This is a genomic window from Faecalibacterium sp. Marseille-Q3530 (assembly GCF_017377625.1).
GTDB lineage: Bacteria > Bacillota > Clostridia > Oscillospirales > Ruminococcaceae > Faecalibacterium > Faecalibacterium prausnitzii_E.
This window is the reverse complement of sequence record NZ_JAFREH010000002.1, coordinates 1-57,483: the sequence shown is the minus strand read 5'-3', so window position 1 is coordinate 57,483 and position 57,483 is coordinate 1. Positions and strand designations below refer to the sequence as shown.

The following is a 57,483-nucleotide window of genomic DNA, read 5'->3' as shown; positions in this document are numbered from 1 at the left end:
GCGTCATCCGGGCAAAGCCGGGCATTCTGGCGCTGTATGGGGCAGGCATTCTGGCCGTTGTGCTGCTGACCGTCTTCTTTGCTCTGGTGCTGCCCCTGTTCATGCTGGAACGCAAACCGTTCGGCTCCGCCGTAAAAGAGAGCTGCCGCTGTGTGAAGCGGCGGTTCTGCGAAGTCCTGACTGCGCTGGCCCGGTGGAACATCGGAGTGCTGCTGCGCACCGGCCTGCTCTTTGCGCTGGCCGCTGCCCTGCTGTACGGCATCGCGGCGCTGGTGGGGCTGGAAAGCACCCGCGCCATGCTGCTGCTCTCCCGCGCACTGCAGCTGGTGGAGCTTCCCTTCTTCGGCTTTCTGCTGGACTGCCGGGTCACTGTGGCCCAGTGCACCATCCTCGGTCTGCTCTACTTCCGGATACAGGGCTCGCCCCAGCCGGACGTGCCGCCGGATCATAAGCCCGCCCGCCGTAGCGGCCGCCTGCTGCTGACGGCTCTTGTGGCAGGCGTCACCCTCGCGAGCTGCGCCGCCACGGTCTATCTGCTCAGCCTGCCCCAGGATGACGCCCTGCTCTCGGCGGTGGGCGGTGTGACACCCCTTGTCACCTACCACCGCGGCGACTGCTCCATTGCCCCGGAAAACACCATCCCCGCCTTCCGGTCTGCCATCCGGAAGGGCGGCGACCGCATCGAACTGGATGTTCAGATGAGCCGGGACGGCGTGGTGGTCGTGACCCACGACACCAGCCTGAAGCGCTGCACTGGCAAAAATGCCAAGGTGTACGACCTAACCTTTGCGGAGATCGAAACGCTGGACGCGGGCCGCTGGTTCAGCGCCCGCTTTGCCGGGACGCGCATCCCCTCGTTTGAGGAAGTGCTGCAGCTCTGTCAGGGCCGCATCGACCTGAACGTGGAGATCAAGCCCAGCGCCGCCACCCCGACGCTGGAAGCCGAGACCGTCCGCCTGCTTCGGGCGTACGGTTTCGAGGGGCACTGCGTCATCACCTCGCAGAGCTATGAGACGCTGCACAAAGTCAAGGAGCTGGCCCCGGATATCCCCACCGGCTACATTCTGGCGCTGGGCGTCGGCAACTACTACGATCTGCCGGATGCCGACTTTTTCAGCGTGGAGCATACGTTCATCACCTCCGGCATGGTCAACCAGATCCACCTGCGCGGCAAGACCATCTCGGCCTGGACCATCGCCCAGGAGGACGATGCCCGCCACATGATGGAGCTAGGCGCAGACGACCTCATCACCGACAAGCCCGACCTGGTGCATGAGCTGCTGCGCCAGAATGCCGAGATGGATACCACTCTGCTCTCGCTCCGCGATGCGATCCAGGGCTGGTTCTTCCCTGCCCCGGACGAAGAAGTTTCGGACGCAGCGGAGGATGTCATCGAAGATGTCATCGAGGACCCGGAAGAGTTCCTGGATGCCGCATGATCCCCGCCAAAAGGAGGCCCGCCATGTTCCAACGAATCCGCGATCTGGTCGCCGATGTCTGCCGCTACGAAGAAACGGCCCCCATCAACAGTGCCTGTATGCGCTGCATCCTGCTCTGGTCTGCGGTGGTGCTGGTGATGCTGAACCTGAGCTACAACAGCTTTGACCGCCCCATCGTCTTTGTCTCCACCTTGTTCATCTGCCTGACGCTGTTCGGGGTATCGCTGCTGCTCTCCCATGTGCGGCACCCGAAGCGCACCGTCCTTGCGGGGGCCGTTCTCATCGTTCTGATGAGTCTGTGCAGCTTTGTCTCGAACGAAAACGACGGCTTCCAGACCCTGTGGCTCTTCCTGCTGCCCGCCATCCTGCTCATCCAACTTGGCCTGAAGCAGGCGGTGCCGATCTGCTCGGCCTATGGGCTGTGCGCCATGGTACTGCTCTGGGGCTCCCCGGAGCGGCTGGCCAACGCCTACCCCAGGGATTACCGCATCTACTACCCGGTCTTCTACTGGGAGTTCCTGCTGGCCATGGTGGTGGCCGACCTGTTTTATAAATCCTACCGCATCCGCCGGGAGCAGACCGAGCAGGAGATGGAGGCCGAAGTGCAGGCCACCATGGGCAAGGCACAAAAGCTGATCCTCAGCTCGGTGGCCGCCATCAACCAGATGATCGACGAGAAGGACCACTACACCTCCGAGCACTCCCGCCGGGTGGCGCAGTATTCCCGCATCATTGCAAAGCATCTGGACCCCACTCTCTCCGAAGAGGAGTTGGAGCGGCTTTACCGGAGCGCCCTGCTCCACGACATCGGCAAGATCGCCGTGCCGGATGCCATCCTCAACAAATCCAGCCGCCTGACGGATGCGGAGATCGATGTGATGCGGCAGCATACCCTGTGGGGCAAAAAAATACTGGCCGGGCTGGAATTTCTGCCCCAGGCCGACCTGGGGGCCAGCTACCACCACGAGCGGTACGACGGCACCGGCTACCCCGCCGGGCTGATGGGCGAAGACCTGCCCCGCATGGTGTGGGTCATCGCCGCAGCCGACGCACTGGACGCCATGAGCTCCAATCGCTGCTACCGCAAGCGCTGCGACCTCGACTACATCCTCTCTGAATTTGAACGGGGCCGCGGCACCCAGTTTTCGCCCGAAGTGGCCGATGCGGTCATCGACCTGCTGAAGACCGGCGGCATCCCGCTGGCCTGACCCCCGGAGGAACTGCCTATGAAACGCTCGTTTTTTCCCTTTTTGCTCCAGACCATCCGCATCCACTACCAGGACCCGGAGCTGGCATTCTATACCAAAGGGGTCTTGGGGCTGCTCTGGCTGGTGCAGCTGCCGGTGGCGCTGTGGTATGGAGCCCCAGCCCAGTTCTACGCCCTGCTTGGAGCCATGCTGCTGGCCATCGGCGTCGATCTGGTACCTTTCCCCCGCCAACACAGCCGCGCGGACGATTACGTCACCTCTGCCGTGATGCTCGTCTGCTGTTTTGTGCTATTCTGGAAGGCTTCCATTGGGTATTTCAGCGTCTTTTTCCTGCTCATCTACCTGTTCTGCAATGTGTTCATCCTGGGCATCGCGGGCAGTGCTCCCTTCAGTCTGCTGGGGCTGACGGGCGTCATGCTCTGCCTGCAGGGTGTCCTTGTGGCAGACCCCGCCGCCCGCTATGGGGCGGATTTTGTGCCCCGCCTGCCCTTCCTGTTCCTCTGCATTCTGGGCATCGCCTACATCATCACCTTCTTCATCCAGCGCTACTGGGTGGAAAAGCTGCAGCAGCACGTCATTCTGCAGGCGCGCATCGACGCCGAGCGGGCCAGGCTCTCGGAGATGTCGCTCAAGGTCATCACGGCCATGTACAGCGCCCTCAGCTCCAAAGTGCCGGAAGTGGACCTGCACTGCGAACAGGTGGCCGCGCTGACGCAGGAGCTTGCCCGCCGGATGGGGCTGGACGAAACGGCTTGCCGGGACGGCTACTATGCGGGCCTGCTGCATGAGGTGGGGGCCGTCGGCCTGCCGGACGCTGTGCTGCAGAACCGGCAGCTGACCGAGGAGCAGTTCCAGCTTTACCAGACCTATGTAGAGCGGGGCTATGCCATCATTTTGCAGCTTCAGATCGTAGACCGGGTGGCCGAGACGGTACGCTTCCACCGGGAGTGGTACGACGGCACCGGCTACTGCACCGGCCTGCGGGGCGAGGAGATCCCCCTGCTGGCCCGCATCCTTGCCGTGGCGGACTTCACCGACCGCCACCGCCGCTGGGACGAGACGGACGCCGAGATCGCCGCGGCCCTCACCGCCCGCGCCGGGACGGAGTTTGATCCGGTGTGTGTCGAAGCAATGAAAACGCTGCTGCAATGAAACGAACCCCCTCTTCCGTAGAAAACGCAGAAGAGGGGGTTCCTGTTTTGTTCAGAGGCTCTGCCGGGCAGGGGCGGTGGTCACTGGCTCAGCTGCTCTTTGTGATACTGCAGCATATAGAGCTGATAGTACCGGCCGTGGTTGGCCAGAAGCTGCTGATGGGTGCCCTGCTCCAGAATCTTGCCGTGGGAGAGGACGATGATGTTGTCCGCATGCTGGATGGTGGACAGACGGTGCGCCACGATGAGCATGGTGCCGACGGTGCGCATCTTTTCCAGCGAGTCCTGAATGAGCAGCTCGGTCTCGGTGTCGATGTTGGCGGTGGCCTCGTCCAGGATCATCACGCTGGGCTTGTGGATGATGGTGCGGGCAAAGCTGAGCAGCTGGCGCTGACCGGCCGAGAAGTTGTTGCCGCGCTCGCGGACTTCCTCGTCCAGGCCGTGGTCGAGCTTTGCGATGAACTTGTCGGCGTTGACGTAGCGGCAGACCTCCAGGATCTCGTCGTCCGAAATGCCCTCTTCCCGCAGGACGATATTGCTGCGGATGGTGCCGGAGAAGAGGAACACATCTTGCAGCATCTGGCCGAAGTGGCGGCGCAGCGAGGAAATCTTGATCTTCCGGATGTCGATGCCGTCGATCAGGATCTCACCCTTCTGGAACTCGTAGTTGCGGCAGATGAGGGAGAGGATCGTGCTCTTACCGGAGCCGGTGGAGCCGACGAAGGCGACGGTCTCGCGGGGGTCAACGTGGAAGGAGACGCCCTGCAGCACCCACTCGCCGGGGACATAGCTGAACCAGACGTCGCGGAACTCGATCTCGCCCTTCACTTCGTCCAGCTCGATGGCATCGGGGGCATCCACCATCTTCGGCTGCAGGTCCATGATGGAGAAGACCTTCTCCGACGAGGCCAGCGCCGATTGCAGCCAGTTGAACTGCTCGGCCAGGTTCTGGATGGGGGTGAAGAACTTGGAGATGTACATATAAAAGGTAACGACCGTGCCGCTGGAAATGGTCTGGCCCAGAAAGCTGACGTTGTTCAGGTAGCCCATGCCGCCCAGATAGAACAGGCAGAGGATGGAGCTGATGTAGAGCATATACACCAGCGGACGGAACACACTGAACACGAAGATCTGCTCCTGATTGGCCCGGGCCAGATTCTGGCTCTTTTTGCGGAAGTCCGCCATCTTCTCGTCCTCGCGGCCAAAGATCTGGGTGACCTTGATGCCGGACAGGTTCTCGGAAAGATAGGTGTTGATATCGGTGGTCGCGTTCTTGAGCTTGCGGTTGGCCCGGCGGGAGAACTTGCGGAAGATGACCGTGAAGAGCACGATGAAGGGCACAAAGCAGAGCACCATCAGGGTCAGCTCGTAGTTCAGGCAGATCATCGCGATGAGGATGCCCAGGATGACGAAGCAGTTCTTGGTCAGCTGCACCAGCAGATTGGTGAACATCATCGAGATGGCGTTGGTGTCGTTGGTCACACGGGTGACCAGCTTGCCCACGGGGATCTCGTTCAGCTGCTCATGGGAGAGGGACTCGATGTGGGTGAAGAGGTCCTCGCGCAGGTCGGAGATGATGCGCTGGCCCACCCGCTGCAAGATCACGGCCTGCAAATAGGTGCTGGCCATGGAAAAGACCAGCACGCCCGCATACACGGCCACCCCCGCAAAGAGGGCGTTCAGCTCAAACTCGCCGACGACCAGCTCTTCGATGCGGCCCACGATGAGGGGCGAAACGATGTCGTAGGCGATGGAGAAGAGCATCAGAAAGCCCACGAGGACGAATCGGCCCAGATAGGGCCGGGCATACCCGGCCAGGCGGCGCAGGATCTCACCGTCGTCCATGTTGCGCTCGAAGCCCATGGAGGTCTTCTTATCCTTCACGCCGACATAGGCAGCGATGAGCAGCGCGGTGATGACGCCGATGACCGCGCCCACCAGCAAAAGCGGATTCCAGCTCATGCCTCGTCACCTCCCGTTTCGTCTTCCAGCCGCTGCAGATCGACCATGCGGCGGTATTCCTCGCAGGAGGCATAGAGTGCGTCGTGGGGGCCAACGGCCTCGACGCAGCCGTCTTCGAGGAAGATGATCTTATCCAGCCGCTCCACCGTGGAAATGCGATGGGCGATGAGCAGGGTGGTCTTCCCTGCCCGGCTGGCCTTCAGGTTGTCCAGAATGATCTTCTCCGTCCGGGTATCCACCGCCGAGACGGAGTCATCCAGAATGAGGATGGGCGCATCCTTCAGCAGGGCGCGCGCAATGGAGATGCGCTGCTTCTGCCCGCCGGAAACGGTGACGCCGCGTTCGCCGAGGACAGTCTCGTAGCCGTCCTTGAAGTCCACGATGTTGTCCCGCACATCGGCCAGGCTGGCGGCCCGCTCGATGTCCTCCTGGGTGGCGTCATCCACGCCGAATGCGATGTTGTGGGCGATGGTGTCCGAGAAGAGGAAGTTCTCCTGCGGCACATAGGCGCAGGCATTGCGCACCGAGTGGATGGACACGCGGTTCACATCCTGCCCGTCCACGAAGAGGGTGCCGTCCGGCACATTGTAGGTGCGGAGCAGCAAGTCCACCAGCGCGGTCTTGCCCGCACCGGTCTTGCCCACGATGCCCACGCTCTCGCCGGGTTCAATTTTGAAGGAAATGTTCTTGAGCACGTCGAACTCGCCGTCCGGGTAGCGGAAGGTCAGGTCCCGGAACTCGATGGCGCCCTTCGGGTCCTTCAGGTCGGGCACACCGGGGCGGTCGGCCACGTCGATGGGGGCATCCAGCAGCTCGGTGATCCGGTTGAGGGACGCCTTGCCGCGGGAGGTCTTCTCGATGAGCATGGACACGGCCATGATGGGCCAGACGATGGCTTCGAAGTAGCCGATGTACTCCACGAGCTGGCCTGCATTGAACCGGCCGCAGTAGACCAGATAGCCGCCGTAGCCCAGGATGATGCAGATGACCGACTCGACGAAGAGGGTCACGAGGACTTCCAGCAGGGTGGCGATCTTGGTGTAGGTGACGTTGATCTCCTCGTTCTCCTTGTTCAGCTTCCGGAAAGCCAGCAGCTCTTTCAGCTCCTTGACGAAGGCCTTGATGACTGCGATGCCGGAAAAGTTCTCCTGCGCAAAGTCAGAAAGATCCGAGAAGGCCTGCTGGCGTTCCTCCCAGCGCCGGGTCATCACCCGGCTCATCAGCGTACCGATGAGGAACATCATGAGGGCCGGGATGAGGGCGAGCATCGTCAGCCGGACGTCCATCCGCCACATCTTATACAGGGCCAGCAGGCCCAGCGTCAGTGCGTCGAAGAACATCAGCACACCATCGCCGAAGCACTCCTGGATGGTGTCGAGGTCATTGGTGTACAGGCTCATCAGGTTGCCGACCTTGTTCACCTGATAATACTGCTGCGAGAGCTTGCGGCTGTGGTCGAACATCCGCTCGCGCAGATTTGCCGTGACCCGCACGGCCGAGCCGAAGAAGCAGACGCGCCACAAAAAGCGCCCGATGACCATCAGGACCACGATCCAGATCATGGGCCGGCAGATGTGCTGCAGCAGCACCTCTTTGGTGAAAGCCAGCGTCTCGCCGCCCACCACCACCTGCCCCAGGTTCATGCCGTTGATGACCAGGCGGTACAGCTGCGGGATGAGCAGCTGGATGTAGTCCACCGTCAGCAGCGCCGCAAGCCCCAGCAGCAGCGCCGGGGCGTACCTGAGGTAGTAACGGTTGATATACTTGCCAAAGATCATAGGTGCATTTTCCCCTCCTGTTCCGATTCCGAACCAATTTTGAACGACTGTGCGAAAAAAGCCACCGCATCGCATTGGATGCAGTGGCTTCTCGTCTGGAGCGGCCGACGAGGCTCGAACTCGCTACCTCCACCTTGGCAAGGTGGCGCTCTACCAGATGAGCTACGGCCGCAGATGCGGCACACTTGCGTGTACCGGTTTTTGGTGCCTCCGATCGGAATCGAACCAATGACACGGGGATTTTCAGTCCCCTGCTCTACCGACTGAGCTACAGAGGCATAAAAGCGACCCGGATCGGGCTCGAACCGACGACCCCCAGCGTGACAGGCTGGTGCTCTAACCAACTGAGCTACCGGGCCACATGGTGGAAGTTAACGGGCTCGAACCGCTGACCCTCTGCTTGTAAGGCAGATGCTCTCCCAGCTGAGCTAAACTTCCACATAAATGGAGCGGCCGACGAGGCTCGAACTCGCTACCTCCACCTTGGCAAGGTGGCGCTCTACCAGATGAGCTACGGCCGCACATTTCATGTGTCGTGCCGGGGTTTCGTTCCCGGCGACGTTGGTTATTATACCGCACAGCGGGGGCTTTGTCAACCATAAATTTTCAAAAAAGCTCAATTTTTGCAAAAACAGCCCATCAGCGCGAAAAGTTTTTTCACAATGGCTGCGCGGGGGCCGGGGCTTTGCCCGTTCTTCACCTGTGCCGGGGCAGACACAAGCAAAATTCAATTGCATTCCCTTATAAAAGAGTTTATAATAGAGTTGTCAAATGCTGCATGTTTCTGCGTCTGCACCGCCGTGCGGGTGGGCAGGCGTATTTTCATGCCGAGATTCTGCCAGAAAAAGGAGCTAACGCAATGTACAAGATCACAGAAAAAGTCGCGCTGAACCCCACCGTGACGAAGATGGTCATTGAAGCCCCGCTCATTGCCAAAAAGGCAAAGCCGGGCCAGTTCATCATTGTGCGCCCGTTCGAGGACAGCGAGCGCATCCCCCTGACCGTGGCCGGTTACGACCGCGAAAAGGGCACCGTGGACATCATCTTCCAGATCGTCGGCGGCACCACCATGGAGTTGAACAGCCTGAACGCAGGCGACAGCGTCCACGACTTCGTCGGCCCGCTGGGCCGCGCCACCGAGACCGAGGGCCTGAAGAAGGTCTGTGTCGTGGGCGGCGGCGTCGGCTGCGCCATCGCTCTGCCCATTGCCCGCGAGCTGCACGAGCAGGGCTGTGTGGTCCACAGCGTCGTTGGCTTCCGCAGCAAGGACCTGCTCATCCTCGAAGACGAGTTCCGGGCCTGCAGCGATGAACTGCGCATCATGACCGACGATGGCAGCTACGGCACCAAGGGCGTCGTGACCGCTGCGCTGGACGAGCTGGTGGCAGCCGGGAACCAGTACGACCTGGTCATCACCATCGGCCCGCTCATCATGATGAAATTCGTGGTCAAGACCTGCCAGAAGCACGGCCTGAAGAGCATCGTTTCCATGAACCCCATCATGATCGACGGCACCGGCATGTGCGGCGGCTGCCGCCTGACCGTGGGCGGCGAGACCAAGTTTGCCTGCGTGGACGGCCCCGACTTTGACGGCGACCTGGTGGATTTCGACGAGGCCATGGCCCGCGGCACCATGTACCGCCCCTTTGAGGCCAAGGCCCGCGAAAAGGCCTGCAATCTGTTCAAGACTGAGGAGGCAAAGTAAGATGGCTTTCAATATGGACCCGAAAAAGTGCCCCATGCCCACCCAGGACCCCAACGTCCGCAACAAGAACTTTGAGGAAGTTGCGCTGGGCTACACCGCCGAAATGGCTGTGAACGAGGCAAAGCGCTGTGTGCACTGCAAGAACAAGCCCTGCCAGACCGGCTGCCCGGTCGGCATCGACATTCCGGAATTCATCGGCCATGTGGCCGAGGGCGACTTTGAGGCCGCGTATCAGGTCATCAACCGCTCCTCTTCCCTGCCCGCCGTCTGCGGCCGTGTCTGCCCGCAGGAGAGCCAGTGTGAGGGCAAGTGCACCCGCGGCATCAAGAACGAGCCGGTGGGCATCGGCCGCCTGGAGCGCTTCGTGGCCGACTGGCACCGTGAGAACGTCCACACTGCTCCCATCGTGCCCGAATCCAACGGCCACAAGGTCGCCATCATCGGTGCAGGCCCTGCCGGTCTGACCGCCGCAGGTGACCTGGCAAAGCTGGGCTACAAGGTCACTGTGTACGAGGCCCTGCATGTGGCGGGCGGTGTGCTGATGTACGGCATTCCTGAGTTCCGTCTGCCCAAGGCCATCGTCCAGCAGGAGATCGACGGCCTGAAGAAGATGGGCGTGGACTTCGAGTGCAACATGGTCATCGGCAAAGTCCTGACCATCGACGAGCTGATGGGCGAGTACGGCTATGAGGCCGTTTTCGTGGGTTCCGGTGCCGGTCTGCCCCGCTTCATGGGCATTCCCGGCGAGAGCCTGAAGGGCGTGTACTCCGCCAACGAGTTCCTGACCCGCTCCAACCTGATGAAGGCATATCTGCCCACCAGCAAGACCCCCATCCGCGCCGGCAAGAAGGTCGCCGTCGTCGGCGGCGGCAACGTCGCCATGGACGCCGCCCGCAGCGCCCTGCGCCTGGGTGCTGACACCGTCTACATCGTCTACCGCCGCGGCATGGCTGAGCTGCCTGCCCGGAAGGAGGAGGTCGAACACGCCGAGGAAGAGGGCATCATCTTCAAGACCCTGTGCAACCCCGTGGAGATTCTTTCCGACGACGAGGGCTTCGTCAAGGCCATCACCTGCGTGGAGATGGAGCTGGGCGAGCCCGATGCGTCCGGCCGCCGCCGCCCCATCGAGAAGAAGGGCAGCGAGTTCACCATGGACGTGGACACCGTCATCATGAGCCTGGGCACCAGCCCGAACCCCCTCATCCGCTCCACCACCCCCGGTCTGGAGACCAACAAGCACGGCTGCATCGTCACCGAAGGCGACGAGGGCAAGACCAGCCGTGAGGGCGTGTATGCCGGCGGCGACGCCGTGACCGGTGCCGCCACCGTCATCAAGGCCATGGGCGCCGGCAAAGCCGCCGCCAAGGCCATCGACGAGTACATTCAGAATAAGTAAACCGGTCCTATAAAAAAACAGAGGTGCTGCGATGCAGCACCTCTGTTTTTTTATTCAGAACAAGCTGTGTTCCAGACAGTACCAGTAGACGCCGTCCTCTTTTACGTCACGGCAGGTATCTGTGGCAACGGCTTTCAGCCGGTCGGAGGCATTGGCCATGGCGACGCCGGTGCCGACGGCCCCGAACATCTCAATGTCGTTGTTTCCGTCGCCAAACGCCATGCTGTCGGCCTTGTCGATGCCGTAAAATTCCAGCACCCTTTCCACCGCGATGCCCTTGCCGCCGTTGGCCGGGATGATGTCCACTGCGCGGTCCCACCAGGCGGCAATCTTGGCATGGGTGACATCCTTCAGGATGGCGGGGTACTCCTCTTCCCGGCCGCCCATCAGCACCTGAAACACTTCGCCCTGCGCCACCTCGTCAAAGTCGTCGGCCACGACCAGCTTCACCCCGCCGATGGCAAAGTATTCTTCAAGGTCCGGTTCGGTGCCGTTGGCCACCAGACGGCTGTCCGTGGCCAGTGCAAGGGGCCGCCCCAGTGCAGCCGCATTCCGGCGGAGGGTCACAATGTCCTCCTTCGGGATGAGGTTCTTGAAAATATCGCGCTCCGGCGTAAAACAGTACGAGCCGTTGTAGGTCAGGAGTGCATCAAAGGTCACCCCTTCGAACTTCGGCACCTCCATGGGGGCACGGCCTGTGGCGATGCAGATCCGGATGCCGTTCTGCCGCAGTTTTTGCAGAGCTTCCACTGTTCTGGGGCGGATGCTCTCTTTCAGGGGCACCAGAGTGCCGTCAATGTCAAAAAAGATGATCTTGGGCTTCATCGTATCGCTCCTCTTTTTGCGCAGATGTAGATATAGAACCCCTTTATTATACCACACGCAGCCAGCCCGCCAAAGATTCTTTTTCCTTCAAATTCAGAAACCACAATTCCGTCAAAATCCGTCACAAAAAAGCTTCCAAACCAGCTGTTTTGCGTGAGAATCGGCTCCATTTTTCTGCAAAATCGTTTCATGTATCCCACTTCTTGTGCGAGATGCTCAAATCTTGCCGTTTATTTTTGTTGATTCTTTTTGGCATTTCGTGATTGATTTTGACGTGTTTTTTGCTATAATAGGGGCAGAGAGACGCAGAAAGCTTCAAATAAAATCACAATCCACCAAAAGGAGTGAAGATTCCCATGTTGGCAGAAGAACGCTTCACCCTCATCCTGGATCTGCTGGCCCGCCAGCGGACGGCTACGGTACAGGAGCTGTGCGAGGCCCTGAGCGCAAGCGAATCCACCATCCGGCGCGACCTGAACGAGCTGGACAAGATGGGCCGACTGAACAAGGTGCACGGCGGTGCCACCCTGCCGGACAGCCCTTTCCGCACCGACGAACCCACCATGGCCGCCAAAGAAGAGCTGGCTGTGGACCAGAAACACAGCATCGCGCGGGCCGCTGCGGCCCTGATCGAGCCGGAGGATTTCATCTTTCTGGATGCCGGTTCCACCACACTGGCGGTGGCGCGGGCGCTGACCGGCCCGGCCCTGCATGCCTGCTATGTGACCAACGGCGTGGCCCACGCCCGGCTGCTGGCCCAGAAGGGCTGCCGGGTGTTCCTGCCCGGCGGGATGCTGCGGCCCCAGACCGAAGCCATCATCGGGGCGACGGCGCTCAGCGCCATCCAGCAGTACAACTTTACCAAAGCGTTCATGGGGGCCAACGGCGTGGCGCTGGAGGCCGGGTTCACCACACCGGACCCGGAGGAAGCCGCTGTGAAGGCGGCTGCCATCCACCGGGCGCGGGAGACCTGGTTCCTCGTGGATGACTCGAAGTTCGCCAAAGTCTACTCCGCCGTCATCACCGACCTGCACAGCGGTGCCATCCTGACCAACCGCTGCCCCAACCCCAAATACCAGCAATTCACTTTGATAAAGGAGACGGAATCATGATCTATACCGTTACGTTCAATCCTGCCATCGACTACGTCGTCCGCCTGGACAAAGCTCTGGAAGTCGGCGAGGTGAACCGCGCCGCCGGGGAGGACTGTGTGCTGGGCGGCAAGGGCATCAATGTGTCCGGTGTGCTGCACGAGCTGGGCTGCGAGAGCGTAGCTTTGGGCTTCGTGGCCGGTGAGACCGGTGCCTGGCTGGAACGCGGTCTGGCTGCGCAGGGCCTGCGCACCGACTTCATTCACCTGGACCACGGCATGACCCGCATCAACGTGAAGATCAAAGCCGGGGAAGAGACCGAGCTGAACGGCGCAGGCCCCGCCATCCCGGCTTCGGCCCTGCACACGCTGGAAGAAAAGCTCGATGCGCTGACCGAAAATGATGTGCTCATCCTCGCAGGCAGCATCCCATCCAGTATGCCGCAGGACACCTACGAGCGGCTGCTGGCCCGGCTGGACGGCAAGGGGGTGCGCTGTGTCGTGGACGCCACCCGCGCCCTGCTGGCAAACGTTCTGCCCTACCACCCCTTCCTCATCAAGCCGAACAACCACGAGCTGGGCGAGCTGGTGGGCAGAGTCCTGACCGGCGACGAGGAGATCACCGCCGCTGCCCGCGCCCTGCAAACGCAGGGTGCCCGGAACGTTCTGGTGAGTATGGCGGGCGATGGTGCTTTGCTGGTGGACGAGACCGGTGCCGTGCACCGCATCGGCTGCCCCAAGGGCAGGGTCGTCAACAGCGTGGGCGCAGGCGACAGCATGGTCGCCGGCTTCGTGGCCGGATATTTGCAGACCGGCCGCTATGACGACGCCCTCCGTCTGGGCACCGCCTGCGGCAGCGCCACAGCGTTCAGCCTGGGGCTGGCCAAAAAATCGGAGATCGACGCACTGCTCGCAGCGCTCTGAGCTGTGACGCTTTGAACGAAGGAAAGGAGAATCCCCCTATGCGTATCACCTCGCTTTTCTCCCTGAATGCCATTGCGCTGGATGTTGCAGCATCCAATCAGGATGAGATCATCGACAAGGTCGTGGAGCTGCAATCCACCCACAACAACATTCTGGACAAAGAGGCCTATAAAAAGGCACTCTACGCCCGCGAAGAAGAAGGCTCCACCTACGTGGACAACGGCATCACGGTTCCACATGCCAAGAGCGATGTCGTCACCCGGCCCAGTCTGGCCGCACTGCGGCTGAGCAGCCCGGTGCAGTACAACCCCGACGACGACGGCAAGACCGACCTGCTCTTCGCCATCGCGGCCCCGCAGAACGGCAGCCTGCATGTGGATATGCTGGCCCGGATGATGCAGATGCTGATGAACGAGGAGTTCGTGGAGCAGCTGCGCACTGCCAGAACGCCGCAGGCATTTTTGGACGCCATCGACAAGCAGGAGGAAGCACAGTTCGGCAGCGAGAGCTTCACCGACCAGTCCATCCCGCAGGACGGCTTCCGGGTGCTGGCTGTGACGGCCTGCCCCAACGGCATCGCCCACACCTACATGGCCGCCGAGGCGCTGACCAAGGCAGGCACCAAGCTGGAGCTGCCTGTGAAGGTCGAGACCAACGGTTCCGACGGTGCCAAGAACATCCTGACCCGCGAGGAGATCGCAGCCTGCGACGGCATCATCGTGGCGGCGGACAAGAACGTGGAGACTGCCCGCTTTGACGGCAAGCCCGTGCTCTTCACCCGCGTGGACGACGGCATCCACAAGCCCGAAGAGCTGATCCTGAAGATCGTGCGGGGCGAGGTGCCCATCTACCACAGCAAGGACAAGGCCGCGGGCGATGCGCCCGGTGCCTCCGACAGTGCGGCCCACACCGTGTACAAGCACCTGATGAACGGTGTTTCCCACATGCTGCCTTTCGTCGTGGGCGGCGGCATCATGATCGCGCTGGCCTTCCTGCTGGACGATTACACCATCGACCCCTCCAACTTCGGCATGAACACCCCCATCGCGGCCTTCTTCAAGACGGTGGGCAGCGCCGCCTTCAGCTACATGCTCCCCATCCTGGCCGGTTTCATCGCCATGTCCATCGCAGACCGTCCAGGTCTGGCCGTCGGCTTTGCAGGCGGCGTTCTGGCCATGAACGGCACCAACTTCGCGGGCCTTGCCTCCGGTGAGACCACCGGCATCTCCGGCGGCTTCCTGGCGGCTCTGCTGGCCGGTTTCGTGGCCGGTTATGTGGTCGAGTTCCTGAAGAAGATCACCGAAAAGCTCCCCGCCAGCCTGAACGGCATCCGCCCCATGCTCATCTACCCGCTGGGCGGCATCCTCATCATGGGCGCTGTGATGTGCGGCATCAACCCGGTGATGGGCATGATCAACACCGCCATGACCGACTGGCTCAACGCCTTGGGCGGCACCTCCAAAGTCCTGCTGGGTGCCATCGTGGCCGGTATGATGAGTGTGGACATGGGCGGCCCCTGCAACAAGGCAGCCTACGTCTTCGGCACGGCCGCGCTGGCCTCCGGCAACTATGAGGTCATGGCCGCTGTCATGGTGGGCGGCATGGTGCCTCCTCTCGCCATCGCCCTCTCCACCACCTTCTGCCCCAAAAAGTGGACCCCTGACGAGCGCCGCAACGGCATCGTGAACTACGTCATGGGCCTGTGCTTCGTCACCGAGGGTGCCATCCCCTACGCCGCCGCCGACCCGCTCCGCGTCCTGCCCAGCTGCGTCATCGGCGCAGCGCTGGCCGGTTCGCTCTCCATGATCTTCGGCTGTGCCCTGCGCGCACCCCATGGCGGCATCTTCGTCTTCCCCGTCGTGGACCACGCCCTGATGTATGTGGTGGCACTGGCCGCTGGCAGCATCGTGGGTGCCGTCATCCTGAGCCTGCTCAAGAAGACCCGCACCGAGTAACTCCCTTCCGGTTCCATTGAATCCACAAGCAAAACGGCTGGCCCTCCGTACTCCAGGAGGGCCAGCCGTTTTTGCGTTTTATTGCACTGCCTGCTTCAGGCGTTCGAGGTCTCCGGCATCCGGATGGGCCAATGCACGGTCAAAGTTTTCGATCAGCATGTCCAGATTGGAGGCCGGGTTCGGCTGCTGCTTCATCGCTTCGTACCGCTGCCGCACCGACTGGGGCATCCGGCCCTGACACATATAGGTCCCCACAACGGTATTGCTGGGGTCCAGCTCCGCCTGCACGGCGCTCAGGATCTTTGCAAAATACTCCGCACTGCCGCCGAAGCCTGCGGTGCCGAACAGAAAGATTTTTTTGCCGCGCAGCGTTTTCAAAAAGGCGTTGCAGTCTGCATCTGCATGGCCCCGGTCGGTCCAGAAGCCCACATACAGGGTGTCGGCCTCCGCTGCGGCTTCTGCCGGTGTGCCGAAGTAGCGGCAGCCTTCCTGCGGCAGCGTTTCCCGAAGGGTCTCTGCCAGCTGCTTTGTGTTGCCGGTCTGGCTGCTGTATACGATCGAGTAGCTCATACGATTCTCCTTTTTCATCGGTGTGTGTTTATTTTTCTTCTCGCCGTGCGTCGTAGATGCAGCGGGTGCCCTGGTGCGCCATCAGGCCGCCGAGGCACTTTTTGTTGCAGCGGACGCAGCGATGGATCGTTTTTGCCTGCCCCTTTTGCAGTTTGTTCACCCACTCCGGGTCGGCCAGAAGCTGGCGGCTCATGGCGGCGCACTGGATGCGCCCGGAGGCAAGCTGCTGCTCCACGAAATCGGGGTCGTTCAGGCCGCCCACGCCGCAGAGGGGCAGGCGGGTGTACTGCCGCACGGCATCGCAGAACTTGAGGAAGCAGCCCGGCTGGCCGAAGGCAGGGTGGCTGGCGGGCGGGATGGTGTTTTCCAGTGCCGAGTGGTTGGCCAGCGTGACATGGAAGCTGGTCACGCCCGCCTGTTCCAGCAGCGGCACAAAGACGGGCAGTTCTTCCACCAGAACGCCTGCGTTGCCGTAGTGGGGGTCTTCCTGCCGGACGGCCAGCTTGTAGTCAATGGGAAATTCCGGCACGGCGGCATGGACGGCCTTGACCGCTTCCACGGCAAAGCGGGCGCGGTTCTCGGCGCTGCCGCCGTATTCATCGGTGCGGTGATTGAAGATGGACGAGCTGAAGCTGCCGCACATCCGGTCGCCGTGCACCTGCACCATGTCGAACCCGGCCTGTTTTGCCAGCACCGCCGCCTTGCCGAAGCCTGCGAGGATGGCCTCGATCTTCCGCTTCGGCATTTTGGTGATGTAAGGCTCCACTTCGGCGTTCAGCTTTTCGCGCAGCTGGTCCGGGGTGAGCTTTTTGGCCAGCACGGCGGGGATGTATTTGAGCATCGCCATCATGTTGGAGTCGCTCTGGTGCAGCTGGGCGCAGACCTTGCAATCCGCCTTGTGGGCGATCTCCACGATCTGCTGATAAAACGCGAACCCTTTTGCATCGAAGAGGGATTTTTCGAACTTGCTCTTCCCCACCGGCACATCCCCGATGATGAGCATCGCGCAGCCGCCCTCGGCCAGCCGCCGGACCTCGGCAAGGTACTCTTCGTCCGGCAGGCCGAAGGTGGTGGGCGCAAAAATGATGCGGTTCTTCAGCTGCAGGCCCCCATAGTTCACAGGGCTCAGGATGGTCTCGTACATGATCACATGCTTCCTTTCTGTGCTGCTTTTTGCAGCAGATCCAGCAGCTGGCGCTGCTCGTCGGCGGTCAGGCCGGTCAGGTTCCGGGCGTCCCAGCCATAAAACACCCGGTGGCAGACCGCAAAGGCCGACCGGCCCTTTTCGGTCAGTTCCAGATGGTAGCTGCGGCCGCTCTTTTCTTTGGTGAGGAATCCATCCTCGGCCAGCTTGGTAAGGCTGCGCTGGGAGTGGCCCCAGTCCAGATGCAGTCTCTGCGTCAGCTCCGAGGGGGTGCAGCCGGGGTGCTTGCCCACATAGATGATAAAGTACATCATCCCGAAGCTCAGGCCCAGCTCCTGCAGCCGCTGGGTGGTGTAGGCGGCAAATCTCCTGTGCAGTGTCAGAATGCAGGAGGATACCGTAGCCGGTTCCATATGATCCGCTCCTTTCGTTCTCAACGGCCTGAGTATAGCACGTTCACTTGACAAAGTCAAGTATTTTCGCAAAGAAAAAACTCCGCATCTGTACGCGAAGTTTTTTCGGGCTGTTGTCATGCTTTGCTGCGGCGCTCTTCTTCCAGCTCCCGCTTGAGGTCGTCTTTGATCTCGACAAAGCATTCCAGAAGCATGGGGTTGAACGCGCCGCATTCGCCGTTCAGGATCATCTCCACCGCCTGTTCATGCGGGCAGGCTTTTTTGTAGCAGCGTTCACTGGTCAGGGCATCGTAGACGTCGGCCAGCGCCACCACCTGCGCCTCGATGGGGATCTCGTTTCCCTTCAGGCCGTCCGGGTAGCCGCGGCCGTCCCACCGCTCGTGGTGCCAGCGGGCGATGCTGTAGGCCGTCTGGAGCAGCGGCTCCACGCAGAAGTTGTCCAGCTTGCTCAGCATATCCGCGCCGATGGTGGTATGGGTCTTGATGACCTCGAACTCCTCCGGGGTCAGCCGGCCGGGCTTGTTCAGGATCTTTTCGTCGATGGCGATCTTGCCGATGTCGTGCAGGGCCGAGGCCAGCGGGATGTTCTCCTGCATCTCGGAGGTGATGTGGTAGATGTTGGGGCGTTCGAGCAGTTTTGCGAGCACCCGCTCGGTGAGGCGGTGGATGTGCTGGACGTGCAGCCCGCTCTCGCCGTTGCGGAACTCCACCAGCTGGCTCAGCACCCCCACCAGCATGGAGGTGTTCCTCTCCCGCGCGCGGATCTGTTCGGACAGCAGGCTGACCAGCCGCCGCTGCTTGGCATAGAGCTTGATGGTGTTGAACACCCGGCGGTAGACGACGCGGGCGTCGAACGGGCGGGCCACGTAATCCGAAACCCCCATCTCATAGGCGCGGCGGACGGAGGCCTCGCTGTCCTCGCCGGAGATCATGATGACCGGCAGATCCTCGATGGCGTGGTTGCGGTTCATGAAGTCCAGCACCTCAAACCCGTTCATCTTGGGCATCATAAGGTCCAGCAGCACCAGCGCGATATCGCCCATGTACTGCTGCATCTTTTTCAGGCACTCCTCGCCGTCCGCAGCTTCGAGGATGCGGTAATCCCCGCACAGGATCTCCGACAGGATGGCGCGGTTCATCTCGGAATCGTCCACGATGAGGATCTGCGGCTTTTCCTCCCGGCGGCCCGGCGCATCCTCCTGAAGCATCTCGCCGGAGACGACGACGCAGTTCTTCCGGACCTTGGCCTGATACATCAGCCGGTCGGCCTGCCGGACCACGGCATCCATGCTGTCGCTTGGCATCTGGATCAGCCCACCGATGCTGGTCGAAAGCCGCATGTGGCTGTAGCCGGGCACGATGGCGTCATGGATCTTTTCGCAGATCCCCTCCAGTTTGATTTTGAAGTAATCCTCCGGGATGCCAGGCAGGATGAGCAGAAACTCGTCGCCGCCGAAGCGCACCAGCGCATCGGTCTGGCGGATGCAGCCGCGCACGATGGTGGCGGCGGTCTTCAGGGCCATATCGCCCGCGTGGTGGCCGTAGGTATCGTTGTAGACCTTGAAGTCGTCCAGGTCCATCAGCGCCACGCCGATGGGGCCTTTCATGCCGCGGACGATCTCCTCGTAATAGCGGCGGTTGTACATGTCGGTCAGAGGGTCGTGGTACAGCTTGGTGTTGTAGCCGGAGAGCGCGCTGAACAGTGCCTCGGTGTCATCGGGTTCGACGATGGTATCGCTTTGCATCCGCTGCAGCAGTTCCAGCACATAGGGAGCTCCGTCCACCTCCATATATTGGGCCGACACCTGCACGATGTCCGGCGAGAAATATTCCAGCTTGGTGCGCTGGTCATGGTTCTCGAACGCACTCTTCACCGCGCAGTGGTGGCAGCGGCGGCTCCTGTGGCGGCAGGCATAGCACAGGTCTTCCGCCTTGGGGTTTGAGCGCACGCCCTCTTCGATCCGCTCAATGGCGGCTGCGTCCAGCAGACGCACATCCGTATAGAACTGCTGCAGATCGCTGATGAGCGTCTGAACTTCCTGCATTGTTTTCATCTTCGCCGTTTCCTACGCCTTTCTGCGCACCTCTCCGAATGTTGGAACAGAAAAGGCGCTTTTCTTTCCTATTATAGACGGTATTCAGCCCAAATGGAAGGGATTTTCCAAAACTTTTCTGCAAAACAGAATGCTGCCCCGCCGTTTTGCCAAAATCTGAACTTTTTCGGCACAAATGGTAGCCCTGTGAAACAAAAGGTGTTATAATAATTTTATCTATCACAAGCCATTTGACAGGAAGGGGTCCCCCACATGACGATCGAAGAATGCTACACGGCCATGGGCGCAAATTATCAGGACGTGCTCCGGCGCTTTTATAAACCCGATATGATCCGGCGCTTTGCCCGGATGTTTTTGCAGGACACCAGTTTTCAGCAGCTGACCGATGCCATGGCCCGGCAGGACGTCAAGGATGCGTTTCTTGCGGCGCACACCCTGAAAGGGGTCTGCCTCAACCTCGGCTTCAGCAACCTCATGCCCTCTGCAGTGGCCCTGACGGAGATCCTCCGCGCGGGGAGCTTTGACGGTGCCGCCGAGCAGTATGCCCTTGTAGAGAAGGAATATCACAAGACCATCGAGGCCCTCAACGCCCTCGATTGAGTTCCGGATGGAGCCACGGGGAGCCGGGGCTCCATTTTTCAGACCGGCTCGTTTTGGGGAAGGAGACATCATGCGATCTCGTTTTCGTCCGCTCGTCAGTCTGGTGCTGAGCGCTGCGCTGCTGCTGGGCTGTGTGGGCTGCGGCGGCAGCGCCAAGGCACCCACCACCATCACGGTGTGGAACTATTACAGCGGCGACCTGCTGAGCAGCTTCAACGCTCTGGTGGACCAGTTCAACGCCACCGTCGGCAAAGAGAAGAACATCGTGGTCGAGAGCTTCAATCAGGGCAGCGTGACCGACCTGGAAGCGAACGTTCTGGCCGCTGCGCAGGGCAAGGTGGGCGCTGCGGCCCTGCCCAACCTCTACTCCGGCTATGCCGACATGGCCTACGACCTCGACCTGCTGGGCGAGGTCGTGGACCTGGCCCCCTATCTGACCGCAAAGGAGAAGGCCGCCTATGTGGACGGTTTTCTGGCCGAGGGCGACCTGATGAACAACGGGGAACTGAAGGTGTTCCCGGTGGCAAAATCCACCGAGCTGCTCTACCTGAACGCCACCGACTGGGCCCCCTTTGCTGCGGCCACCGGTGTGACCTACGACGACCTGGCCACCATGGAAGGCGTCGTGGAGGTGGCCCGCCAATATTACGACTGGACGGATGCCATGACCAGCACCCCCAACGACGGCAAGGCCTTCTTCGGCCGCGATGCGCTGGCCAACTACCTGCTGTGCGGTGCTCAGGAGATGGGCCTGACCATCTTTGATGCCGAGAACGGCGTCATGACCCTGCATTTTGACAAAGACGTCATCCGCAAACTGTGGGATAACTTCTATGTGCCCTACATCAAGGGCTGGTTCGGTGCCAGCGGCAAGTTCCGCAGCGACGACGTGAAGACCGGCAATCTGCTGGCCTACGTCGGCTCGTCGGCCAGCAGCCCCTTCTTCCCCACCCAGGTGATGACCAACGACACCGAGAGCCACGCCATCGAACCGGCCATCCTGCCCTGCCCATCCTTTGCAGGCTGCGCCCCGGTCGCCGCCCAGCAGGGTGCCGGCATGATCGTGACCAAAGGCACCGACGCCCAGATCCGGGCCTGCGTTGAATTTCTGAAGTGGTTCACCCAGCCGGAAAACAACATCGCGTTCTCCGTGAACTCCGGCTATCTGCCCGTGACCCACGCCGCCGCAAGCCCGGACGCCATTCAGGCCAGCGGACTGGAGCTGACCGACACCATCACCCAGGTGCTGGACCTCTCGCTGGATGCCGTAGAGCATGACGCCCTGTACACGACCCACGCCTTCCCGGAGGGTTCCACGGCCCGCATCACTCTGCAAAATGCCATGACCGATGCGGCGGAGGCCGACCGGGCCATCGTGAAAGAGCGGCTCGCCGCCGGGCAGACGCCCGAAGAAGCCGAAGCCGAGTTTTTGACCGACGAATACTTTGACCAGTGGTACGAATCCACGAAGGCCGCGCTGGAAGCCTACGCCGGCTGACCATCTGCCGCCCCCAACCCTTTTTGAAAGGAGCACCGGCCCATGAAACACATCACCCGGCACAAACCGTCCGGGACCCGCGCAGAGCGCTCCATTTTCGGCACGATCTTCAACGCGATGGTCAGTGTGCTGCTGGTGGAGGTCGCACTGCTCGTCGCGTCCATCTATGTGATGCGGGTCGGCCCCCAGCTGGACCAGAACGCAGAGGACATCCTCGCCATGCAGGTGGAGAACCGCAGCCGATACATCCAGACCATCCTGAACGATGCGCAGGAGCTTTCCACTCTGGAAAGTGAGATCAACGCCCTGACGCAGGAGCTGCTGGACAGCGGCAGGATCGACCTTGCCACGCTGGACAGCAGCAGCATCACCGCCTACCCCCTGCTGGAAGCGGCCACCCCAAAGCTCATCGCCGCTCTGCGCAGCAGGCCGGTGACCGGCATCTTTCTGGTGCTGAACACCCACGACCTGAACGAGCGTTCCGCTGGCAATCGCCTGCCCTCCATCTATCTGCGGGATCTGGACCCCGACGCCTCGCCCTCCGAAAACAATTCCGACCTGCTGTTCGAGCGGGCACCGGCCCAGCTGGTGCAGGAGCAGAGCATCGCCACCGACAAGAGCTGGTCCCCCGCCCTCACCTATCAGGCAAAAGCCAGAGGCTATCTCTATGCGCCGTTCCAGGCGGCCTATGACGATGGTGCCCAGCTGAGCCCGGCTGATTACGGCCACTGGACCATCACCCCCTATGCTCTGAAAGGTGACGACCGGCAGGCCATCTATTACAGCCAGCCCCTCATCCTGCCGGACGGCACCGTCTATGGCGTCATTGGCGTGGAGCTTCTGACCAGCTACCTCGCCGAGAATCTGCCCTGCGCCGAACTGCAGGGCGACGGCTCCGGCTTCTATCTGCTGGCCTGCTCCAATGCGCCTTTGAACCTGGACACCCTCTCACTGGATCTTGCACCGGTCCTGTGCAGCGGCAGTTCGGCGTTTGCCAGCGGCACCACCGCTGCGGCATTCCGGCGCGGCATCGGCTGCTTCCGTCTGGTGCAGGACCATGTCACCTACACAGCCTCCGTGATGCCGCTGAATCTCTACAACCGGAACGCCCCCTTCTCCGGGGATCACTGGTGTCTGGTGGGCATGGTGCCCACGGCCAACCTCTCGGCCTTCTCTGACCGGGTGCAGCAGCTGCTCTTCCTCACCGTGCTGCTCACCCTCATCGCAGGCTTTCTGGCGAGCTTTCTGGTCAGTGAGCGGATGTCCAAGCTCGTCCATCAGCTCTCCGCTGCCGTGGCCAAAGCGCAGGAAAACGCCGTGGCCATGCCGCAGCTGCCCACTACCGGCATCATGGAAGTAGACCAGTTTGCCTCGGCCATCACCCACCTTTCGGAGGATGTGCTGGCCTCCTCCACCCGCTTTCTGCGGATCATGGAGATGGCCACGGTGGAGCTGGGCGGCTACGAGCTGCGCAGCGACAGTGTCTTTGCCACCGACAACTTCTTCCAGATGCTGGGGCTGGCCACCCCGGAGCCGCTCACGCCCCGCAGCTTCCGCAACGCCCTCTCCCGGATCGCGCATTCCAGCCTCTACCGCACCACGGATGCAGGCAACTCCGTCTTCCTCGTCCAGAAAGAGGACGGGGTGCGGTATGTGATCCTCCGTGTGACCCGCATCTGCGGCGAGACCGCCTCGGAGGTGGGCCTGCTCGAAGACGTGACCATCCCCACGCTGGAGCAGCAGCGCATCGAGCGGGAGCGCGACTACGATATCCTCACCGGGCTGTACAACCGTCAGGCGTTCAACCGGGTCTGCGCCGACCTCTTTGCCCACCCGGCCCAGCTGCACTGCTCGGCTCTGCTGATGATGGATCTGGACAACCTCAAGCAGATCAACGACACCTACGGCCACGACTGGGGCGACCAGTACATCCACCAGACCGGCCAGTGCTTCGCCGCCAACGCCCCAAAGAACACCGTCTGCTCCCGCCTGTCCGGCGACGAGTTCCTGCTGCTGTTCTACGGGTACGACACGCAAGACGCCATCCGCGCCGAGCTGGACAAGCTGAGCGCCGCCCTGCGGGCCAGCTGCTCCACCCTGCCCAACGGCAAAACACTGAACATCAGCATCTCCGGCGGCGTGGCCTGGTACCCGGAGGACGGCAAAGACCTGAAGACCCTGAAAAAATACGCCGACTTCGCCATGTATCAGGTCAAGCAGTCCCGCAAGGGGCAGGTGGGCGATTTTGACATCGGCGTCTACCACCGCGAGGAGTATGCCGCCCAGACCCAGCGCGAGTTCCTGCAATTGCTGCGGGAAGAGCAGGTGTACTACTACTTCCAGCCCATCTTCAGCGCACAAACCGGGCGGGTGGTGGCCTACGAGGCGCTGATGCGGGTGAACACGCCCACCCTCACCTCGCCTTCGCAGGTGATGGCGCTGGCCCACGAGCTGGACCGCCTGTACGACATCGAGCGGATCACCATGTTCCATTCCAGCGAGGCATTCGAGAAGCTGCAGAGCCGGGGCCTCATCCGAAAGGACGCCCTGCTCTTCGTCAACTCCATCGCCAATGTGGACCTGAACGATGCGGACATCCAGGAATATCACCGCCGCTACCCCGACCTGCTCAAACAGCTCGTCGTGGAGATCACCGAACAGGAAGACCTGGACCGCGCATGTCTGGAGCGGAAGCGGAACATTCCGGGCTTCTCCGGTGCCTTCGCGCTGGATGACTACGGCACCGGCTACAGCAACGAGCTCAATCTGCTGGAACTGTCGCCCCGGTACATCAAGATCGACCTCTCCATCATCCGCGGCATCGAGAAGGATCTCGACAAGCAGCAGATCGTCTCGAACATCGTGGCCTACGCCCACGCCCGCAGTATGCAGATCCTCGCCGAAGGCATTGAGGAAGAGGTCCAGCTGCGCAAGGTCATCGACCTGGGCGTGGACCTGCTGCAGGGCTACTACCTCAGCCGCCCGGCAGCCGTGCCCTCCCCCATCGCATCCGAAGCGCTGGATGTCATCCGCACTGCCAGCGCCGCGCATTCGGATGCCGACTAAGTGCAAAAAAGAAACGGCCTTTCGGCCGTTTCTTTTTCTTATCGACCCAGCTGCCAGAATGCGACGGCGCTGGCGGCGGCGACATTGAGCGAATCGACGCCGTGGGACATGGGGATCTTGACCGTGTAATCGCAGGCGGCGATGGTGGCATGGGCCAGACCGTCGCCCTCGGTGCCCAGCACGATGGCAAGTTTCGGCTCTGCGGCCAGCGCTTCGTCGTCGATGGGGACCGAGCGGTCGCTCAGAGCCATGGCTGCCGTTTTGAAGCCCATGGCGCGGAGGCGGGCCAGCCCCTGTCCGGGCCAGTCGGCGGGCGTCTCGCCCAGCTGGGCCCAGGGCACCTGAAACACCGTGCCCATACTCACCCGCACCGCGCGGCGGCACAGCGGGTCGCAGCAGGAGGGGTTGATGAGGACTGCGTCCATGTTCAGCGCTGCCGCACTGCGGAAGATGGCACCCACGTTGGTGGAGTCAACGATGCCTTCCAGCACCGCGACGCGGCGGGCCGCTTTGCACAGCTCCTCGGCGCTGCGGGGGGCCGGGCGGCGGAAGGCGCAGAGCACACCCCGCGTCAGCTCAAACCCGGTGAGCCCGGCCAGCAGCTCCCGGTCCGCCGTGTAGACCGGGGCATCGCCGCAGCGGGTCAGGATCTCCGCCGCCGGGCCGGTGATCTGTCTGCGCTCCATCAGCAGCGAGACCGGCTCATACCCGGCGTCCAGTGCGCGGGAGATCACCTTGGGGCTCTCGGCGATAAAGATGCCTTTTTCGGGTTCCAGCCGGCAGCGCAGCTGGTTCTGCGTCAGGCGGGCGTAGGGGTCCAGCTCCGGCGCATGGAAATCGGTGATCTCGACGATGTTCGGCATGAGAATTTCTCCTTTTGGTTCCAGAATCAGTCTTATTGTAGCACAATCGGCGTTCCTTTGCAAAACATGGTTGCCATGTTCGTTTTACATGGTCGAATCCGCCAAAAATGCCACCAGAATTTTGACAAATCCTCCAAAATGCGCTATCATAGACGGGAACTTGTAAAGAGGGGGAACCATTCCGTGTCCATCAGTCGAAAACTGTCCCGCAATGGGCAGATGTCCGAAGCGTTCTGCACCGCCATGTTCCTGTCGGTCTCCGGCGGCCTGCAGGACGTTTATACCTATTTGTATCGCGGCAAGGTGTTTGCCAATGCACAGACCGGCAACATCGTGCTGTGCAGCGTAAAGCTGTTCGAGGGCGACTGGAGTGCGGTGCTGCACTATCTGGTGCCGCTGTGCTTCTTTGCGCTGGGCGTGTTCACGGCGGAACTGCTGCGCCAGAAATTCCAGCAGATGCAGCGGCTCCACTGGCGGCAGCTGGTGGTGCTGTGTGAGATCGTGATGCTGTTCGTGGTCGGCTTCTTCCCGCAGGAGTGGAATCTGGTGGCCAACGCGCTGGTCTCGTTTGCCTGCGCGATGCAGGTGCAGGCGTTCCGCAAGGTGAACGGCTACGCCTTTGCCAGCACCATGTGCATCGGCAACCTGCGCAGCGGCATGGATTCGCTGTGCAGCTGGCTTGTCGCAGGCAACCGCGCCGCCCGGAGCAAAGCCTTCCACTATTTCGCCATCATCCTCCTGTTCGCGCTGGGCGCAGGCCTGGGCAGCGTGGCGCTGGGGTTCTGCGGCGCAAAGGCGATCTGGTTCTCCTGCCTGCTGCTGGCCGTGAGCTTCTGCCTGATGTTCCTCAAGGAAGACATCGAGGAGCTGGAAGAGGACATTGAAAAATTGGAAGCCAAGCATTGAAATTAAATAATTGAGAGATTGCTGAACTCCTTCCGTCATCGCTTGCGCGATGCCACCTCCCTCAATGAGGGAGGCTTTAGGCCCCCTCTCCGAGGGGGCTGTCACCGTCAGGTGACTGGGGGAGTTCCGCAATCTCTTTTTCTTTTTTCCGAACACTTTTCCCCTGCCGTTCGTCTAACAGGCAGAACGATGCAAGAAAGGAGGAAGCCCCATGTGGGAGCTGCTGTACGAGACCTTCTGGGACCGGCTGGAACATTTCTGCTACAAGCTCTGCCGGGACGAGGCCCGCGCCGAGGATCTGACCCAGGAAGTCTTTCTGCGGGCGCTGCAGAACCGCACCTTAATCGATACGTTCACCGAGCGCCAGTGCAAGGCCTGGCTGTTTGCCGCAGCGCGGAACCTCTACTGCGACCAGGTCCGCCGGGCGGCCAAGGAAGAAGCCCTGCTCACCTCCCTGCTGCCGCCGGACGGTGACGACTCCGCCGATGAGACGGCCACGTCTGCCCTTGGCTCGGTGGAACTGGGCACCGTGCTGGATCAACTCTCCGAACTGGACCGCCTGCTCTTCACCCTGCGCTACGACGAGGGCTATACGTCCGCCGAGCTGAGCCGCTTGTTCGAGCTGCCGCCCGGAACCGTCCGCCGCCGCCTTTCCCAGACACGCCATCTGCTGAAAACGAACCTTACGGAGGATTGAACCATGAAAAAGAAACTGAATGCCAACGCCATCGTGCTCGACCTGCGCCGCCTGACCGAAGAGACGCTTTCTGCCTACGAGGACATTTCGCTGAACGCGGTCATCACCCTGACCAACCCCCGCGCCCAGGCCCTGCTGAGCCAGTATAATGTCAAGCTGAACACCGTGCTGTGCAAAAATCTGCCGGACGACGCGGACATCCGCGCCAGCGTGACCAACGGCAAGACCACCCTGAGCGCCGCCTCCAAGCCGGAGGCAAAGCAGGTACTCGTCATCAACGGCAAAGTCACCGTCCTGCCCGACGCCGCCGAGACCCTGCGCCAGTACGAAGCGCTGGTCGTGAACGGAAAAGCGACCTGCCCGGCCTCGCTCGCGGCGCTGTTCACCGAGGCGGCCACCGTCAACGGCAAGCTGGTGATCTACCCGGACGAGGCCGTGGTGCTGAGCGGCCGTTCCGTCAAGCTGGACCGTGCCTTCCTGCTGCGGGCACAGGAGCGGCTGTACTGGAACGAGCGGCTCTTCGTCGCCGTGGACCCGAAGCTGGATGCCGCCGCGCTGGCTGCAAAGGGCTGCCGCTTCGCCGCGCCCAAGGCGGTGTTGGCCGAATCGCTGGCCGAGACGCTGGCCCCGCTCTTCACCGAGGATACCGAGCTGGTGATCCTGCCCGACGGCACCGCCGTGGTGGATGACGACCTCGACCTGACCGCTGCGGCCCTGCGCCGGTATGGTACTAAGCTCTACGTGCTGGGTGACGTGACCGTCTCCGCCGACTGCATCGCGGCTTTGGGCAAACTGGAATTCTTCCACGCCAGCGGCACCGTGACCCTGCCGCAGGAAGCCGAAGAGACGTTCTGTGCCATCCCCGACCTCGCATACGACGAGCTGCGGGTCCTGTCCGGTCACCTGTTCAGCGGCCTGCCCAAGCTGACCCTGACTCCCGATCTGCTGGCACAGTACCCGGATGGCATCGCCTGTGTGGACTGCGCCATGGTCCGGCTCGACCCGGCCCTTCTGCCGGATGAGATTGCGAAGCACTGCCAGTTCGACGGCTGCGCGCTGGTCCAGTGCACCGAAGTCCAGCAGAACGCCGTGGCCGCCGTTTCCCGCAATGTGGCGCAGATTCACGCCAGCCAGAAGGACGGCCCGCTGAGCGGCCTGTTCGACCCCGATACCGCCTCCATGCAGGCCCTTCAGTTGACGCTGTAAGCACCCTTCCTCCCTGAAATGATGCACCTCCCGCACTGCTGCCCGTTCCCATCGGGCAGGCGGTGCGGGAATTTTTGCAGCGAAACGCGGTTTGACAGGGATTTTTTCATTGCGCTGCCGGGCTTGATATGGTATACTGATTTCATGTGTTAAAAACGCCCCGGCGGCCGGAACGGTGTTGGCTGCCGCTGCGGGTTTTCTTCGAGGAATAGGAGCAACGAATGAAAAAAGGATTTGACAACGACAAATACCTGCAGATGCAGTCCGAGCACATCCGCGAGCGGATCGCACAGTTCGACAACAAGCTGTATCTGGAATTCGGCGGCAAGCTGTTCGATGACTACCACGCCTCCCGCGTGCTGCCCGGTTTCCAGCCGGACTCCAAGCTGCAGATGCTGCTGCAGCTGAAGGATCAGGCCGAGATCGTCATCGTCATCAGTGCCGAAGACATCGTGAGCAGCAAGGTGCGCGGCGACTACGGCATCACCTACGACCTGGACGTGCTGCGCCTCATCGACGCCTTCCAGGAGCGGGGGCTGTTCGTGGGCAGCGTCTGCGTGACCATGTACACGGCCGCACCCGAAGTGGAAGCCTTTGAAAAGCGGCTGAACGGTCTGGGCATCCGGACCTTCCGTCATTATAAGATCCCCGGCTACCCCAACGACGTGGCCCGCATCGTGAGCGACGAGGGCTATGGCCGCAACGAGTACATCGAGACCGAGCGCCCGCTGGTGGTCATCACGGCCCCCGGCCCCGGCAGCGGCAAGATGGCCACCTGCCTGTCCCAGCTGTACCACGAGTACAAGCGGGGCGTCAAGGCCGGTTATGCCAAGTTCGAGACCTTCCCCATCTGGAACATCCCGCTCAAGCACCCGGTGAACCTGGCCTACGAGGCCGCCACCGCCGACCTGAACGATGTGAACATGATCGACCCGTTCCATCTGGAAGCCTACGGCAAGACTGCCGTCAACTACAACCGCGACATTGAGATCTTCCCGGTGGTCAACGCGATGTTCGAGCTGATCGCAGGCAAGAGCCCCTACCACTCCCCCACCGACATGGGCGTGAATATGGCAGGCAACTGCATCGTGGACGATGCCGTCTGCTGCGAGGCCTCCTGCAACGAGATCGTCCGCCGGTACTTCAAGTCTCTGTGTGCGCTCAAGAACGGCGCACAGGTCCAGAGCGAGGTCTACAAGCTGGAACTTCTGATGAACCAGGCAGGCCTTACGCTGGGCAGCCGCCCCGTGGAGCAGGCCGCTCACGCCGTCTCGGAGAAGACCGGCGGGGCACCGGCCGCCGCCATCGAGCTGTCGGACGGCACCGTCATCACCGGCAAGACCGGCCCGCTGCTGGGTGCAGCCGCCTCGGCGCTGCTCAATGCGCTGAAGAAGCTGGCCGGCATCGACCAGGAAATGGACCTCGTCTCTGCGGCCGCCATCGAGCCGATCCAGACCCTCAAGACCAATTATCTGGGCAGCAAGAACCCCCGCCTGCACACCGATGAGATCCTCATCGCGCTGTCAAGCTCCGCTGCCACCAACCCCACCGCTGCGATGGCCCTGCACCAGCTCTCCAAGCTGAAGGGCTGCGACATGCACTCCACGGTCATCCTGTCCAGCGTGGACGACGACACCGTGAAGAAGCTGGGCATCTACCTGACCTGCGAACCTGCCTACGAGGAAGAGGGCCGCAAGTACCACAAGAAATAAGCGCAGACAAAAAGAGAACCGCCGCGGCGGTTCTCTTTTTGCATTCACAGGCGGGTCTGCACCCAGTATTCGCCCATGCTCTGGCCGGGCTGGTCGGTGACGTCATCGTTCAGGTAGTCCGCCAGACCGCAGGACGCCGGGTCCCACCCGCGCGCCTGTTCGACCGAATCGTACTCCACCTCGGCGTACCAGAACTCGGTGGGCTGGCCTTCGTCCACATGGTTCACTTCCAGCACCAGTCCGTCCGGCAGCAGGTAACTGCGGCGGATCTTCGGAATGAGCGGTCTGCCGATGATCTTCGTCTCTAAATCGTCAAACAATGCTTTGTCGATGGAGCGTTCGATCTCCTCCCGCGCCAGCCCGCCGCCGGATTTGAAGCAGAGGATATAGTCGGTGCTGCCGCCCGTCCGGGCCTCCTCCCGGATGCGGACCGTTGGACGGACGCTGATATACCCCTGCCGCATCGCAAATTCCTCTTGCAGCGGCATCTCCGGGAAACCCGCTCCCTCCGGCCAGCCGTTCACCATCCATTTGCGTTCGATTTCCATTGCCTTGCCCTCATTTCTGTTGGATTTTGTATTTATTCTAACACGGTTTTATGATATTATAAAGAGGATCTGAATCAAAAAATACAGCGCTGAAAGCGGGCCGCATCGCCGGGAGCATTTTCCTCGTACGGCGGAGAGCGCACCTCTGCAATACAGCCGCCCCGCTCAGCCTGTCGTATCTCAAACACAAGGAGTTTCTATGAAATCGACCCGCAACTATCCCATCTACAAAGTCAACAAACACGCCGAGGGTCTGCTGGTGGGCGGCCACCCGTGGGTATACGAGAACGACATCCTCGAAGCACCGGAGACCACGCCGGAGAACGGCACGCTGGCCGATGTGGTAAGCCCCAAGGGGGCCTACCTCGGCACCGGCTTTCTCTCGCTCCAGAGCAAGATCCGGGTGCGGCTCATCTCCCGCAACGCCAACGATACCTTCGACGCTGACTTCTGGCGCCGCCGGGTGGAGTATGCCTGGAACTACCGCAAGACCGTTCTAGAACCGGACGACCTCTCGGCCTGCCGGGTCATCTTCGGCGAGGCCGACCAGTTCCCTGGCCTGACGGTGGACCGGTTCCAGAATATCCTCGTCACCCAGACCCTCAGCGTCGGCATGGAAAAACTCAAGCCCCTCCTCTTCCCCCTTCTGGCAGAAGTGCTGCGGGCCGACGGCCAGACCATCGACGGTATCTACGAGCGGAACGATGAGGCACTGCGTGCCAAGGAAGGGCTGGCGCAGAACAAGGGCTGGTTCGAGCTGCCCGGCGAGACCCACCCCGCTTCCACCCAGACCGAGATCTGCGAAAACGGCGTTTTTTACCACGTTGATTTCGAGAACGGCCAGAAGACCGGCTTCTTTCTCGACCAGAAATACAACCGCCGCGCCGTGGCCCGCATCGCCGCCGGGCACACGGTGCTGGACTGCTTCACCCACACCGGCAGCTTTGCGCTGAACGCGGCCAGGGGCGGGGCCGCCCGCGTCACCGCTGCCGACATCAGCGCCGATGCCATCGCCATGGCCCAGCGGAACGCCGAACGCAACGGCCTCGACAACATGGACTTCCTCTGCGAGGACACCTTCGCGCTGCTGCCCCGGCTGGAAAAGGAGGGCCACCCCTACGACTTCATCATTCTCGACCCGCCCGCCTTCACCAAGGCGCGCCGCACCGTCGAGAACGCTATGCGCGGCTACAAGGAGATCAACTACCGCGCCATGAAGCTGCTGCCCCGCGGCGGCTATCTGGCCACGGCCAGCTGCTCACACTTTGCCACCGAGGAGCTGTTCATCAAGATGCTCAAGGCGGCGGCAAAAGACGCCCACCGCCAGCTGCGGCAGATCGAAGTCCGCCAGCAGGCCCCCGACCACCCCATCCTCTGGGGCGTCCCGGAAACGAACTACCTGAAGTTTTTCCTGTTCCAGGTCATCTAAAAGTCATACCAAGCGCGCAAATCTCCAAAAAAACGAGAGCGTGTTTGTGCAGAATCGTCAGTTTTGTCTATTGCCTTTTTTTGCCCTGTAAGCTATAATCATGCCATAGACAGCAACGGCGCTGTGGGTCACCTCCTGACTCGCAGCGTCGTTTTGTTTAAGCAAGCTTTCGCGTGAAAACGCATCGGCGTGGATGGGTTTTTGCGATGTGTGGAAAGAAACAAGATCAAGTAAGGAGTAGGATTTATGGCAGCAAATGTTATGGAAATCTACGGCAGCAAGGTCTTCAACGAACATGTGATGAAGGAGCGCCTGCCGAGCGCGACTTACAAGAGCCTGGAACGCACCTTGCACAAGGGTGCTCCGCTGGACATTGAGGTGGCCAACGTCGTGGCCAGCGTGATGAAGCGCTGGGCCATGGAGCTGGGCGCTACCCACTACACCCACTGGTTCCAGCCGCTGACCGGCATCACCAGCGAGAAGCACGATGGCTTCGTCTCCCCCGTGGGTGACGGCACCGCCATCATGGAGTTCTCCGGCAAGGAGCTGGTGCGCGGCGAACCCGATGCTTCCTCCTTCCCCTCCGGCGGCCTGCGCGCTACCTGCGAGGCCCGCGGCTACACCGCATGGGACCCCACCAGCTACGCCTTCGTCAAGGATGATGTGCTCTGCATCCCCACCGCCTTCGTCAGCTACACCGGCGAGGCGCTGGATAAAAAGACTCCTCTGCTGCGTTCCATGAACGCGCTGTCCAATCAGGCCATCCGTATCCTGAAGCTGTTCGGCAAGGATGTGGACTATGTGTCCACCACGGTCGGCCCGGAGCAGGAGTACTTCCTCGTCAAGAAGGAAGACTACGAGGCACGTCAGGACCTGATCCTGACCGGCCGCACCCTGTTCGGTGCTCCCTCTGCCAAGGGTCAGGAGCTCGAAGAGCATTACTTCGGCGTCATCCGCCCCGAAGTCTCCGCTTTCATGAAGGAACTGGACGTCGAGCTGTGGAAGCTGGGCGTCCCCGCCAAGACCAAGCACAACGAAGTGGCTCCCTGCCAGCATGAGCTGGCCCCCATCTTCGACACCACCAATGTTGCCATCGACCACAACCTGCTGACCATGGAGCTGATGAAGAAGATCGCACCCAAGTACGGTCTGGTCTGCCTGCAGCACGAGAAGCCTTTTGAGGGCGTGAACGGCAGCGGCAAGCACAACAACTGGTCTATGAGCACCACCCACGAGAACCTGCTGGACCCCGGTGACACTCCCATGGAGAACCTGCAGTTCCTGGTCTTCCTGGCCGCTGTCATCAAGGCAGTCGATGAGTACGCAGATCTGCTGCGCACCTCCGTCGCCACCCCCGGCAACGATCACCGTCTGGGTGCCAACGAGGCACCTCCGGCCATCATCTCCATCTTCGTGGGCGAGGAGCTGGAAGCCGTCATCGACGCCATCGCATCCGATTCTCCCTACGCCGGCCCCACCAAGATGAAGATGGATCTGGGCGTGGATGTTCTGCCCAAGTTCAGCAAGGACACCACCGACCGCAACCGCACTTCTCCCTTCGCCTTCACCGGCAACAAGTTCGAGTTCCGTATGCCCGGTTCTGCTGAGAACCTGAGTGACTGCAACACCATCCTGAACACTGCCGTCGCCAAGGAGCTGAAGGGCTACGCTGACGAACTGGAGGGTGCTGAGGACTTCACCTCCGCCGCCATCGCTCTGGTCAAGCGGACCATCCGCGACCACCGCCGCGTCATCTTCAACGGCAACGGCTACACCGCCGAGTGGGAAGAAGAAGCTGCCCGCCGCGGCCTGCCCAACAAGAAGAACACCCCGGCTGCTCTGCCCGCCCTCGTTGACCCGAAGAACATCCAGCTGATGGAGGACTTCGGCGTCCTGACCAAGGTGGAGATGGAGAGCCGTTACGAAGTCGAGATGGAGCACTACGCCAAGATCATCAACATCGAGGCGCTGACCATGCTCGAAATGGCCCGCAAGCAGCTGCTGCCGGCCGTCAACTCCTACATGAGCGAGGTCGCCAACACCGCTGCCACCAAGCTGGCCGTCAGCGAGGCGCTCAGTGTCCGCAGCGAGACCAAGACCCTGACCAAGCTGAGCGCCGATGCCGACGCCATGAGCGACGCCATCGACGTGCTGCAGGATGTGGTGGACGCTGCCGAGGCTCTGACCAGCGAGAGCGAGAAGGCTGTGGCCTTCCACGACAACGTGATCCCGGCAATGGACGCCCTGCGCGCCGCAGCCGACGATGCCGAGACCATCTGCGGCGAGGACTACTGGCCTCTGCCCAGCTACAGCAAGATGCTCTACTACGTCTGATCTACCAGCGCATTTCATAAAGCATCTTAGGCTGTCGAACTTCATTCGCCATTCTCCTTTTCCTATTTCTTACACCAGCCTAAAGACCTGCTCTTTTGCGAGGGCAGGCCTTTAGGCGTTTTTCTTGAGAGGAGATCATCCTTATGAGCTATACGACCCAACAGGATATCCTGGATTTTGTGGAGGACAACAACGTCAAATTCGTGCGGTTCGCCTTCTGCGACATCTTCGGCACACAGAAGAACATCGCCGTGCTGGCCGGGGACCTGCCCAAGGCGCTGGAGGACGGCGTCTGCTTCGACGGCAGCTCCATTGCCGGGTTCATGAAGGTGGAAGAGAGCGACCTGGTGCTCCGGCCCGACCTCTCCACCGTGACCATCCTGCCCTGGCGCCCCACCGAAGGCCGGGTGATGCAGTTCTTCTGCGACGTGGAACGGCCGGACGGCGACCCCTTTGGCGGCAACTGCCGGGGGTTCCTGCGCCAGATGAGCCGCCGCTTCCGCAAGCTGGGGCTAACCTGCAACGTGGGGGCCGAGTGCGAGTTCTATCTGTTCGAGAACGATGACCATGGCCGCCCCACCCGCGTCCCAATCGACTTCGGCGGCTACTTCGACGTGGCCCCGCTGGACGCAGGCGAGAACCTGCGCCGCGACATCTGCCTGACCATGGAGCAGATGGGCATGAGCCCCCAGCACAGCCACCACGAGAGCGGCAACGGCCAGAACGAGATCGACTGCCACTATGCAGGCCCACTCAAGACCGCCGACAACGTGATGATGTTCAAGCAGATCGTGCGGGCCGTGGCCATGCGCAGCGGCATCCATGCCAGCTTCCTTCCCAAACCTCTGGCCGACCAGGCCGGCAGCGGGCTGCACATCAACCTTTCGCTCTACATGGACGGACGGAACCTGTTCGAGGGCGACATCGCGCCCGACAGCATCGCGGGCAGCTTTATGGCGGGTGTGCTGGCACACAGCCGCGCGCTGACCGTCTTCACCAATCCCCTGCCCAACAGCTACCTCCGCTTCGGCAGCGACGAGGCCCCCAAATACGTGAGCTGGAGCCGCCAGAACCGCAGCCAGCTCGTGCGCATCCCGCAGGTGCAGGGCGACAACTGCCGCATGGAACTGCGCAGCCCGGACCCCGCCTGCAACCCGTATCTGGCCATCGGCCTCATCCTGGCCGCCGGTCTGGACGGCATTGAGCGCCGGTTGGAACTGCAGGCCCCCATCAACAAGAATCTGTTCGACCCCGCCGTGGCCGCTGGCCTTGGGCTGGAAAAGCTGCCTTCCACTCTGGAAGAAGCCGTGCAGGCCGCGCAGGAGAGTGACTTCCTGCGCGCCGTGCTGCCGGAGGAGCTCTCTCACCGCTACTACGAGGAGGAACTGAAGCGCTGCGCTGCCCTGAAGAATGCCGCCGACCCGGCGGAGTACGAGCGCATCCACTACTTCAACGCCATCTGAGCGGTAAGCTACCGGAAAAAGAGAGGGAAAAGGAAAGGAGCGATTCCGAATGGGACGTGCTCTGATCGTCAGCGCCGGAGCCAGCTCAAACGAGTATATCTCGGCACGGCTGGCGGAGCTGGGATACCCCCGGCCTCTGATCGTGCCAAGCGGAGCCGAGGCCCGGCGCAGGATGTTAGAATCGGATTTTGAGCTCATCGTGGTCAACGCGCCGCTGCCCGATGAGTTTGGCCATGAGCTGTGCGCTGCCGCCGTGGAAAAGACCGACGCGGGCGTGATGCTTCTGGCCAAGGCCGCTGCGGCCGATCAGCTGCTGGGTTCCATGAGCGACGAGGGCGTGCTGCTTTTGAGCAAGCCGTTCTCGAACACGCTGTTTTTGCAGGCCATCCACATGGCAGCAGCCAGCAACCACCGCCTGCTGCGCCTGCGGCAGGAAAACGCCAGGATGCAGGAAAAGATCGCGCAGGTGCGTCTGGTCAGCCGCGCCAAATGCTGCCTCATCGAGCGGGAAGGCATGACCGAGGCCGACGCCCATCGCCTGATCGAAAAGCGGGCCATGGACACCCGGCGCGACCGTGCCGAGATCGCACAAGAAATCCTTGATTCTTACGAGGATTAGGATTATAATTTTATGTCGGAAAACGAGCTCCCCATAGTCTGCTTCGCAGACAGCCCCCCTCTGGGAGGGCGGCGGCATCGCCTGCGCGGTGCCAAAGGGAGCTTCTGGGAAAAGTATCAGAATCAAACGAGATAGAGGAGGACCATTTTTATGGCAAAATTCATCTTCGTCACCGGCGGCGTCGTCTCCGGTCTGGGCAAAGGCATCACGGCCGCTTCGCTGGGCCGCCTGCTCAAGTGCCGCGGCCTGAAGGTCGCCAGCCAGAAGCTCGACCCCTATGTGAACGTGGACCCCGGCACCATGAGCCCGCTGCAGCACGGCGAGGTCTTCGTGACCGACGACGGCACCGAGACCGACCTCGACCTGGGCCACTACGAGCGCTTCATCGACGAGAACCTGAACAAATACTCCAATCTGACCACCGGCAAGGTCTACTGGAACGTTCTGAACAAGGAGCGCCAGGGCGCATACCTGGGCCAGACCGTCCAGATCATCCCCCACATCACCAACGAGATCAAGAGCTACATCTACAACCTGGCCTCCTCCACCGAGGCTGATGTGGTCATCACCGAGATCGGCGGCACCACCGGCGACATCGAGAGCCAGCCCTTCCTGGAGGCCATCCGTCAGGTGGGCCTGGAGCAGGGCCGCGACAACTGCTGCTACATCCACGTCGTGCTGGTGCCCTACATCTCCGGCTCGGACGAGTACAAATCGAAGCCTGCACAGCACTCCGTCAAGGAGCTGCAGGGCATGGGCATCAACCCCGACATCATCATCCTGCGTGCCGACGGCAGCGTGGGCGGCGACATCCGCCGCAAGATCAGCACCTTCTGCAACGTAAAGCCGGAGTGCGTCATCGAGAACCTGACCATGCCCAGCCTCTACCAGTGCCCGCTGATGCTCCACACCAACGGTCTGGACGATGTGGTGGTCAAGAAGCTGAAGCTGGACGTCCCCCCTGCCGACCTGACCGAGTGGAAGCAGGTGGTCTCCCGCATCGCCACCCGCAGCAAGACCTGCACCATCGCACTGGTGGGCAAGTATGTCAAGCTGCACGATGCCTACCTCTCCGTCATGGAGAGCCTCTACCACGCCGGTTTTGAGAACGACAGCCAGGTGGAGATCCGCTGGGTCGAGAGCGAAGACCTGACCGACCAGGCCGCCTGCAAGGAAGCCTTTACCGATGTGGACGGCATCATCGTGCCCGGCGGCTTCGGTGACCGCGGCATCGAGGGAATGATCCAGGCCGCACAGTACGCCCGCGAGAACCATGTGCCCTACTTCGGCATCTGCCTGGGCATGCAGATCATGGTCATGGAGTTTGCCCGCAATGTGCTGGGCTACGCCGATGCGAACTCCAGCGAGTTCACCCCGGACGGCCAGCACAATGTCATCGCGCTGATGGCCGACCAGCAGGGCAACATCCCCAAGGGCGGCACCATGCGCCTGGGCAAATACCCCTGCACCGTCAAGCCCGGCACTAAGATGGCCGAGTGCTACGGCGAACCGGAGATCTGGGAGCGCCACCGCCACCGCTACGAGTTCAACAACGACTTCCGCAGCGAGATGGAGGAAAAGGGTCTGGTCATTTCCGGCACCAGCCCCGACGGCCGTCTGGTCGAGACCGTGGAGCTGCCGGGCCGCGCCTTCCATCTGGGTGCCCAGTTCCACCCGGAGTTCAAGAGCCGCCCCAACCGCGCGCATCCCCTGTTCAAGGGCTTCATCGCAGCAGCTCTCCAGTTCCGTGCCGCCGCGCAGCGCAGCATGATGAACGTGTGATCCCCTCTCAGTCTGCTGCGCAGACAGCTCCCCCAGAGGGGGAGCCACTGGCGAGCCGGTTTTGACTGTGCTGAAATGAACAAAGCCCCATAAAACCATAAACAAAAGCGCTCCGCTGTTTCGATTCACAGCATCATTCCCATTGCTCTTTGTCAGAGCATGGTACAGATGCCGCTGGTCTTGACAGCGGAGCACTTTCGTTTACGATATCAGAATGCCTTCATCATTCAGCAGGAGTTGCCCGACCTGCCAAAGGCTCCCCCTTTGGGGGAGCTGGCATCGCTGCGCGATGCCTGAGAGGGTCACTTCTTTGCAGCAGCCTTCTTGCGGGCGGCGCGGCTGGTCTTCCGGGCAGCAGGCTTCTTGACCGGAGCCTTGACTGCTGCGGGGGCAGCCTTTTCTGCGGGCTTTGCCTCTACCTTGGCCGGTTCGGCCTTGACTTCCTCGGCCTTGGGTGCCTCAACAGCAGGAGCAGTCTCTGCGGGCTTCTCTTCCGCCTTGACCGGCTCTGCCTTGACTTCTTCCGCCTTGGGGGCCTCGACCGCAGGAGCGGCTTCTGCGGGCTTCTCCTCTGCCTTGACTTCGACCTTTTCCTCAACGGGAGCGGCGGCGGGCTCGTCCTTTTTGGCAGCGCGCTTTGCGCTGGCGCGGTCCTTCACCTCGGAGATGGTCCAGAGCTGGTCTTCCCCGGCGGTCTCCTGCCAGATCTGCAGCTGTGCGCCGTCGGAGACGCCCATGCCCACGGTGTCGATGCACTTGCCGCTGGCCCAGGAAGAGCGCAGGCGGACGGTGCCGGCGGGGGTAGGCTCCACGGTCCACATCTGGGACGTGCCGCCCACATCCTCCCACAGATGCAGCCAGGTGCCGTTGGCGGTGCCGGTCATCATCAGGTCGAGGAGCTTGCCGGAAGCGCGGTTGCGGATGCGGTAGACACCGTCCCCTACGCGGATGAACGCCCACTCCTGTTCGGGCTTGTGGTCGTATTTGCCCAGACGAACGGTCTCCTCGTTCTTCGTGGAAGCAGCCGCCTCGATGACGCTGCCGGTGCGGGCAGCGATGGTGTAAAAACGATCTGCTTCGATCACAGTCTGTGCAACAGTTTTCATGATAATTCCCTCCAAACGTTTTTCTCACAAACAAATCGATCTTTTTGTCTTGTTAAATTATACCACTTGTCGTAATTTTTTACAAGGATTTCGACATTCCTTTAGCACTTTGACCAAAAAGCGTCCGCTTTTCATCTGCTTTTGCAAACTTCGACTGAACTTTCGGTCGTAACCAAATTGTAACCACACCAAAATGTTCCAATGCAATGGAATGTCCGGGTGTTTCGTATTATAATCAAATGGGAAAGCCCATCCGCATTTCGTCCCTGTGACCTGTGAGGTACTGCATTATGAAACAGAATCTACTCCGCATCGGCTGCGCGGCAGCGGGCCTGGCACTGGCGGCGGGGGTGTTCACCTCCTGTTCGCTGCTGCCCACGCCGTCCCGGCCCGTGTCCCACCCCCAGCAGGAGGAGGAACCGCCTAAATACGACGCCTCCTCCCTGCGGGACGGCAGGCTGCGGCTCTTCTCCAGCTATGACTCCCTCGGCGGGAACACCATCCTCTGCGGCGACAAGGTGGTGCACCAGTCCCCTGCCAGCGAAACGTCCTATCTGCTGACCGACAGCCAGACCGGCGAGACGAACTGGTTCGTCTGCACCTGGTCTGACCCGGACACCGCCGCCGGGCGGCGCAGCGGCATCTTCGACCGGACGGGTGAGGCGCTCTACACCTTTGACCGCGAATACGATATCCGCCTTTCCGGCGGCGTGCTCGTTCTGACCACCCCCACCAGCTTCGCCTATTCGCCCCTGCACGACCATGCAGCGGGCGACGTGCGGGTGCTGGACTTTGCTTCGGGCATTGAGTACCCCGTGCCCGAAAACGCCTACACCTGCCTTGTGGCGGGCGACCGGCTGGCCTTTGGCCTCTATGCCCCCGGCGATGCTGCGCCCGATGAAGAGAACGACGACCTCTACCAGTATGCTGCCGTTCAGATCCAGGAAAAGGACGGCACCGTGGTCTACCAGAACTTTCACGGCCTGCTGTACAGCCTTTCCGCCGGGATCGACGACCCGCTGGCCCCCGCCGACTGGGTGGAGATCGACACCTACAACGAAGACGGCACGAGCCTGGAGTCTACTTCCCTGCTGAATGCGGCCACCGGCGAGGAACGGAGCGGCTTTGTCACCTATCTCCACGCGGGCATTGCCAGCTTCCGGACCGACGAGGGCAAGTATCAGCTCGTGGATCTGGTCAGCGACATGACCAGCACCGTGCTGTGCGAATTTGACAACGCCATCAGCGGGTACGCGCCCGGCGTGACCGTGCTCTACCGGGAGGGCGGCTACCTCCTCTACGACCTGACCACCGGCGACACCCTCGACCTCTACAACATGGCCCTGGGCACCAACACGCTGGACATCTACGCCAGGGACGGCACCCTCCGCGTCTACGACATGGACACCGGTGCCATCCGGACCGACACGACGGTTGCGCCGCTGGAAACGCTGCACCGCACCGACCTCTACGACCAGGGCAGCGGCTGGGTCAATCTGCGCCAGTACGACAACGACAACTACGATGTGACCACCCTGACCCTCGCCGGGCCGACGCTGAGCAAGACCCTTTCGATGGCCGACCTCACCGCCCGCTACGGCGACGACTTCGATGGCTATCTCTGGCCCGTGGCTGCCACGGAGGACGACTTCTATTTCTCCATCAGCTACCGCGGCCCCGGCAGCACCTGGCTGTACGACCTGCTGGACAGCGACGGCGCGGTCGTTCTGGCCGGGCTGGGCAGCTGCGGCGAGTATTCCCGCTACAACAGCAGTGCGCCCCTGCCTGCGGGCGTCTTCGTGGCGCGCAAGGGCTTCGATTACGGCTGGATGGACGTGGAGGGCAACTGGATCTACTGCCAGAGCATCTTCACTTCCACCAGCGACGAGACCAACAACTACTTCTATTGAGGGAGGGTTTCACCATGAAACAGTCTAAAATTTCCCGCCGTTCCTTCCTGCTGGGGCTGGGGGCCGTCTCCACGGCGGCGCTGCTGGCCGCCTGCGGAGAGGCCGCTTCCAGCGCACCGGCATCGAGTGCCGCTTCGTCCGAAGCACCTGCCTCTTCCGCCAGCGAAGTGCCCGCAGCGCCCATCCTCACCGAGGATGAGTTTCCCGTCACCGACGGCTCCACGGCCTGCATCCCGCTCATTGCGCAGATCATGGCCGACACCACCGGCATGGAGCTGGAAGCCGCCCAGAGCGCCGTGACCACCAACACCACCGCCTGGGCCTGGCGGAACCTGGGCCTTTACGGCGACACCGAGAACGGCACCCGGCTCATCATCGCCTACGAGGCCCCGGAGTCCGTCAAGGAAGAGCTGAAGGCCGATGGTGCCCCGCTGGACCAGAAAGCCATTGGCCGGGACGCGCTGGTCTTCATCGTGAACGAGGACAATCCCGTCCAGAGCCTGACCCGGCAGCAGCTCCGGGACATCTACGCCGGGAAGATCACCAACTGGAAGGACGTGGGCGGCGAGGATGCCGACATCGTGGCCTTCCAGCGCCGGGAGGACTCCGGCAGCCAGACCCTGTTCCAGAAGCTGCTCATTCAGGGCGGCGAGCTGATGGACGCCCCCACCGAGCTGGCCCCTGCCATGATGGGTGAGCTGGTAGACGACATTGCCGAGTACAACAACGCGGCCAATGCCATCGGCTTCTCGGTCTACTACTACATCTCGGAGATGTACTCCAAGCCCGGCCTGCGGCTGCTGGCCGTGGACGGCGTGACCCCCGCGGCCGACACCATCGCGGACGAGAGCTACCCCCTGTGCAACGAGTTTTATGCCGCAGTCCGGCAGGATTCCGGCCCCGACACCCCGGAGCGCAAGGTCTACGACTGGCTCTCCACCGATGCAGGCCGCGCCTGCATCCAGAAGTCCGGCTATGTGGCCGCTCAATAATTTTTACTTGCGTGTTCCATTCATTTGACTTCGTTTCCATTCTTTGCTACAATGAAGAAAAGTCTGGCGGTCTCGGCCAGATCTGCCGCAAGACGTGAAGATGCGAAGGAGAATGAACCATGCTCAAACCCCACAACCACCCTGTGGAAAGCCACGGCCGCACCGCGCTGCGCAACTACATCATCCAGGCATCCACCCTGCTGGAGATCACTCTCTCCGGGCTGGTCCTTATCGGCCTGCTGTTCAGCATCGTGCCGCTGCTGAAATGGATGCCCGGCCTGCTGTTCGACGGCAACGATGCAGAGATCCGCACATTTCTGGAACGTGCGCTGGACATCGTCATCGGCATCGAGTTCATCAAGATGCTGGCTAAGCACAGCCCCGGCAGCAGCCTGGAAGTGCTGCTCTACGCCATCGCCCGCCACATGGTGGTCGGCCACGAATCCGCTGTTGAGAACCTGCTCAGCGTGGGTGCCATCGCGCTCATCTTCGTTGTGCGCAAGTTCTTCTTCGTGCCTGCATTCGGTGCCCACCTGCCGGACGGCAACCCTGCCCCCGACCTGACCCCGAACCAGAGCGGCATCCCTGCCCAGGAGTTCCGCCAGCGTCTGCATGACCGCATCCACGCCGAGGACCTCGACGAAGAAGAGAACGCCCCGGAATATGAGGATGTCGAGTGAGTCTTTTCCCCGGAACGCACACAGCCCCCGTGCTTTGGCACGGGGGCTGTTGTTTTGGCTCAGTTTATGCGTTCACGACGCCGCCCTCGACGACGAGTTCGTCCTCGTAGTCGGCACCGTAGGTATCCACGAGGGTCTCCTCGTAGTCCTTATGGAAGAACTGCTCATCGGCCAGCGCGGCGATCTCCTCGTTGATCCAGTCCAGCAGGGTGGTGTTGCCCTTGCTGACAGCCGGGGCGATGGTGTCGGCGCTGCCCAGCGAGGGGATGCCGACGGTGTAGCCGGGGTTCTGCTTGGCGAAGGCAATGACCTCGGTGTTGTCGTTGGCCCATGCCACGCCGTTGCCGTTCTCCAGTGCATTCTTGGCCGTGGCGTAGGAATCGTACTTTTGAAGCGGGATATTGGGGTAGTTCTTGACCAGATAGGTCTCCGCCGTGGTGCCGGAGATGACGATCATCTGGTCGTCGGCCTTCCAGTCGTCCAGGCTGGTGATGACGTTGCTGTCCGGCGAGATGACGCCCAGCGCAACGTTCATGTAGGGCAGGGCGAAATCGACTTCCTCGGCGCGCTCCGGGGTAACGGTGAAGTTGGCGAGGATGATGTCCACCTTGCCGGTCTGCAGATACTCGATGCGGTTAGCAGCCTCGGTGGAGACGAAGTTCACCTCCACGCCCAGGTCTTCGCCCAGACGGTTGGCAAAGTAGACGTCGTAGCCCTGATACTCGCCGTTCTCATCCACATAGCCAAACGGGTTCTTATCCGAGAAGACGCCGATGTTCACGGTGCCGTCGGCCTTGATCTCATCGAGGGTGCGGTAAACGGTGTCGCTGCCCGCAGCGGAACCAGCGGCAGAACTGGAAGCGGAAGCCGCCGTGGAGCTGGACGAACCGCCGCAGGCGGTCAGTGCGCTGGCAGCTGCTGCGGCACCCAGGCCCAGCAGGAAAGAACGGCGGGTGATCTTGTTGGTTTTCATCGTTTGTTCTCCTTTGCTTTATGATAACTTTCCCATATGATTTATCTGAACTGCACACAGTTGCAGTTGCTGGCTTGGAACCTCTCAGTCTGAAAAATGCGTGCGCCGTTACTTCACTGCCTCAAACGTGAAGGTGTTCAAAAACTTCTTTGCACGTTCGGTCTGCGGGTGGTCAAAGAACTGTGCGGGCGGGGCCTCCTCGACGATGCGGCCTCCATCCAGAAAGAGCACACGGTTCGCGACGGCACGGGCAAACTGCATCTCGTGGGTGACGATGACCATCGTTTTGCCCTCGCGGGCCAGGTCAAGCATGACATCCAGCACCTCACGGACCATCTCCGGGTCAAGGGCGGCGGTCACTTCGTCAAAGAGCAGAATTTCGGGGTGCATACACAGCGCCCGCACGATGGCAACGCGCTGCTTCTGGCCGCCGGAAAGCTCCCGCGGGTAGCTTTTTGCCTTTTGCAGCAGGCCCACGCGGTCCAGCAGAGCTTCTGCCTCCTGCTGCACCTCGGCTTTGGGGCGCTTCTGCACTTTGGTCGGAGCCAGCAGGATGTTATCCAGCACGGTCAGATGTGGAAAAAGCTCGTAGCTCTGAAACACCATCCCGATGCGCTGGCGCAGGGCCGCCAGATTCTTGCCGCCGTAGGCGACGGTCTCACTGCCCAGCTGCACCCGGCCTGCCTGCACCGGCTCCAATCCGTTCAGACAGCGCAGCAGGGTGCTCTTGCCGCAGCCAGACGGCCCCACCACGACGATGACCTCGCCGGGCTGAACGCCAAAGCTCACGTTATCCAGGATGTTCGTCTGACCATCGTAGCTTTTCACCAGATGGTCCACGGTCAAGATCGGTTCTGACATGTCCGGGTCACTTCCATTTCTTTTCCAGATAGCCCGCCAGCAGGCTGATGGGCCAGCAAGCGAGGAAATACAGCAAAAATACCGTCAGGTAGATGCCAAAGGCGGCGTTGGGGCTGGCCATGCGGTTTGCCTCAATGATCTGCTGGGCCACCTTGAGCACCTCCACCACGCCGATCATCAGCACAAGGCTGGTGGTCTTGATCATGCGGGTGATGAGGTTGATGGACAGCGGGATGAGCCGCCGCACGGTCTGGGGGACGATGATGTACCAGTAGGTCTGTGCCCGGCTCAGGCCCAGTGCCTCGCTGCTCTCGTACTGGTGCTTCGGGATGGCGATCAACGCCCCGCGCACCAGGTCGCTCATCTCGGCGGTGCCCCACAGCACGAAGACGATGACCGACGCGGTCTCGCCGGAGAGGTCCCACCCGAAAGTGCGGGTGGTGCCGAAGTAGACCAGAAAGAGCAGCACCATCTGGGGCATGATGCGGATGACCTCCAGATACACCCGGAGGATGGCTTTCAGGATGGGATTTTTGAAGGTCATCAGCACACCCAGCAGGATGCCCAGCGGCAGGCTGATGAGGACGGACACGGCGCTGATCTTGAGCGCCACGCCCAGACCGCCCAGCAGACGGATGAGGTTTTTGCCCTTGAACAGGACCTCAAGACCCAAATCCGGCATAGCGCACCCTCCTTTCGAGCCAGCTGCCCAGCAGCGACACCGGCAGCAGGATGATGAGGTAGAACACCACCAGCAGGAACAGACACTCCGGCGTCTTGTAGTACAGGCCGATGAGGTCTTTGGCGGTGAACATCAGGTCCATCAGGCTGACTGCGCTGAAGACGCTGGTCTCCTTGAGCAGGAAGATGACGTTGGCCATGAAGGCGGGCACGCTGGTGGACACCGCCTGCGGCAGGATGACGTAGCGCAGCGTCTGCAGCCGGGTCATGCCCAGGCTGTACGCGCTCTCGGTCTGGATGGGCTCGATGGCCTCCAGCCCGCTGCGGAAGGCTTCGGCCATGTAGCTGCCGCCCAGAAACGCCAGACCCGCGATGCCGCAGATCTCTGCGTTGGTCTTGATGCCCACCTTCGGCAGGCCGTAGTAGATGAAGAACAGCTGCACCAGCAGCGGCGTGTTCCGGCTGAGCTGGATATATGCCCCCACAAGGCGGCGCAGCACCGGCACTTTATCGTATTGGAGCACGGCGCAGACCAGCCCGATGCCAATGGCCCACACGATGCCGATGACACCCAGCCGCAGCGTCAGCCACGCCGCTTTTTCGTACTGCGGCAGATAGCTTGCGATGACGTCCCAGTCCATGCCTGTCCCCTCCTTTTTTGCATTGATTTTTTTTCGTTGGCCGTATGATAAACCCATTTCCATAGAATGTCAATAGGATTATAGGGGATTTTGGCGTCCGTTTTTTCAGGTTTGCCCTGATTCCACCTTTCAGCGCGTTTTTTGCGCACTCTCTTTTTTCGCAGATTTCATACAATATTGGTATGTTTGCACAAAGGCAAAGGCCGCCCATGCAGCTTGCACAGACGGCCTTTGCCCTGTTCTATTTCTTGTTTTGAATCAGCGGATCTCGATGCCGAGCTTGAACTTCAGGTTGCCCAGCACTTTTTTGACGGCGCGCTCGACCTGTTCGGCAGAGACTTCTGCGCTGGGGTCGGACAGCGTCAGGGAGAACGCCATGCTCTTCTTGCCCGCGCCGAGGTTTGCGCCGCGATAGATATCGAACAGCTTCACGTCGGTGATGAGCGGGCTTGCCTTTTTGATGGTCTCCTCGATCTCGCCGCAGGTGACCTGTTCCTCGCAGACGAGGGCCAGATCGCGCTTGACGGCAGCATAGGGGCTGAGCGGCTGATAGCGCAGCTCGCCGTCCACGCAGCTCATCAGGGCCTCGTAGTCCAGCTCACCGAGGTAGATGTTCTGGCTGTCCTTCTGTTCCTTTGCGATCTCCAGCTCGCCGTTGATCTCATTGGAGAGCTTGCCGAAGACGCCCAGACGCTTGCCGCCGCAGTAGACAGCGGCGCTGATGCCGGGGTGCAGCCAGGGCGCAGTCTCGCGCTCGTAGGTGAAGTGCAGGCCGAAACCGGCTGCCAGTGCCTCCATGGCGCCCTTGACGGTGAAGAAGTCCTCTTCCGGGCCGAAGGCACCGATGCAGAGGGTCTGGCGCTCGTGCGGATGCTCGCAGAGGGGCAGTTCCTTGGCCAGATAGACCGGTGCCATCTCGAACAGACGGCCCTCGGCGTTGCCCTTCTTCAGGTTGTCCACGATGACGTTCAGCATGGACGGGGTGAGCAGGGTGCGCATGATGGAGAGGTTCTCGCTGATGGGGTTCAGGATGCGGATGGCCTTGCGGGCAGCATCATCGGCGGGGATGTGCAGCATGTCCAGCTCTGCGTTGGAGTAGAAGGCCAGCGTGGATGCCTCATAGAAGCCCTGCGCCGCCAGCAGACGCTTGGTCTTGAGCTGCTGCTTCTGGTCGTAGTTCAGACCGCCGTTGGTGACAGCAGCGGTGTTCAGGAAGGTGGGCACGATGTGGTCGTAGCCGTACTCACGGATGACCTCCTCGGCCAGGTCGGGGAAGCTCTCCACATCCTCGCGGTACAGCGGGGCGGAAACATCCCAGCTGCCGTCGGCCTGCACGTCCACAGTGAATTCCAGACGCTGCAGGATGTCGATCATGGTCTGGTCAGGCACCGTGATGCCCAGCACACCGCAGATCTTGGCGGGGGTGGTCACGATGTGCCTGCGCTCCAGCGGGCGGCCATCGGTCAGGTCGTATTCCAGCGTGGTGATGTCGCCGCAGTCCAGCTCCTGGATCAGGTGCAGGGCACGGGCGAGGCCCAGTTCGGGCGAGTGGCGGTCCACACCCTTCTCGTAGCGGGCGGAGGAGTCGCTGTTCTGGCCCAGCGCGCGGCTGGTCTTGCGGACGGAGTCGCGGGCGAAGGTGGCGCACTCAAAGAGCAGGCTGGTGGTGTTCTCATCCATGCCGGAGTTGGCACCGCCCATGATGCCGGCCAGTGCCACCGGCTTTTCTGCATCGCAGATGACGAGGTTGTTGGGGTTCAGGGTGAACTCCTTCTCATCGAGGGTCACGATCTTCTCACCCTCGTGGGCGCGGCGGACATCGATGGTGCGGCCCGCGACCTTGTTCAGGTCAAAGGCGTGCATGGGCTGGCCCATCTCCAGCAGGGTGTGGTTGGTGATATCGACCACGTTGCTGATGGAACGCAGGCCGCACAGGGCCAGATGGCGCTTCATCCAGCGGGGAGACTCACCCATCCGGATGTTGCGGACATAGTGTGCCATGTAGCGGGGGCACAGGTCGGGAGCCTCCACCTGCACGGTGATGGGGGCATCGGCGTCGCAGACGGTCTGGTAATCCATGGCGGGCATGTGCAGGGGCTTGCCGAGGATGGCAGAGACCTCCCGCGCGATGCCCAGAACGGACTGGCAGTCCGGGCGGTTGGCGGTGATGGAGATATCGAAGATGTAGTCATCCAGACCGACCACCGGTGCGATGTCGGTGCCGGGGACGCTGTCTTCGGGCAGGATGAGCAGGCCGTAGACTTCCGAACCGGGGAACAGATCATCGTTCAGACCCAGCTCCTCGCCGGAGCAGAGCATACCGTTGGACTCAACGCCCTGCATCTTGCGGGCCTTGATCTTGATGCCGCCGGGCAGGGTGGAGCCATCCAGAGCGGCGGGCACACAGTCGCCCAGCTTCATGTTGGAGGCACCGGTGCTGATGCGGATGTCGTGGCCGTAGTCGCCGCAGTCCACCACACACTTGGTCAGGTGGGTGCCCTCCTGCTTTTCCATCTCCACGATCTTACCAACGACCACCTTGCTGATGCCTGCATCCAGCGGGATCAACTCTTCGACCTCAAACCCGCAGGAGAAGAGCTTCTCCTCCAATTCCTGAGCCGTGACGTCGATATCGACAAGTTCTTTTAACCAACTGAAAGGTACTTTCATTGTTTGCTCTCTCCCCTCTTATTCATGGAACTGCTTGAGGAACTCCAGGTTGTTCTCGAACATCAGGCCGATGTTGTTGATGCCGTATTTCAGCATGGCGATACGCTCGATGCCGATGCCAAAGGCGAAGCCGGAGTACTCATCCGGGTCGATGTTGCAGTTCTCCAAAACCTTGCGGTTGACGACGCCGCCGCCCAGAACTTCGATCCAGCCGGTGTGCTTGCACAGGGGGCAGCCCTTGCCGTGGCACTCGAAGCAGCTGACATCGACCTCGACGCTGGGCTCGGTGAACGGGAAGTAGGACGGGCGCAGGCGGGTGCGGGTGTCGGCACCGAACAGCTTCTGCACGAAGGTGTTCAGGGCACCCTGCAAATCGCCCAGGGTGATGCCCTTGTCCACGACCAGACCTTCCATCTGGTGGAACATGGGGCTGTGGGTCGCGTCGGAGTCGGAACGGAAGACGCGGCCGGGGATAAGCACCTTGATGGGTGGCTTCTGAGAATCCATGGTGCGGATCTGGCCGCCGGAGGTCTGGGTGCGGAGCAGGAACTCATCGGACAGGTAGAAGGTATCCTGCATATCGCGGGCGGGGTGGTCCTTCGGGACGTTCAGGCGGGTGAAGTTGTGGTCGTCGTCCTCGATCTCCGGGGCGTCCGCCACAGCAAAGCCCATGCCGGAGAAGACGTCGATGATCTGGTTGGTGACCAGCGTCAGCGGATGCAGACCGCCGACCGCGCGGGTCTTGGCGGGCAGGGTGATGTCCACGGTCTCGGCGGCGTTGCGGGCGGCCAGCTCGGCTTCCTTCACCTTGGCAGCGGCAGCATCGTAGTCCGCCTGCACCTTGGTCTTCAGTTCGTTGATGATCTTGCCCATGGCGGGGCGTTCTTCCGGCGCGACGGAGCGCAGATTTTTCATCAGCGCGGGGATCTTGCCGTTTTTGCTCAGATATTCCTGCCAGAACGTGGCCAGCGTCTCCTTGGAAGAGACCTGACCGAGGCTTTCTTCGGCCTGTTTGGCCAGCTCGTCGATCATTGCTTGCATGGAAATTCTCTCCTTCTCGGTTTTCTTCTTGTTCAGCGGGTAACAAAAAAGCTCCGCCCCGCTCTGCCTTTCGGCAAAGGGGACGAAGCTGTAAACTTTACTCCGCGGTACCACCCGGTTTCCGCTCTTTTTTATAAGGAGCGGCGCTCAAACGCCGTAACGGGGCGCACCGTCCCGCACTAGCAGGCTGTCTTCAGCCGTTCACGCGGGCCGCTCAGGAGCGAACTTCGGTGCACGTCTCTCTCGGAAGCCCTTTCAGCCGGTGAAGCTTCTCTCTTTGCCGGACACACTGCACGTACTTTCTCCGTCGCTGCGTTTTTGCATATCAGGTTTTCATAACCAGAAATCATCTTACCACATTTCGGCGCGGTTTGCAAGCGCAGAAGCGGATTTTGTGGCAATTTTCCGTTTTTGCTTGTGTTTTCCGCCGGGATATGGTATGCTGAGCGCAACGTTTTACTGGAAGGAGGGTGCACCCACATGGGTTGGAACGGCTGCGTTTTCTTCAAAAAAGGAAACCCTTAAGCATTTCCGGTTCGAAGTGCGCCCATTTTTAGGAATCGCCCTCTCAGTCTGCTACGCAGCCAGCTCCCCCGAAGGGGGAAAAGATGGAGTTTGCGCAATGCCAAGGCCTCTCCTACCAGGAGAGGTGTCACCGAAGGTGACGGAGAGGTTGTACAAAGAGACTCTAAGGATGGGCACTGTTTCATCTTGTAAAAATGAAAAGGTGCTTTCCATGAAATCAAATAAACAATCAACGCTCAACATCAAGCGGCAGCTTGGCTGTGTGTATACGGCCGACTTCTTCTCCGGCCTGCGGATCACCGACGCCGTGTGGGTCGCGCTGCTGGCCGCACGGGGGTTCTCCCTGTGGGAGATCGGCCTGGCCGAAAGTGTTTTCCATATCGTCAACCTGCTGTGCGAAGTGCCCAGCGGCATGGTGGCAGATCTGCTGGGCCGCAAAAAAGCCCTTGTGTCCGGCGGTGTGCTGGCCGTCACCTCCAACCTGCTGATGGCGTTTGCACCGAACCTGTTTGCCATCTGCTTCGCAATGGCGCTGAACGCGCTGTACGGTACCCTGTTCTCCGGCACCTTCACGGCCCTTGTCTACGACAGCCTCAAGACGGAAGACCGCGAGGACGAGTACCTTCAGATCTCCGCCAACAGTTCCCAGATCTCCATGCTGGCCAGTGCGCTGGGTTCGCTGGCCAGCACGGTCCAGCGGTTCCTCGGCTTTGCAGGCTTTTATCTGCTCAGCGCCCTGTTCGAGGGCGTCTCCACCCTCGCCTGCCGATGGATGAACGAACCCATCGTCACGGCAGCGCAGGCCAACCGGGCCCGGCAATCCCTGCACGACCTGCCCGGTCAATTCACCCTGCTCGTGCAGGACAGTCTGCATGTTCTGCGCACCTGCCCGCTGGCCGCGAAGCTCATCGTATCCAGTGCGATCATCTCGGTGCCCAGCTACCTGACCAAGATGTTTTTGCAGCAGCGTCTCATTGAGCTGGGCTGGCCCACCGAAGTGCTGTTCCTTCCCCTGCTGCTGGGCGGCCTCGCCTGCGTCCTCGGCACCGAGGCCGGGCGCCGGGTCCGGTTCTGTTCCATGCGGCAGTTCTACGCCGTTTGTGCCCTGCTCTGCGGTGCGGGCACCCTTCTGGTGGGCACCGCGCCTGCCTGGGGCGGCATCTTCGGCATGATGCTGGTGCAAGGCGTTTTGGAGGTCTACCTCCTGCATGAAAGCCAGCAGCTCAACGACGCCATCCCCAGCGACCAGCGCGCCACCCTCATCAGCGTGGACAGCATGGCCTACAGCCTGCTCATGATCCCCGCCAGCCCCCTCGTCGGTGCGGTCGGTGACGCCTTCGGTCAGGCAGGTGCCGGTCTCGCCCTCCTCGGCGGCCTTGTCGCCGTGAGCGGACTGGTGCTTCTGAGGCAGAAAAAGCGATAAGAGAACGAGAGAAAGAACAAGGACCCGACACTTCCGGTGCCGGGCCCTTGTTTTTGCTGTGTATTTCTTATTTTGCGATCAGCTCTTCCGCCAGCTGCTCCATCTGTGCCTCCGATGCGGCACTGACTGCCGAACGGATGGTGACGACGTTCCCACAGACGGTGATGTTCTTCATCCCCTCCAGTTCGGCGCGCATGAGCTTGGCGGCCATGGGGGCCCAGGTGCCGTTCTCCATCAGGCCGATGGTGCGGCTTTGGAAGTTCTTGGTCTTCAGGTGGGCCAGCAGGTTTTCCATCGGCGGGAAGAGGAAGCCGTCGTAGGTGGCGCAGGCCAGCACGATCTTCCCGCAGCGGAAGGCTTCGGTCACGGCGTAGGAGACATCGGTGCGGGTCAGGTCCATCTCCACGACTTTGGCTCCTCTGGCGCGGAGCTTTTCGGCCATCTGGTGTGCTGCTGCGCGGGTGTGGCCGTGGATGGACGCACTGGCAACCAGGATTTTCTCCGGCTCTTCGGGCTTGTAGCTGGACCAGGTGTCATAGTAGGCCAGGTATTTGCTCAGGTCGCCGGTCAGCACGGGGCCGTGCAGCGGGCAGATGGTCTGGATGTCCAGTGCAGCCGCCTTCTTCAGCAGAGCCTGCACCTGCGGGCCATACTTGCCCACGATGTTCAGGAAGTAGCGGCGGGCTTCGCTGGCCCAGTCGGCATGTTCGTCAAACTTTGCCACTGCGCCAAAGCGGCCAAAGCCATCGGCGGAGAAGAGCACCTTCTCGGTGGACTCATAGCTCACCATGACTTCCGGCCAGTGCACCATGGGCGCAAAAACGAAGGTCAGCGTGTGGCTGCCCAGGCTCAGGCTCTCGCCGTCCTTGACCACCACGCGGCGTTCCTTTGCGATGGCGTCCGCACCGAAGAACTGCTCCATATACTGGAAGGTCTTAGCGTTGCCCACCACCTGCATGGCCGGGTAACGTGCAGCCAGCTTTGCGATGTTGGCACCGTGGTCCGGCTCCATGTGGGAGACGATGAGGTAGTCGGGCTGGGTGCCGTTCAGGGCCTCGGCCAGATTTCCCAGCCACGGGTCGGTGGCGCGGGCGTCCACCGTATCCAGAACGGCGGTCTTCTCGTCCCGGATGACATAGGAATTGTAGCTCACACCGGTGGGCACCGGGTACTGGCTCTCGAACAGGTCGATGGTGGTATCATCCACACCTACGCCCAGAATGGCCTCGCTGATCTTTTTCACGCTCATAACAGACATCCTCTTTTCTGTTGTATCGCTGTTCCGGCGAACCGGAAATATTTACTAGGAACTTTTCTTAGTATAGCACAAGGGTTCTCATTTTGCAAGCCGCTTATCCCTCTCCGTCAGCGCGGGGAGGCTCTGTCATTGCAAAGTGCGTCAAACAGTGTGGTATAAACAAAGAAAAGCGCCTGGATTTTAACGAATCCAGGTGCTTTTTGCCGGTGGACGGACTGCAACGCCGGACGAACGCATGCTTGAAAATATCGCTGCATAGCGTCACTATTGTGCTTTCTATTTTACCGAAACGCATCCATCACTAAATCATTTTGCAGATGCAGGAACAAATTCAATTTTAACCTTCATTCCCATCCCGGCAGCAAGCCGCTGCAAGGTACGAAGAGATGGGTTTGCATTGCCGCGTTCCAGTTTGCTGATGTCGGTCTGTGCAATACCCGTGCGCTCCGAAAGTTGCTTCTGGGTCAAACCGCTTTCTTTGCGGGCCTTGAGCATGGCTTCAATCACGGAAAATTCCGGGTCAAGTGCGTCCCATTCGGCCTTGAATTCAGGGTCTTTCATCTGCTCATTCAAAAAATCGTTGAAGTTTGTCATTTGGAACTCTCCTTTCAGGCAAGATAATCTGCGCGATATTGTTTTGCCAGCGTGATCTCTGAAGCAGGTGTTTTCTGGGTCTTTTTGATAAATCCATTTGTGAGGATCACCTTTTTACCAACCACGAAGAAATACAGCACGCGGGTAATATCCGACCCAAACTTGGTACGAATTTCAAAAATTCCATCATCCAGTGCTTTGGAATACGGTTCCCTTAAAAACGGCCCCTCTTCACGGAGCAACGCAACGGTACGCAAAACTTTGGCTTGCATTTTCTTATCCAGACTTAGGATAAACTCTTTGGCTGGCTCGGAGCCATCGGCTTTATCGTAGAATTCAATTTCATATTCCTGCACGGCTGCGCTCCCTTTGAATAGTGGATTTATCTCATATACAGTATAGTGGATATATTCTCTATTGTCAAGAGTGTATCGCTTTACATATTATAGCAGTTTGCGTTTTTAATGCACAAGCAACATCCGCAAACTGCATATCGCAAAGATGCCGTTCTGATTGGCGCTATTTTTGAAAATTGCGATAGTTCCTTTATAGGATGATAATGGCATTTTAAACTACAAAGGGAGAACATTATGACTTTCTGTCGATTTGTGGTGCCGTGTATATCTGCCGCAAAAATAAAAGCAAGCCCATCCGATACTGTCCAGAAGCAAGATAAAATACGCTCGCAATTTCAAAAACGAAATGCAACCTAAAATGTAACCGGTTACATTTTTTGCAAAGAAAATGGCTAGAAATTAACGAAATGACGTCAATTTCTAGCCATTACTGGTGGAGGCGATGGGAGTCGAACCCATGTCCGAAAAGAGTTCAGCGTAGGTGTCTCCGGGTGCAGGCGATCAACAACATTCCCTCCGCGTCACGCCGGTCGCCAGGCTAACGCATTGGTAGCTTCATGAGTTCCTGCCGGTCCGCAAAGCTTAGGTCCGTTCAGGTGCTGTGTCTAAAGGACGCCCCGGCCCCACACGACACAAGAGTGGGCGGAACGCGCAGCACTCAGGCTGCGAGCAACTGATAATTATTGTTGTCAGTTAATTTTTTGGAGGAGTTTAGAGCAGATCCCCCACTGCTACCCGCTGCCCAGGCCTCGCTCCCCCCGTCGAAACCTTTACGCCCCCATGAAACGCACACCGGTGAGGGTGTGCGGTGAAGCAGAGTTTCGTCCGGCTGGAACAGCCCGGAGATCTTAGTAATACGTGCCGTTGGACTTGACGGCCCGGTCGATGGAGCGCTTTGCGTCACGCTTGGCGGCATCGGCGCGCTTGTCGTAGAGCTTTTTGCCCTTGCACAGGCCCAGCTCCATCTTCACGCGGCCATGCTTGAAATAGAGCGAGAGCGGAACCAGCGTATACCCTTGCAGTTTACACTGCTGATGCAGCCGCCGGATCTCGTTCTTGTGGGCCAGCAGACGCCGCACCCGCATGGGGTCCTGGTTGAAGATGTTGCCGTGGTCGTAGGGGGTGATGTGCATTCCCTTGACCAGAAGCTCGCCGTCCTCGATATCGACCCAGCTGTCTTTCAGGTTGACGCCGCCGGCCCGCAGGCTCTTCACCTCGGTGCCTTTCAGCTCCAGACCTGTTTCCAGCGCTTCCAGAACGAAGTATTCGTGGCGTGCTTCCCGGTTGGTGGCGATGGTCTTTGTGGCCGGACGCTCTTTTGCAGGTGCCATGGGGCACGCCTCCTTTCTGTTCTGGTCTCATTTTGTTAGTATATCACATTTTTGCGGTTTTGCAAGGCCCGTTTTTGAAGGAATTGTAAACTTTTGCCAGGTTTACAGTTCCCCGCGGCCTTCCAGTGCCTTGTACAGGGTGTTCTCGTCGGTGTACTCCAGATTGCCGCCCACGGGCAGGCCGTAGGCCAGACGGGTGACTTTGATGCCCAGCGGCTTGATGAGCTTGGCCAGATACATCGCGGTGGCCTCGCCCTCCACGGTGGGGTTCATGGCCATGATGACCTCTTTCACCTCGTCGGTGCTCAGGCGGGCCAGCAGCTCCTTGACGGTGAGCTGCTCGGCCGTGATGCCGTCCAGCGGGTTCATCAGACCGTGGAGCACATGGTACAGGCCCCGGTATTCGCGGGTGCGCTCAAACGCCTGCACGTCGCGGGGCTTTTCCACCACGCAGATGACCGAGCGGTCCCGCTTGGCGCTGGCGCAGATAGGGCACAGCTCGGCTTCGGTATAGTTCTGGCAGACGCGGCAGCGGTGGAGCCGGGTGTGGGCCGCCTGGATGGCACCCGCCAGCGCGGCGGCCTCGTCATCCGACATGCTCAGCACCTGATAGGCCATCCGGGTCGCGCCCTTGGTGCCAATGCCCGGAAACTTGCTGAACTCTTCGATCAGCTTGTCCAGCGGGGCTGCATTATAACTCATGGCGACGCCTCCCCGCGGCTCAGAGGCCGGGGATATTCAGGCCGCCGGTCAGCTTGCCCATCTCGGCCTCGGCGGTCTCATCCACCTGCTTGACGGTGGCGTTGATGGCCGCAGCCACCAGATCTTCCAGCATCTCGATGTCGTCGGGGTCCACGGCTTCGGGCTTGATGGAGATGCTGAGCACCTCGTGCTTGCCGTTCATCTTCACCGTGACCATCTCGCCGGATGCGCTGCCGGTGTACTCGGCGGCTTCCAGCTCGGCCTGCTTGGCCTTCATGTCATCCTGCATCTTCTGTGCCTGACGCATCAGGGCGTTCATATCGGGGCGGCCAAAACCTGCGGGCATTCTTGCTTTCATCGTTCGTAGTTCTCCTTTATCATCATATAGAATTTTTTGGATATTGAAATCTCTTAGTTGGGCTTACTATAACAGCCTGTTCTGAAAGAATACGCTTTCCTTGGTACAACCTCTCTGGAGGAGCTGGCAGCGCGCCAGCGCTGACGGAGAGGGTCATCTTACCTTTTCTTTTTCGCACTCTCCTCAATGCTCACGTCCACGCCCAGCTGTTCCAGACGGCGGAGGGATTCCTCGGCGTTGGTGGCAGAGCGGTGGACAGCTTTCGGCTCGTAGGGGCCGATGGGCACGGCTACGCCGGACACCTGCGCGATGAGCTTCTTGATGAGGCGCTGGCTGTCCTTGTTGGCGCGGATGAAGTCCCGGAAGGTCTTTCCGCCGTCGATGAGGACGCGGGTCCCGTCGAAGTAGCCCTTCGACTTTTTGAGGTAAGTGTAGAGCATGGGGTCTTTTTCCTGCAGCAGCCGGACCACCTCATCCCACTGGGGGAAGGGGTTGATTCCCTCTGCTGCCACCCTGCGGGGCTTGTTGAGGGCGGGGTCTGCCGGATGCTCGGCACTGGGCTGCACCTGGGCCGGAGCTGGTTTTTCTGCCGACGTGGACGGAGCCGCTTCGGGCTGGGCCGGAGGCGCAGGCCGGGCCGGTTCATCCCAGGGCAGCGGGGCAGCGTCCTGCACCGGCGGTTCCTCCGGAAGCGGCGGCAGGTCGTCCTCAGCAGGGGCTGCTTTGACCGAAGGTTCCGGCTGCGGTTCCGGGTCTGCCATGGAGGCAGGCGTGGCCGTCTCCGGCGCGGTCTGTGTTACCGGTGCGGCAGGCTCCACAGCAGGAGCTGCCGGGGCCACCGGAACGCTCACAAAGGGCTGCGGCGGGGCCGCTGCCACAAAGGGGCGGGACGTTTCCTGCGGGGCCGCCGGGCGGGGTGCGGCTTCCACCGCTGCCCGCTGCATCATCTGGGGCGGCTCGGACAGGCTGAAGAGGTGGCTCTTTTTAACATCTTGCGGCGGCGGCCATATGCAAGGGGTGGATATCGGTGGGTGGCGGCGTGTT

At 61.0% G+C, this 57,483-nt stretch carries 48 protein-coding genes, 5 tRNA genes, 1 other RNA gene and 1 other annotated feature (1 of these 55 only partly in view); of the genes, 24 read left to right on the top strand and 30 right to left on the bottom strand.

Annotated elements, in window-relative coordinates; genetic code table 11:
• The 3 genes in view from J3350_RS03400 to J3350_RS03390 are tightly spaced (at most 23 nt apart) and all read left to right on the top strand, a layout consistent with a single transcriptional unit that may run on beyond the window.
• Positions 1-1,439: the 3' portion of a glycerophosphoryl diester phosphodiesterase membrane domain-containing protein gene (locus J3350_RS03400; RefSeq protein ID WP_242700113.1), read on the top strand. Its footprint begins 514 nt before the window's first position; 1,439 of the gene's 1,953 nt are visible here — the last part of the coding sequence; its start codon lies beyond the left edge, outside the window; it ends in the stop codon at positions 1,437-1,439.
• Between the two features lie 23 nt (positions 1,440-1,462).
• Complete coding sequence (locus tag J3350_RS03395; protein ID WP_179859500.1) at positions 1,463-2,647, top strand: HD-GYP domain-containing protein; 1,185 nt, start codon at positions 1,463-1,465, stop codon at positions 2,645-2,647.
• Positions 2,648-2,665: 18 nt separating this feature from the next.
• Positions 2,666-3,799 (top strand): HD-GYP domain-containing protein, encoded by a 1,134-nt coding sequence (locus tag J3350_RS03390; RefSeq protein ID WP_207685691.1) that lies wholly within the window; start codon positions 2,666-2,668, stop codon positions 3,797-3,799.
• 80 nt (positions 3,800-3,879) lie between these two features.
• On the opposite strand, the gene J3350_RS03385 is transcribed toward J3350_RS03390, so the two are convergent.
• From J3350_RS03385 to J3350_RS03355, 7 genes are all read right to left on the bottom strand, one after another.
• Positions 3,880-5,760 carry an ABC transporter ATP-binding protein gene (locus J3350_RS03385; protein ID WP_207685690.1) on the bottom strand — a complete coding sequence of 627 codons (1,881 nt, stop codon included), beginning with the start codon at positions 5,758-5,760 and terminating at the stop codon, positions 3,880-3,882.
• Entirely contained in the window at positions 5,757-7,538 is a 1,782-nt protein-coding gene (locus tag J3350_RS03380; protein ID WP_207685689.1) for an ABC transporter ATP-binding protein, read from the bottom strand. Before J3350_RS03380 ends, J3350_RS03385 begins: the two co-directional genes overlap by 4 nt.
• Positions 7,539-7,634: 96 nt before the next feature.
• Positions 7,635-7,710, bottom strand: a tRNA-Gly gene (locus J3350_RS03375).
• Positions 7,711-7,740: 30 nt separating this feature from the next.
• Positions 7,741-7,816 (bottom strand) — tRNA-Phe (locus J3350_RS03370).
• A gap of 7 nt (positions 7,817-7,823) precedes the next feature.
• Positions 7,824-7,897 (bottom strand) — tRNA-Asp (locus J3350_RS03365).
• A 3-nt stretch (positions 7,898-7,900) separates the two neighbouring features.
• A tRNA-Val gene (locus J3350_RS03360) sits at positions 7,901-7,976 on the bottom strand.
• Between the two features lie 7 nt (positions 7,977-7,983).
• A tRNA-Gly gene (locus J3350_RS03355) sits at positions 7,984-8,059 on the bottom strand.
• Positions 8,060-8,397: 338 nt separating this feature from the next.
• On the opposite strand from J3350_RS03355, the gene J3350_RS03350 reads away from it, so the two are divergent.
• The gene (locus J3350_RS03350) at positions 8,398-9,243 is read left to right on the top strand and encodes a sulfide/dihydroorotate dehydrogenase-like FAD/NAD-binding protein (RefSeq protein ID WP_097792369.1); all 846 of its coding nucleotides are present in this window, start codon (positions 8,398-8,400) and stop codon (positions 9,241-9,243) included.
• Position 9,244: 1 nt separating this feature from the next.
• Positions 9,245-10,639: an NADPH-dependent glutamate synthase gene (gltA, locus tag J3350_RS03345; protein ID WP_118552830.1), complete on the top strand. Its 1,395-nt coding sequence runs from the start codon at positions 9,245-9,247 to the stop codon at positions 10,637-10,639.
• A gap of 54 nt (positions 10,640-10,693) precedes the next feature.
• On the opposite strand, the gene J3350_RS03340 is transcribed toward gltA, so the two are convergent.
• Both J3350_RS03340 and J3350_RS03335 read right to left on the bottom strand, forming a co-directional pair.
• Positions 10,694-11,464 carry a Cof-type HAD-IIB family hydrolase gene (locus J3350_RS03340; RefSeq protein WP_207685688.1) on the bottom strand — a complete coding sequence of 257 codons (771 nt, stop codon included), beginning with the start codon at positions 11,462-11,464 and terminating at the stop codon, positions 10,694-10,696.
• Complete coding sequence (locus J3350_RS03335; protein WP_207685687.1) at positions 11,461-11,655, bottom strand: hypothetical protein; 195 nt, start codon at positions 11,653-11,655, stop codon at positions 11,461-11,463. Before J3350_RS03335 ends, J3350_RS03340 begins: the two co-directional genes overlap by 4 nt.
• 165 nt (positions 11,656-11,820) lie before the next feature.
• Between J3350_RS03335 and J3350_RS03330 the strand changes: the two genes are divergently transcribed.
• The 3 genes from J3350_RS03330 to J3350_RS03320 are packed head-to-tail and all read left to right on the top strand — an operon-like array spanning position 11,821 to position 15,433.
• Positions 11,821-12,576: a DeoR/GlpR family DNA-binding transcription regulator gene (locus J3350_RS03330; protein WP_207685686.1), complete on the top strand. Its 756-nt coding sequence runs from the start codon at positions 11,821-11,823 to the stop codon at positions 12,574-12,576.
• Positions 12,573-13,478 (top strand): 1-phosphofructokinase, encoded by a 906-nt coding sequence (pfkB, locus tag J3350_RS03325; protein ID WP_207685685.1) that lies wholly within the window; start codon positions 12,573-12,575, stop codon positions 13,476-13,478. Before J3350_RS03330 ends, pfkB begins: the two co-directional genes overlap by 4 nt.
• A gap of 38 nt (positions 13,479-13,516) precedes the next feature.
• Entirely contained in the window at positions 13,517-15,433 is a 1,917-nt protein-coding gene (locus J3350_RS03320; protein WP_207685684.1) for a fructose-specific PTS transporter subunit EIIC, read from the top strand.
• A 78-nt stretch (positions 15,434-15,511) separates the two neighbouring features.
• Here J3350_RS03320 and bilS read toward each other — a convergent pair whose 3' ends face one another.
• From bilS to J3350_RS03300, 4 genes are all read right to left on the bottom strand, one after another.
• A complete protein-coding gene (gene bilS / locus J3350_RS03315; protein ID WP_207685683.1) occupies positions 15,512-16,003 on the bottom strand; it encodes a flavodoxin family protein BilS in 492 nt (163 codons plus the stop codon).
• Positions 16,004-16,031: 28 nt separating this feature from the next.
• Entirely contained in the window at positions 16,032-17,147 is a 1,116-nt protein-coding gene (gene bilR / locus J3350_RS03310; RefSeq protein ID WP_207685682.1) for a bilirubin reductase, read from the bottom strand.
• A 2-nt stretch (positions 17,148-17,149) separates the two neighbouring features.
• Positions 17,150-17,560, bottom strand: coding sequence for a bilirubin utilization transcriptional regulator BilQ (gene bilQ / locus J3350_RS03305; protein WP_207685681.1), 411 nt, complete (start codon positions 17,558-17,560; stop codon positions 17,150-17,152).
• A gap of 116 nt (positions 17,561-17,676) precedes the next feature.
• A complete protein-coding gene (locus J3350_RS03300; protein WP_207685680.1) occupies positions 17,677-19,614 on the bottom strand; it encodes an HD domain-containing phosphohydrolase in 1,938 nt (645 codons plus the stop codon).
• Between the two features lie 252 nt (positions 19,615-19,866).
• Here J3350_RS03300 and J3350_RS03295 point away from each other — a divergent pair, with 252 nt between their 5' ends.
• From J3350_RS03295 to J3350_RS03285, 3 genes are all read left to right on the top strand, one after another.
• Positions 19,867-20,214: an Hpt domain-containing protein gene (locus tag J3350_RS03295; RefSeq protein ID WP_097792378.1), complete on the top strand. Its 348-nt coding sequence runs from the start codon at positions 19,867-19,869 to the stop codon at positions 20,212-20,214.
• 70 nt (positions 20,215-20,284) lie between these two features.
• Positions 20,285-21,712, top strand: coding sequence for an extracellular solute-binding protein (locus J3350_RS03290; protein WP_207685679.1), 1,428 nt, complete (start codon positions 20,285-20,287; stop codon positions 21,710-21,712).
• Between the two features lie 42 nt (positions 21,713-21,754).
• Positions 21,755-24,778 (top strand): bifunctional diguanylate cyclase/phosphodiesterase, encoded by a 3,024-nt coding sequence (locus J3350_RS03285; RefSeq protein ID WP_207685678.1) that lies wholly within the window; start codon positions 21,755-21,757, stop codon positions 24,776-24,778.
• A gap of 38 nt (positions 24,779-24,816) precedes the next feature.
• Here the strand turns inward: J3350_RS03285 and J3350_RS03280 are convergent, their stop codons facing one another.
• Positions 24,817-25,641: an RNA methyltransferase gene (locus tag J3350_RS03280; RefSeq protein ID WP_097792381.1), complete on the bottom strand. Its 825-nt coding sequence runs from the start codon at positions 25,639-25,641 to the stop codon at positions 24,817-24,819.
• A gap of 219 nt (positions 25,642-25,860) precedes the next feature.
• Between J3350_RS03280 and J3350_RS03275 the strand changes: the two genes are divergently transcribed.
• The 4 genes from J3350_RS03275 to J3350_RS03260 all read left to right on the top strand — a co-directional run bounded on the left by J3350_RS03275 (position 25,861) and on the right by J3350_RS03260 (position 30,162).
• A complete protein-coding gene (locus J3350_RS03275) occupies positions 25,861-26,547 on the top strand; it encodes a YoaK family protein (protein ID WP_207685806.1) in 687 nt (228 codons plus the stop codon).
• Between the two features lie 211 nt (positions 26,548-26,758).
• Positions 26,759-27,244 carry an RNA polymerase sigma factor gene (locus J3350_RS03270; protein WP_207685677.1) on the top strand — a complete coding sequence of 162 codons (486 nt, stop codon included), beginning with the start codon at positions 26,759-26,761 and terminating at the stop codon, positions 27,242-27,244.
• Between the two features lie 3 nt (positions 27,245-27,247).
• Entirely contained in the window at positions 27,248-28,450 is a 1,203-nt protein-coding gene (locus tag J3350_RS03265) for a hypothetical protein (protein WP_207685676.1), read from the top strand.
• Between the two features lie 221 nt (positions 28,451-28,671).
• The gene (locus tag J3350_RS03260; RefSeq protein WP_207685675.1) at positions 28,672-30,162 is read left to right on the top strand and encodes a DUF1846 domain-containing protein; all 1,491 of its coding nucleotides are present in this window, start codon (positions 28,672-28,674) and stop codon (positions 30,160-30,162) included.
• A gap of 44 nt (positions 30,163-30,206) precedes the next feature.
• Here the strand turns inward: J3350_RS03260 and J3350_RS03255 are convergent, their stop codons facing one another.
• Entirely contained in the window at positions 30,207-30,710 is a 504-nt protein-coding gene (locus J3350_RS03255) for a CYTH domain-containing protein (protein WP_207685674.1), read from the bottom strand.
• Between the two features lie 199 nt (positions 30,711-30,909).
• On the opposite strand from J3350_RS03255, the gene J3350_RS03250 reads away from it, so the two are divergent.
• The 5 genes from J3350_RS03250 (at position 30,910) to J3350_RS03230 (ending at position 38,337) form a co-directional block, all read left to right on the top strand.
• Entirely contained in the window at positions 30,910-32,139 is a 1,230-nt protein-coding gene (locus J3350_RS03250) for a class I SAM-dependent rRNA methyltransferase (RefSeq protein WP_097792386.1), read from the top strand.
• Positions 32,140-32,385: 246 nt separating this feature from the next.
• Positions 32,386-34,473: a glutamine synthetase III gene (locus tag J3350_RS03245; protein WP_207685673.1), complete on the top strand. Its 2,088-nt coding sequence runs from the start codon at positions 32,386-32,388 to the stop codon at positions 34,471-34,473.
• 143 nt (positions 34,474-34,616) lie between these two features.
• Entirely contained in the window at positions 34,617-35,936 is a 1,320-nt protein-coding gene (locus tag J3350_RS03240) for a glutamine synthetase family protein (RefSeq protein WP_118552815.1), read from the top strand.
• Between the two features lie 49 nt (positions 35,937-35,985).
• Complete coding sequence (locus J3350_RS03235) at positions 35,986-36,555, top strand: ANTAR domain-containing response regulator (protein WP_207685672.1); 570 nt, start codon at positions 35,986-35,988, stop codon at positions 36,553-36,555.
• 150 nt (positions 36,556-36,705) lie between these two features.
• Complete coding sequence (locus J3350_RS03230; RefSeq protein ID WP_097792390.1) at positions 36,706-38,337, top strand: CTP synthase; 1,632 nt, start codon at positions 36,706-36,708, stop codon at positions 38,335-38,337.
• Between the two features lie 302 nt (positions 38,338-38,639).
• Here J3350_RS03230 and J3350_RS03225 read toward each other — a convergent pair whose 3' ends face one another.
• Positions 38,640-39,443, bottom strand: coding sequence for an RICIN domain-containing protein (locus tag J3350_RS03225; protein ID WP_207685671.1), 804 nt, complete (start codon positions 39,441-39,443; stop codon positions 38,640-38,642).
• Between the two features lie 290 nt (positions 39,444-39,733).
• Between J3350_RS03225 and J3350_RS03220 the strand changes: the two genes are divergently transcribed.
• From J3350_RS03220 to J3350_RS03210, 3 genes are all read left to right on the top strand, one after another.
• Positions 39,734-41,353, top strand: coding sequence for a DUF5046 domain-containing protein (locus J3350_RS03220; protein WP_207685670.1), 1,620 nt, complete (start codon positions 39,734-39,736; stop codon positions 41,351-41,353).
• Positions 41,354-41,367: 14 nt separating this feature from the next.
• A complete protein-coding gene (locus tag J3350_RS03215) occupies positions 41,368-42,345 on the top strand; it encodes a substrate-binding domain-containing protein (protein ID WP_207685669.1) in 978 nt (325 codons plus the stop codon).
• Positions 42,346-42,464: 119 nt separating this feature from the next.
• Positions 42,465-43,025, top strand: coding sequence for a transporter (locus J3350_RS03210; RefSeq protein WP_207685668.1), 561 nt, complete (start codon positions 42,465-42,467; stop codon positions 43,023-43,025).
• 64 nt (positions 43,026-43,089) lie between these two features.
• Here the strand turns inward: J3350_RS03210 and J3350_RS03205 are convergent, their stop codons facing one another.
• From J3350_RS03205 to pheS, 6 genes are all read right to left on the bottom strand, one after another.
• The gene (locus tag J3350_RS03205) at positions 43,090-43,998 is read right to left on the bottom strand and encodes a transporter substrate-binding domain-containing protein (protein WP_207685667.1); all 909 of its coding nucleotides are present in this window, start codon (positions 43,996-43,998) and stop codon (positions 43,090-43,092) included.
• A 108-nt stretch (positions 43,999-44,106) separates the two neighbouring features.
• Positions 44,107-44,859: an amino acid ABC transporter ATP-binding protein gene (locus J3350_RS03200; RefSeq protein ID WP_242700112.1), complete on the bottom strand. Its 753-nt coding sequence runs from the start codon at positions 44,857-44,859 to the stop codon at positions 44,107-44,109.
• Between the two features lie 7 nt (positions 44,860-44,866).
• On the bottom strand, positions 44,867-45,541 hold the full coding sequence (locus J3350_RS03195) for an amino acid ABC transporter permease (protein ID WP_207685666.1): 675 nt from the start codon (positions 45,539-45,541) through the stop codon (positions 44,867-44,869).
• Positions 45,522-46,181, bottom strand: coding sequence for an amino acid ABC transporter permease (locus J3350_RS03190; protein WP_207685665.1), 660 nt, complete (start codon positions 46,179-46,181; stop codon positions 45,522-45,524). Before J3350_RS03190 ends, J3350_RS03195 begins: the two co-directional genes overlap by 20 nt.
• A gap of 258 nt (positions 46,182-46,439) precedes the next feature.
• Positions 46,440-48,851 (bottom strand): phenylalanine--tRNA ligase subunit beta, encoded by a 2,412-nt coding sequence (gene pheT, locus J3350_RS03185; RefSeq protein WP_207685664.1) that lies wholly within the window; start codon positions 48,849-48,851, stop codon positions 46,440-46,442.
• A gap of 18 nt (positions 48,852-48,869) precedes the next feature.
• Complete coding sequence (gene pheS, locus J3350_RS03180; protein WP_097792400.1) at positions 48,870-49,892, bottom strand: phenylalanine--tRNA ligase subunit alpha; 1,023 nt, start codon at positions 49,890-49,892, stop codon at positions 48,870-48,872.
• Positions 49,893-49,967: 75 nt separating this feature from the next.
• Positions 49,968-50,212, bottom strand: a binding site (T-box leader).
• Between the two features lie 416 nt (positions 50,213-50,628).
• On the opposite strand from pheS, the gene J3350_RS03175 reads away from it, so the two are divergent.
• Positions 50,629-51,840: an MFS transporter gene (locus J3350_RS03175; RefSeq protein ID WP_207685663.1), complete on the top strand. Its 1,212-nt coding sequence runs from the start codon at positions 50,629-50,631 to the stop codon at positions 51,838-51,840.
• A gap of 67 nt (positions 51,841-51,907) precedes the next feature.
• Here J3350_RS03175 and J3350_RS03170 read toward each other — a convergent pair whose 3' ends face one another.
• The 8 genes from J3350_RS03170 to J3350_RS03135 all read right to left on the bottom strand — a co-directional run bounded on the left by J3350_RS03170 (position 51,908) and on the right by J3350_RS03135 (position 57,386).
• Positions 51,908-53,089: an FprA family A-type flavoprotein gene (locus J3350_RS03170; RefSeq protein ID WP_207685662.1), complete on the bottom strand. Its 1,182-nt coding sequence runs from the start codon at positions 53,087-53,089 to the stop codon at positions 51,908-51,910.
• 315 nt (positions 53,090-53,404) lie between these two features.
• Complete coding sequence (locus J3350_RS03165; RefSeq protein ID WP_097770331.1) at positions 53,405-53,692, bottom strand: helix-turn-helix domain-containing protein; 288 nt, start codon at positions 53,690-53,692, stop codon at positions 53,405-53,407.
• Positions 53,693-53,706: 14 nt separating this feature from the next.
• Positions 53,707-54,048 (bottom strand): type II toxin-antitoxin system RelE/ParE family toxin, encoded by a 342-nt coding sequence (locus J3350_RS03160; protein ID WP_207685661.1) that lies wholly within the window; start codon positions 54,046-54,048, stop codon positions 53,707-53,709.
• Positions 54,049-54,479: 431 nt separating this feature from the next.
• Positions 54,480-54,828, bottom strand: a transfer-messenger RNA (tmRNA) gene (gene ssrA, locus J3350_RS03155).
• Positions 54,829-54,896: 68 nt separating this feature from the next.
• Positions 54,897-55,379, bottom strand: a complete 483-nt coding sequence (gene smpB, locus J3350_RS03150) for an SsrA-binding protein SmpB (RefSeq protein ID WP_118552805.1) — start codon at positions 55,377-55,379, stop codon at positions 54,897-54,899.
• A 102-nt stretch (positions 55,380-55,481) separates the two neighbouring features.
• Positions 55,482-56,081: a recombination mediator RecR gene (recR, locus tag J3350_RS03145; protein WP_097792404.1), complete on the bottom strand. Its 600-nt coding sequence runs from the start codon at positions 56,079-56,081 to the stop codon at positions 55,482-55,484.
• 19 nt (positions 56,082-56,100) lie between these two features.
• Positions 56,101-56,439 (bottom strand): YbaB/EbfC family nucleoid-associated protein, encoded by a 339-nt coding sequence (locus tag J3350_RS03140; protein WP_055191133.1) that lies wholly within the window; start codon positions 56,437-56,439, stop codon positions 56,101-56,103.
• 158 nt (positions 56,440-56,597) lie between these two features.
• Positions 56,598-57,386: a hypothetical protein gene (locus J3350_RS03135; RefSeq protein ID WP_207685660.1), complete on the bottom strand. Its 789-nt coding sequence runs from the start codon at positions 57,384-57,386 to the stop codon at positions 56,598-56,600.
• Positions 57,387-57,483: the final 97 nt, after the last annotated feature.

Bases quoted from the DNA above. Each gene is read 5' to 3' on its own strand.
- J3350_RS03395 (WP_179859500.1), top strand. From the start codon at position 1,463: ATGTTCCAACGAATCCGCGATCTGGTCGCCGATGTCTGCCGCTACGAA.
- J3350_RS03390 (WP_207685691.1), top strand. From the start codon at position 2,666: ATGAAACGCTCGTTTTTTCCCTTTTTGCTCCAGACCATCCGCATCCAC.
- J3350_RS03385 (WP_207685690.1), bottom strand. From the start codon at position 5,760: ATGAGCTGGAATCCGCTTTTGCTGGTGGGCGCGGTCATCGGCGTCATC.
- J3350_RS03380 (WP_207685689.1), bottom strand. From the start codon at position 7,538: ATGATCTTTGGCAAGTATATCAACCGTTACTACCTCAGGTACGCCCCG.
- J3350_RS03350 (WP_097792369.1), top strand. From the start codon at position 8,398: ATGTACAAGATCACAGAAAAAGTCGCGCTGAACCCCACCGTGACGAAG.
- gltA (WP_118552830.1), top strand. From the start codon at position 9,245: ATGGCTTTCAATATGGACCCGAAAAAGTGCCCCATGCCCACCCAGGAC.
- J3350_RS03340 (WP_207685688.1), bottom strand. From the start codon at position 11,464: ATGAAGCCCAAGATCATCTTTTTTGACATTGACGGCACTCTGGTGCCC.
- J3350_RS03335 (WP_207685687.1), bottom strand. From the start codon at position 11,655: ATGAAACGATTTTGCAGAAAAATGGAGCCGATTCTCACGCAAAACAGC.
- J3350_RS03330 (WP_207685686.1), top strand. From the start codon at position 11,821: ATGTTGGCAGAAGAACGCTTCACCCTCATCCTGGATCTGCTGGCCCGC.
- pfkB (WP_207685685.1), top strand. From the start codon at position 12,573: ATGATCTATACCGTTACGTTCAATCCTGCCATCGACTACGTCGTCCGC.
- J3350_RS03320 (WP_207685684.1), top strand. From the start codon at position 13,517: ATGCGTATCACCTCGCTTTTCTCCCTGAATGCCATTGCGCTGGATGTT.
- bilS (WP_207685683.1), bottom strand. From the start codon at position 16,003: ATGAGCTACTCGATCGTATACAGCAGCCAGACCGGCAACACAAAGCAG.
- bilR (WP_207685682.1), bottom strand. From the start codon at position 17,147: ATGTACGAGACCATCCTGAGCCCTGTGAACTATGGGGGCCTGCAGCTG.
- bilQ (WP_207685681.1), bottom strand. From the start codon at position 17,560: ATGGAACCGGCTACGGTATCCTCCTGCATTCTGACACTGCACAGGAGA.
- J3350_RS03300 (WP_207685680.1), bottom strand. From the start codon at position 19,614: ATGAAAACAATGCAGGAAGTTCAGACGCTCATCAGCGATCTGCAGCAG.
- J3350_RS03295 (WP_097792378.1), top strand. From the start codon at position 19,867: ATGACGATCGAAGAATGCTACACGGCCATGGGCGCAAATTATCAGGAC.
- J3350_RS03290 (WP_207685679.1), top strand. From the start codon at position 20,285: ATGCGATCTCGTTTTCGTCCGCTCGTCAGTCTGGTGCTGAGCGCTGCG.
- J3350_RS03285 (WP_207685678.1), top strand. From the start codon at position 21,755: ATGAAACACATCACCCGGCACAAACCGTCCGGGACCCGCGCAGAGCGC.
- J3350_RS03280 (WP_097792381.1), bottom strand. From the start codon at position 25,641: ATGCCGAACATCGTCGAGATCACCGATTTCCATGCGCCGGAGCTGGAC.
- J3350_RS03275 (WP_207685806.1), top strand. From the start codon at position 25,861: ATGTCCGAAGCGTTCTGCACCGCCATGTTCCTGTCGGTCTCCGGCGGC.
- J3350_RS03270 (WP_207685677.1), top strand. From the start codon at position 26,759: ATGTGGGAGCTGCTGTACGAGACCTTCTGGGACCGGCTGGAACATTTC.
- J3350_RS03265 (WP_207685676.1), top strand. From the start codon at position 27,248: ATGAAAAAGAAACTGAATGCCAACGCCATCGTGCTCGACCTGCGCCGC.
- J3350_RS03260 (WP_207685675.1), top strand. From the start codon at position 28,672: ATGAAAAAAGGATTTGACAACGACAAATACCTGCAGATGCAGTCCGAG.
- J3350_RS03255 (WP_207685674.1), bottom strand. From the start codon at position 30,710: ATGGAAATCGAACGCAAATGGATGGTGAACGGCTGGCCGGAGGGAGCG.
- J3350_RS03250 (WP_097792386.1), top strand. From the start codon at position 30,910: ATGAAATCGACCCGCAACTATCCCATCTACAAAGTCAACAAACACGCC.
- J3350_RS03245 (WP_207685673.1), top strand. From the start codon at position 32,386: ATGGCAGCAAATGTTATGGAAATCTACGGCAGCAAGGTCTTCAACGAA.
- J3350_RS03240 (WP_118552815.1), top strand. From the start codon at position 34,617: ATGAGCTATACGACCCAACAGGATATCCTGGATTTTGTGGAGGACAAC.
- J3350_RS03235 (WP_207685672.1), top strand. From the start codon at position 35,986: ATGGGACGTGCTCTGATCGTCAGCGCCGGAGCCAGCTCAAACGAGTAT.
- J3350_RS03230 (WP_097792390.1), top strand. From the start codon at position 36,706: ATGGCAAAATTCATCTTCGTCACCGGCGGCGTCGTCTCCGGTCTGGGC.
- J3350_RS03225 (WP_207685671.1), bottom strand. From the start codon at position 39,443: ATGAAAACTGTTGCACAGACTGTGATCGAAGCAGATCGTTTTTACACC.
- J3350_RS03220 (WP_207685670.1), top strand. From the start codon at position 39,734: ATGAAACAGAATCTACTCCGCATCGGCTGCGCGGCAGCGGGCCTGGCA.
- J3350_RS03215 (WP_207685669.1), top strand. From the start codon at position 41,368: ATGAAACAGTCTAAAATTTCCCGCCGTTCCTTCCTGCTGGGGCTGGGG.
- J3350_RS03210 (WP_207685668.1), top strand. From the start codon at position 42,465: ATGCTCAAACCCCACAACCACCCTGTGGAAAGCCACGGCCGCACCGCG.
- J3350_RS03205 (WP_207685667.1), bottom strand. From the start codon at position 43,998: ATGAAAACCAACAAGATCACCCGCCGTTCTTTCCTGCTGGGCCTGGGT.
- J3350_RS03200 (WP_242700112.1), bottom strand. From the start codon at position 44,859: ATGTCAGAACCGATCTTGACCGTGGACCATCTGGTGAAAAGCTACGAT.
- J3350_RS03195 (WP_207685666.1), bottom strand. From the start codon at position 45,541: ATGCCGGATTTGGGTCTTGAGGTCCTGTTCAAGGGCAAAAACCTCATC.
- J3350_RS03190 (WP_207685665.1), bottom strand. From the start codon at position 46,181: ATGGACTGGGACGTCATCGCAAGCTATCTGCCGCAGTACGAAAAAGCG.
- pheT (WP_207685664.1), bottom strand. From the start codon at position 48,851: ATGAAAGTACCTTTCAGTTGGTTAAAAGAACTTGTCGATATCGACGTC.
- pheS (WP_097792400.1), bottom strand. From the start codon at position 49,892: ATGCAAGCAATGATCGACGAGCTGGCCAAACAGGCCGAAGAAAGCCTC.
- J3350_RS03175 (WP_207685663.1), top strand. From the start codon at position 50,629: ATGAAATCAAATAAACAATCAACGCTCAACATCAAGCGGCAGCTTGGC.
- J3350_RS03170 (WP_207685662.1), bottom strand. From the start codon at position 53,089: ATGAGCGTGAAAAAGATCAGCGAGGCCATTCTGGGCGTAGGTGTGGAT.
- J3350_RS03165 (WP_097770331.1), bottom strand. From the start codon at position 53,692: ATGACAAACTTCAACGATTTTTTGAATGAGCAGATGAAAGACCCTGAA.
- smpB (WP_118552805.1), bottom strand. From the start codon at position 55,379: ATGGCACCTGCAAAAGAGCGTCCGGCCACAAAGACCATCGCCACCAAC.
- recR (WP_097792404.1), bottom strand. From the start codon at position 56,081: ATGAGTTATAATGCAGCCCCGCTGGACAAGCTGATCGAAGAGTTCAGC.
- J3350_RS03140 (WP_055191133.1), bottom strand. From the start codon at position 56,439: ATGAAAGCAAGAATGCCCGCAGGTTTTGGCCGCCCCGATATGAACGCC.
- J3350_RS03135 (WP_207685660.1), bottom strand. From the start codon at position 57,386: ATGATGCAGCGGGCAGCGGTGGAAGCCGCACCCCGCCCGGCGGCCCCG.